This is a genomic window from Pseudomonas rosaeacicularis (genome assembly GCF_057128745.1).
This window is the reverse complement of the sequence record NZ_JBSKHT010000028.1, coordinates 1-57,181: the sequence shown is the minus strand read 5'-3', so window position 1 is coordinate 57,181 and position 57,181 is coordinate 1. Positions and strand designations below refer to the sequence as shown.

The window sequence follows — 57,181 nt, the reverse complement described above, 5'->3', positions numbered from 1 at the left end:
GGCCTGATACATAGATGCAACCGGGTAGCAGTGTTAAAAAAGGGTTGGCAGTGGGGGCGAGTCCATACATAGGAGCTAACTTGTTGGCGAGAAGGTCGACTCGGTGCGTCAGGCGCCGCGCCTCGCGAACAAGTTCGCTCCTACAGGGTGTTGAGGTGCCGATACACGGCGCCGATCATCCTGGCGATGTCCGCCGCCCTTCCCAGCCGAATCGGCCCCAGCTCCATATCGATCAACACGCTCGGGCATTCGAACCTTGCCATCGACGGCAACTGCTTGACCCGACCGTCCGTGAGCACCAGCACACGCTGTAGTTCTGCCGGGTTTCGCTTGCTGCGCTGTATCAACCACTCACTGGCCTGATCCAGGGCCTCGAACAGTGGCGTACCGCCCCCCGCACCCAATCCATCGAGCCACGGCTGCAAGGCCGCGCTGGCTTTCAAACCCTGACGTTGCCAACGCGGCGCACTGCCGCTTGCAGTGAGCAACGCCAGACGGGCGCGGCGTCGATAGGCGTCATCGAACAACTGCGCCAATAACCCTTTGGCCTGACTCAACGCCTGATGCCGCCGCGTAGACGCCGAGGCATCGACGATCACCAACCACAGCTCATGGGCCTGCGCACTCCGTGGCAGTCGAACCAGTTCAGCACGATTTTTCGGGCGACCACGCAGCAAAGTGGGCAGCCAGGCAATTGCCCCGTCGATTCCCGCCTGCGCCGCGCCGCTTCTACCGCCCGCCAGTCGACCCGGCCTGGGTTTGGCATCCGCCCCCTTGATCGAACGAGGGCGAATGCCTAGGGCTTTTTTGGCCAGCTCGGGATATCACGGCGCGCACCGGACGCAACGGATTGTGCGGGCATCTCCCCCCAACTGCCTTCGCCCTGACCTGACAGCGGCTGCTCATCAGGCAGTTGCTTGTCGGGAGTCGCAGGTGGCTGCGGCGGGGATTGGGATGGGGACTCGGATTGCGGTGGCTGGGTCTGAGCCACATGGCGACGTCGATGGCGCAAAGCAAACTCGGCCACTGCATCAATGTCCTCCTCAGAAATAGCCGATGCCCCGCGCCACGCCGCATGCGCCCGCGCCGCTCGCAACCACACCAGATCTGCGCGAAGACCATCCACGCCCGCCGCATAGCAGCGCTCGGTGATTCGCTCCAGGCTCAAATCATCCAGCGCGATCTCAGGGACCAACAACCGCGCGCGTTCGCAGCGGGCTTTCAACACGTCCTGGCGCTCGGCCCATTGAGCGCAAAACACTTCGGGAGATGTGTCGAAATCCAGTCGCCGGCGAATGATCTGGCCACGTTCCACCGGTGCAGTGTGCCCGCTCAACGCCACATTCAACCCGAAGCGGTCAAGCAACTGAGGACGCAACTCGCCTTCTTCGGGGTTCATGGTGCCGATCAGCACAAAACGCGACGGATGCTGATGGGAGATGCCGTCACGCTCTATCAAATTGACACCGCTGGCAGCGACATCGAGCAGCAAGTCCACCAGATGATCCGGCAGCAGGTTGACCTCATCCACATACAGCACGCCGCCGTCGGCCTTGGCTAATACGCCGGGGGAAAACGCCGCACGGCCCTCACCCAGCGCTGCATCCAGGTCCAGCGTGCCGACCAGACGTTCTTCGGTGGCGCCCAATGGAAGTGTCACGAACTGACCACTGGCCAACAAATCCGCCAACCCGCGAGCCAGGGTGGACTTGGCCATGCCCCGTGGCCCCTCGATCAGCACACCGCCGATCTTCGGGTCGATGGCGGTCAGGCACAGCGCCAGTTTCAGCTCGTCAGCGCCAACGACAGCGGCCAGTGGGAAATGCGGGGTGTCGGTCATGTTCGGGTCTCAGAAAAAAAATCTAGAATATCTGCACGCAACTCATCCCCGTGGGAGCGGACCTGTCCGCGAAGAGGCCGGTGCAGCCGCCCCATCTTTAGCGACCAGAAGGTAGCCTTCGCGGACAGGTCCGCTCCCACAATGGATCTGCGGCGCTGCGGATATTTCCATCCAATGCCTGCCACAGGCCAGCGCCAGACGACAGCCGTCAATGCTCTTCAATATCCAGCAACAGGTTTTCCAGTGCCTCCCGGTACTGTCCCGGCTCTTGCCACAACCCACGTTGCTGCGCTTCGAGCATTCGTTCGGTCATGTCGCGCAGCGCGTCGGGGTTGTGTTGCTGGATGAACTCGCGGGTCGATGCGTCAAGCAAATAGGCATCCGCCAACAAGGCGTATTGGTGGTCGTCGATCAACTCGGTAGTGGCGTCGAAGGCAAACAGAAAATCCACTGTTGCAGCCATCTCGAACGCGCCTTTGTAGCCGTGACGCTTGACCCCGTCGATCCACTTCGGATTGGCCGCCCGTGAGCGCACCACCCGGTTCAATTCCTCTTTCAGGGTACGAATCTTCGGCAGATCCGGCTGACTGTGATCGCCGTGATAGCTAGCGGTTTTTGCGCCGCTGAGGGTTTCCGCCGCCGCGAGCATGCCGCCCTGAAACTGGTAATAGTCGTTGGAATCGAGCAAGTCGTGCTCGCGATTGTCCTGATTCTGCAGCACCGCCTGCACCTGACTCAGGCGCTGGGCAAAACGCTCACGGGCTGGCGTGCCCTCATCCGCCGCGCCATAGGCGTATCCGCCCCAGTTCAGATAGACCTCGGCCAAATCCTCGCGGGTTTGCCACAGTCGCCCATCGATCGCGTTCTGCACCCCAGCACCGTATGCGCCGGGTTTGGCACCGAAGATACGCCAGCCCGCTTGCCGGGCTGCTTGTTCGGCCGTGGCGCCGGCCTGTTCGAATTCTGCACGCTCTTGACGCACACGGGCGGCCAGCGGATTCATGTCATCAGGCTCATCCAATGCAGCAACGGCCTGAACCGCCGCATCGAACAGACGAATCAGATTGGCGAACGCATCACGAAAGAACCCGGACACTCGCAGCGTGACATCCACACGGGGACGGTCCAGAAGGCTCAGCGGCAGGATTTCAAAATCATCGACACGCTGGCTGCCCGTGGCCCACACGGGACGAACGCCCATCAGCGCCATGGCCTGGGCGATATCGTCGCCACCGGTGCGCATCGTCGCGGTGCCCCAGACAGACAAGCCAAGTTGACGTAGATGATCACCATTGTCTTGCAAGTGCCTGTCCAGCAACAGATTTGCCGATTGAAAACCTATGCGCCACGCAGTGGTCGTCGGCAAGTTGCGCACGTCCACCGAGAAGAAGTTACGCCCGGTCGGTAACACATCAAGGCGCCCACGGCTCGGCGCGCCGCTTGGGCCTGCGGGTACGAAGCGGCCGCTCAGGGCGTCCAGCAAACCTTGCATTTCAGCAGGGCCACAGGCGTCTAATCGCGGCGCCACGACTTCAAGCAATGAGTTAACTATCAAATCTAATTCGTTGTTTCCGAAAGGTATTAAATCTGACTTCCCATCCAAAACCTGCTCGATCAATCCGGTTGCATACAACTCCAGTCGTTCGCGCGTATCACCTACCGTGCGCCATGGATCATCACTGACTTCATGTAAAGCCTGAGGTTTGGGACCACTCCATGGCTCGCCCAAATCACAGTCCAGCGGGTCGATCCCCAACTCGAACGCCTTGCCCAATACCCGCAACAGACTCGCCTGCGCACCTTTGCCATCGTCGCGAGGAATGCGCAGCAGAGCCAGCAACGTATCGATGCGCAAACGCCCGGTGGGCGACTCGCCGAACACATGCAGGCCGTCGCGGATCTGCGATTCCTTCAGGTCACACAGATAGGTGTCCAGACGCGGCAGCCAGATCGCCACATCCGCATCGCTGTCGAGCCCTTCTTCCAGCGCCAGTTCGCGATCAATATGGGTTTCGCGCACCAGCCCGAGAATGTCTTTTTGCAATTCGCGGGCGCGGCGCGGATCGAGCAATTGCGCTTCGTAATATTCGTCGGCCAACAGCTCCAGATTGCGCAGCGGGCCGTAAGTCTCGGCGCGGGTCAGCGGCGGCATCAGGTGGTCGATGATTACCGCCTGAGTACGCCGTTTGGCTTGGGCGCCCTCGCCCGGATCGTTGACGATAAAAGGATAAATGTTCGGCATCGGACCCAGGATCGCATCCGGCCAGCAATGCTCGGACAACCCCACGCCCTTGCCCGGCAGCCACTCCAGATTGCCGTGTTTGCCGACATGGATCACCGCATGGGCGCCATAGCTTTTACGCAGCCAGAAATAAAACGCCAGATAGCCGTGAGGCGGCACCAGATCCGGGTCGTGATAGACCGCACTGTGATCGACGTCGTAGCCTCTGGCCGGTTGAATACCGATGAAGGTCTGGCCAAAACGCAGACCTGCCACCATCATCCGACCGCCACGGCACATCGGATCGCTGTCAGGTGTGCCCCAACGCTGGATGACCGCCTGTTGATTGGCTTCGGGCAGCGCCTGAAACGCGGCCAGGTATTCGTCCATGGCCATGCTTTGATGACATGGGCGCTGATCGCGGCCGTCGGGATCGTTGGTCACACCGCCCAACAGCGCGTGAATCAGCTCAGTGCCGGTGTCGGGCAGTGGCGCCAGCGGATAGCCTTCGTTTTGCAGCGCCCGCAGAATATTCAGCGCCGCCGCCGGGGTATCAAGCCCGACGCCATTGCCGATGCGGCCGTCCCGGGTCGGGTAATTGGCCAGAATTAAGGCCACGCGCTTGTCGTGATTGGGTAGGCGGCCCAGCAATATCCAGCGCCGCGCCAGTTCAGCGACGAAATCCATACGCTCGGGCTGGGCGCGATAACACACCACATCGGACTGACTGCGCTCGCTGTACCACGCCAGATCCTTGAAGCTGATCGGTCGGCTGATGATCCTGCCGTCCAGTTCCGGCAGGGCAATGTGCATGGCCAGATCGCGTGGGCCAAGGCCCTGCTCGCTGGCTTGCCAGGCCGGTTCGTTGTCTTGCGCGCAGATAGCCTGGATCACCGGAATATTGCGGCGAAACGGCCGCAAATGCGGGGCTTCCGGGCTGGACTGGGCGAAGCCGGTGGTATTGAGGATGATCTCGGCGTCCGCCTCGTCCATCCAATCCTGCACTGCCGTCAGGCACGCAGGCTCTTTGAGGCTGGCGACGGCGATGGGCAGCGGATTAATGCCCCGGGCCAATAAGCGCTCGCAGAACACGTCGATAAATCCGGTATTGGCCGCCTGCAAATGCGAGCGGTAGAACAGCAGCGCAGCAACCGGTTGCTCCGGTAGCCAATCGGCTTGCCAGTCGCCGAGCGTGGCACTGGCTTTTTTGGGGTGATAGATAACGGTCCGCTGCAAGGGCTCTGGCTCGGTCCAGGGATACTCGCGGCCAAACCAACTGCTGGCCAGGCAGTTATAGAACTGCATGGCGTTGTGCTTGCCGCCCTGACGCAGGAAATGCCACAGCCGCTCGGCCTCTTCCTGCGGCACATTGCTAAGACCCGTCAGTTCAGGGTCAGGCCGATCACAGCCCGGCACCAGAATCAATTTCACGCCACGTGACGCCAGTTCCACCAGCCGCTCGACGCCATAGCGCCAGTAGCCGATGCCGCCGTGCAGGGAAATCAGGATGACCTTGGCGTGGCGCAGCACTTCGTCGACATACAGATCAACCGAGGCATGGTTTTGCACCTGCATCGGGTTGGCCAGACGCAGGCTGGGGTAATCGTCGGGCAGTTGCTGCGCGGTTTCGGCGAGCAATGCCAGATGGGAGTCGCCGCTGCACAGAATCACCAGATCGGCGGGGGTTTGCCCCAAGTCAGCGATACTGTCGTCGGGGACGAAACCGCCGGGCTGGGTTCTGAGCAGGTGCATGTCTTAGCCTGCTACTGCCACAGCCGTTACCGCAGCGCGCAGCTGGGTTTCGAGCACGGCGGCGTCGAGTTCCTGGCCGATCAACACCAGATGCGTGACGCGCTCCTCATCTGCCTTCCAGGCACGGTCAAAATGCTTGTCGAACCGGGTGCCGACGCCTTGTACCAGCAGGCGCATCGGCTTGCCAGCGATTGCGGCAAACCCTTTGACGCGCAGGATGCCGTGTTGCACGACGGCTTGGGTCAGCGCGTCCAGCAACAGGCGCTCGTCCGCTTGCGGCAAGGTGATGGAGATCGAATCGAAGGCGTCGTGATCGTGATCATCGTGGTCGTCTCCTTCGTGATGATCGTGATGGGTTTTGCGGCTGTCGATGTGCTGCTCGGATTCAGCGCCAAGGCCCAACAGCACGCTGATCGGCAATTGCCCTTTGCTGGCCTCGATGACTTTCACCGCAGGGGGAAGTTCTTCGGCCACTTCAGCGCGCACGGCGGCCAGTGATTCAGCGTCGAGCATGTCGGCTTTGTTGAGGATGACCAGATCGGCGCTGGCCAGTTGATCGGCGAACAGCTCGTGCAGCGGTGATTCATGGTCCAGGTTCGGATCAAGCTTGCGCTGTGCATCGACCTGGTCCGGGAACGCGGCGAAAGTGCCGGCCAGCACGGCCGGGCTGTCGACCACAGTGATCACGGCATCAACGGTACAGGCGCTGCGGATTTCCGGCCACTGGAATGCTTGCACCAAGGGCTTGGGCAGTGCCAGACCGCTGGTTTCGATGAGGATATGGTCGAGATCGCCGCGACGGGCCACCAGTTCACGCATCACCGGGAAGAATTCTTCCTGCACCGTGCAGCACAGGCAGCCGTTGGCCAGTTCGTAAACGCGGCCGGTGGCTTCTTCTTCGGTGCAGCCGATGGTGCATTGCTTGAGGATGTCGCCGTCGATACCCAGCTCGCCGAACTCGTTGACGATCACCGCGATACGCCGCCCTTCAGCGTTATCGAGCATGTGACGCAGCAAGGTGGTTTTGCCCGAACCGAGGAAGCCGGTGACGATGGTGACGGGGAGTTTGGCCAGTGTTTTCATCGGATACCCTTTGACGGTACGGCGGGCAAAGGGGACGAGAACCGCGCAGCAGGAGCGCTGGCCGTTCGATTCGCCACCGGATCACCCCGCCCGGTTGTAGTGAGAATGCGTGGACGCAGTGTCCGGTCGAGGCAGGTCTCCTGGCTTACGGCAGCGCTGGCGGTTTTGAAGAAATCCGACAGGCATTCATCGCGCCTTCCCGCTCGCGCAGTGGCTGTGCAATGAACATGACCGTTTACAGTTGCGGGGGCAGCTGCGGCGTGACCGCATTCCCTTCTTAGCGCCGATCTTAAAGAACACAGACCGGCGAACCTCGACTGCGCAAGGCTACGCAGTGGACATGGTCAGGTCAATGATCGGTTGATGCCTGATGCGGGTGCGATTTTATGCCGGCGAACGTCCCGGAGCGAAGCTTGCTCGCGACGGCTTTTGATTCTGGCCGCAGGCCGTAGGAGCGCGACTTGTCCGCGATTGGCTGCGCAGCAGTCATGAAAACGCGCGCCTACGGAGTGTCAGGCATACCCAAGCGCAGATTTGACTGCCGCTGCGCGTCAGATCGCCTGCAAGCAAGGCTCCTACGCCTTCGGCAGAAGCGGATTTACTAATGGGCATCGCCCTATCGAAACCCGCCTGAACGCTGGCTCCAGCCGGCACTGGAAATCGCATGGGCGGTATGAATCAAGGCAGGAGCGAAAGCTTTGCGCGCATCTTCGAAACTCCAGCGACTGGCGGGCACCGAGATATTGATTGCGCCCAGCGGCATGCCGCCTGCATCGACTATCGGCGCCGCCAGACTGATGTCGCCGAGAAAATACTCACCTTCGATACCGCTGTAACCGTCGGCCCGTGCTTCGGCGATTTTGCCCAGCAACGCGTCAAGGTCGGTCAGGGTGGCGTGAGTGTGCGAGGGTTTGGGCATCGCCTCAAGCAGGTCGGCGCAAACGTCTGGATCGAGCCGCGACAGATAGGCCCGGCCAGACGCCGTGCAATACATCGGCAGGCTCAAGCCTAGCGGCATCGGGATCATGACTTGGTTATGGCTGGGGAAACGCGCCACAAATACCATTTCATGGCCATCGGGTTCCGACAGGTTGCAGCTCTCGTGGCATTCACGGTTGAGCTGATGCAGATAGGGCGAGGCGCGATCGATCAGGCTGTTGGTCTGCAAATATCCAAAACCCAGGGACAGCGCCCGAGGCGTGAGCTGATAGCGCTTGCTTTGCGGGTCCTTGCGCAGATATCCCAGGGTTTCCAGCGTGAAGGCAAAACGCTGGGCCGCGCTTTTGGTGATGCCGGTGGCGGCGGCGATCTCCGGAAGGTTCATGCTCGGATTGCCGGCGCGGAACGCCATCATCACCTCCAGCCCGCGCGCAAGCGTGCTGGCGAACAGCGGCGATTGTTCCGGCGCAGTCTTGTCGGCGACGGCCTCCTCAGCGGGCAGTTTGTCGTTTGGCATGGACTCGGACTGACTCATGATGGCTCGCGAATAATGATTTTTTATTGATGTCGGAATCGCCGCAATGCGGGCACAACGCAGGATCAACACGGCGCGACTGTACCCGACACATGGCAGGCGTCAACCGCCCAGGTGCACCCACACCGATTTAGTTTGCGAGTATTGCGTCAGCGCTTCCAGACAACGATCACGGCCATTGCCCGACTGTTTGAACCCACCCCACGGCTGGGTCATATCACCGTGATCAAAGCAGTTGACCCAGACGATTCCAGCTTCCACATCACGAGCGAAGGTCAGCGCCTTGTCGATATTCTGAGTCCAGACGGAGGCCGCCAGCCCGTAGATCGAGTCATTGGCAATCTCCAGCGCATGATCGAGCCCCGTCACGCGAATCGCTGCCGCCACCGGGCCGAACACCTCTTCTCGGGCCAGGGTCATCTGCGGGCTGACATCGGCGTACAGCGTCGGGCTGACATAGGCGCCATGCTCCAGACCTTTGGGAATACCGCCGCCAAAGACCAGACGCCCACCTTCGGCATTGGCCTTGTCGATGTAGCCCAACACACGCTTTTGCTGTTGGAGCGACACCATCGACCCCATCCGTGTCGCCGGATCGAGCGGATCGCCAGGCAGATATCGGCCAAGGGCGACCTCAGTGAATCGCTCGATGAACGCGTCGTAAATACTGTCCTGCACCAGCAACCGGGAGCCTGCGTTGCACACCTCACCCTGATTGGCATAAATGCCGTTCACGGCGTAACTCACGGCGCGATCGAGATCAGCGACGTCCGCCAGAATGATCTGCGGGCTCTTGCCGCCGCATTCGGTGGTTACCCGCTTCATGTTGGACTGGCCGGCGTAGATGAACATCTTTTTGCCCACCTCAACCGAACCAGTAAATCCGATCTTGTCGACATTCATGTGCAGCGCCAGCGCGGCCCCCGCTTCCGCGCCAAAGCCCTGCACCACGTTAAACACTCCAGGCGGACCACCCGCCTGAATGAACAACTGCGCCAGCAGCACTGCGCTCGAGGGCGATTGTTCGGCGGGCTTGAGCACCACCGAATTGCCCATGGACAACGCGGGCGCAAGTTTCCACGCCGCCATCAGCAACGGGTAGTTCCACGGCACGATCAGGCCGACCACGCCCAGCGGCTGACGCAGAATGTAGGGCAAGGCCTCAGGCGTCGTGCTGGTGACGGCGCCTTCCAGCTTGTCGATGGTTTCGGCGAAGAACTGAAAAGACAGCGCCGAATACGGTACGTCCACTTCCAGCATGTCGGTGATCGGCTTGCCCATGTCCAGCACGTCAAGCAGGGCGAACGCTTCGGCGTTTTCGTCGATCAGCGCGGCGAAGCGATACAGCACGGCCATGCGATCTCTGGGTGCCAGGCGTGACCAACTGCCGGACTTAAAGGCCCGGCGCGCAGACTTGACGGCGACATCGATGTCCGCGGCGGCGCTACGTGGCGCGCTGGCGTGGACCTTGCCAGTGGCCGGATTGACCACCTCGAACGTTTCGCCGCTGAGCGCCTGACACGGCTCGCCGTCGATGAAGTTGCTGATGCGGTACTCGAAAGTGCTCAAGCGCTGCTGCCAATCGGCGGCGCTGCGTTGGGCCAGTGTCTGGTAAAGGCTGGTCATGGCGAGATCCTGATAGATGATTTCATTGAGCGCTCAGCGATGAAGGCGACGTAGCGGCAAATGCCCGCGCCACACCGGGGGCGACGCTGAAATAAAGCTCGTCGCCTGGCTTGAGCGCGGCGTGATGTTGGGCGTTCCCATCCCGTGGCAAGTCAAGCGTCAGGCCGTCAACGCCAGGCACGCTGACCTGAATGCGCAAGGAGCGCCCATGAAACAACGTCTGCAGCACAGTGGCCTGGGTGGTAAACGCCGCCATCCCGGGGTCGACGGTAGTTTGGACACGCAGGTCTTCGGGGCGTACAGACACCGTCACCTGTTCGCCGATGCGTAAGGGTCTGTCGCTGCGGGCTATCATGTGCATCGCCCCCACTTTGACGCTGAACAAGCTGTTGTCACGGCTGATCACTTCACCCGGCAGCAGATTGCTCGCGCCGATGAAGCCGGCAACAAATGGGGTAGCGGGCTGGTCGTAGAGTTCGGCGGGCCCTGCTACTTGCTCGATCCGGCCATTGCGCATGACGGCGATGCGGTCGGAAATGGACAGGGCTTCGGTCTGATCGTGGGTGACCATCACAAAGGTGGTGCCCAATTGCGCTTGCAGGCGCTTGAGTTCGACCTGCATGTGCTGGCGCAGATGCGCATCGAGGGCTGAAAGCGGTTCATCGAGCAAAAGCACGCGCGGACGGCACACCAGCGCGCGGGCCATGGCAATCCGCTGCTGCTGGCCGCCGGACAAATCCTGGACGCGGGCGCGGGCCTTGTCCGCCAGTCCCACCAGTTCGAGCATTTCGCGAATCCGGGTGCGAGCTTCGCCCGACCCCACGCCCGCCAGGCTCAAGCCGAAGCCGACGTTGTCACTGACGTTGAGGTGCGGGAACAGTGCGTAGTCCTGAAACACCGTGTTCACCGGACGCCCATACGGCGGCGCGGCGGTGAGGTCCTGGCCGTCGATGAAAATCTGTCCCGCCGTCGGCGCCTCGAAACCGGCGATCAGGCGCAAGGTAGTGGTCTTGCCGCAACCTGACGGTCCCAAGAGGCTGATGAATTCTCCGCTGGCGATGTCCAGGTCGATGTTGTCGACGCTGAGAATGCTCTCGGTGTAACGCTTGCTGATGCCTTTGAGGCTGACCACGTTGGGGTTTGTCACACGCGAATCCTCTTGCATACAACGCGAATAAATGTAGGAGCTGCCGAAGGCTGCGATCGCGGTGTGTCAGACAGACGCTTCGCAGCCTCGCGTTGCTCGGCAGTTCATACAGCTGCGGTCACTTCAATCACCCACCCGCCTTCACCCGCTCAAACAGCTTGGCCAGTTCGTCGTTGCTCGGAATCGGTTTGGTCAGCACGGTGTCGCGCAGCATGGTTTCCGGGTCGTTGGGCAGTGACAGCTCTTCGAGCTTGGCTGGCGGGACCTTCTTGAACGCAGCCTCACTGGCGCTGCCGTAGCCGTATTCATTGATCAGGCTGGCACCGGAATCCGGGTTCAGGCGCGCATTGATGAAGTCATACGCCAGGTCCACATGCTTGGCGTCCTTGAGCAGGACCATGCCGCACACCCAGGTCAACATGCCCTCTTTGGGCTTCATGAACGCGACCGGCACGTTCTGCTTTTTCAGGGCTGTGGCCGATGCGTTCCAGGCCATGGCCGCCACCAGTTCGCCGCTGGCCAGGCTCTGTTCCACCGAGGTCATGTCAGTGGTGTATGACGACATCAGCGGCCGCTGCTGACGCAACATCGCGCCGACTTTGTCCAGCTGCGCCTGATCCATTTTCTTGAACGGATCTACCCCCGCCAGCAATGCCGCCACAAGAGGCGTGTCGTGGACCGCATCGATGGTCGCCATCTTCCCGGCGTAAGGCGAAGCGGGATCAAAGAACATTTTCCAGCTGGCTTCCGGATTTTTCACCAGATCGGTGCGGTACAGAATCGAAGTATTGCCCCAGTCCCACGGCACCATCCAGACCTTGCCGTCGGCATCGACAATGCCCGGCAGTTTCTGTAGAACCGGGAACACTTGATCCCAATTCTTCAGGCGTTTTGGGTCGAGCGGCTGAATCAGCCCCGCCTGTTTCCAGCGTTCCAGCTTGTCATAGCAAGGGTGCGCCAGATCAGGATGAAAACCCGCACGGGCTTTGGACAGCGCATCGTCATCGTCGCCAAACACCGAGATATCGACCTGCCCCGGATGGGCTTTTTCGAAGTCGTCATGGAACTGCGGCAACTCGTAACCGGACCAGGTGAAATACGTCAGCTTGCCACTGTCAGCGGCCTGCGCGCCCTGCTGTAACAACGTGAAGCCCAGCGCAAACGCGCTCAACCCCAGCGCCCAGGAACGTGTATCGGTCATGCGGATTTTCATGAGACCTCCGAGCTATTTCGTAATGGAATTGGCAGAGGAACGCGTGCCACGACGCCGAAAATGCTCGGCCAGCGCAGCGAGAATCACGGAGACCACGAGGATCACCGTACCGAGCGCCATGACGCTCGGCAGTTGCTTGGGAAAGCGCAGTTGACTCCAGATGTAAATGGGCAGGGTCGGTTCGGTGCCGACGAGAAAGAACGCCACGATGAACTCGTCGAACGAGGTAATGAACGCGAGCATGAACGCCGAAATCAGCCCCGGCAGTGCCAGCGGCAACGCCACGCGACGAAACGTGGTCCATTCGTCCGCGCCCAGATCCATCGCGGCGTCTTCCAGACTGCGGGGGAACGCCGCGAAACGGCTGCGCATCACCACCACAGTGGTCGGCAGGCAAAAACACACATGGCCCACCATGATCGAACCCAGTGACGGACCCGGACCGATCAGGTTAATGCCGACCAGCAAAGCGATGCCCAACACAACGCCGGGCAACAGGATCGGCAAACGCGCCAACAGCGAAATACTTCGTGCCAGCGGTGTGCTGCGGCGCAGATCGGCATAAGCAATCAGACACCCCGCCGCGGTTGCGATGGCTGCGGCAATGCTCGCCACCATCACGCTGTTGAGCGCTGCGTTGCGCAGTCGCGGGTCGTCCAGCAGGCTTTGGTACCACTGCATGGTGAAGCCCTTGAGCGGAAACACCGGGGCAATGGAATCGTTGAACGAGAACACCGGAATCAACAGCGTCGGCAGATACAAAAACACCAGGTACGCCGCCACATAGGCCATCAACCAATGCCGGTTCAGGTAGCGGGTCATGTGCGAGTGCTCCAGCGAGTGATGATCCAGCGCACAGCGACTACGACGATGGCAATCGCGACCATGCTGATCACCGCCAGTGCCGCACCGGCAGGCCAGTCGTTGGCCTTGCCGAACTGCGCCTGAATCAACGTGCCGATCATCGAGCTGTCAGGGCCGCCGACCAGAGCGGGGGTCACGTAATCGCCCACGGTCGGGACGAACACCACTAGCGCCGCCGACAAGATCCCCGGCACTGACAGCGGCAGCACCACCCGCAGAAACCCCTGATACGGCTTCGCGCCGAGGTCGGCGGCGGCTTCGAACAGATTCTTCGGCAGGCCCTGCAGGCAGATGTACAGCGGCAGCACGGCGAATGCGGCGTAGGCATGGGCCAAGGTCACCACTACGGTGGCCGGCGTATTGAGCAGGCCGGTCAGCGGCGCGTCGGTGATACCCAGCTGCATCAGCGCCGAATTGAGCACGCCGTTGTAGGCGAGCACGATTTTCCATGCGAACACCCGCAACAGGTAACTGGTCCAGAACGGCAGCGTCACCAGAAACAGCAGCAGATGACGCCAGCGCCCAGCCCGGAATGCCAGGAAATACGCCACCGGAAATGCCAGCGCGACTGTCGAGATCGTAACAATCGCCGAGAGGACAATTGAGCGCAGCAACACCATCCGGGTCAGCGGATCGGTGAGCGCCGAAGACAGATTGTCCAGCGTGAAGGCCGGCCCGACGATCTGCCCATCGTTGACCCGCACGCTCATGTACAGCAGCAAACCCAGGGCAAACAGAATCAGCGTGCAGGTGATCAAACCGCCCGGCAGATTCAACAGCGCATCGAACAGGCGAGCACGGGAGCGACGCGGTGTGACGATAAACGGGGCAGCGGCGGGTGCTGAGGCGTCGATGCGGGTTTGAGTCATCGTTTTGCCCCCCTGGCCCTTCGCTCGATCAAGTCCTGCATACGCATGACGTTGGCCGCGAGCCGTGCGACATTGCGATGCAGGGGCGCCGCGGGCATGGCCTTGAAAGGCGTCACCGGATAAACGCTTTCGGCGGCGGGCAGGCCTTGGACCAGATCGGCGACCAATGCGCCCATCCGCGTGGCCATCGCCACCCCCCGACCGTAATAACCCAAGGCTACGGTCAAGCCCGGTTCCGGCTGGCTGAGGATCGGGATTCCGGCAGACGGCACCGCAACTCGACCGCACCAGCAATGGGTCAGCGGCGTTTGCTCAAGCATCGGGTAGATATCGAGCATTTCCCGACGAACCCGCGCCAGGTCATTGAGGTTTAACGCGTCGCGGAACGGGCCTCGGGTGCCGAGCACAAAACGGCCGTCCTGGGTTTTGCGGAAGTAGCGCAATACCCGGTAGGTGTCAGATACCGGCAATCCACCGGGTAGGACCAAGTCCCGTAGTGCTGAAGGCAGTGGCGCCGTTGCCGCCTGCAAACTCCACAGCGTGACGTAGGTATGAGGCAGCGCTGGCAACAGCGGCGAGGAATAGGCGTTGGTGGCGATGACCACCTGATCGGCTTGAATGTCGCCGTTTGCAGTGGTGACCGTCCAGCCGCCTTCAGCCCGTTTTAGTTGCAACGCAGCGCAGCGTTCAAAAATCTTCACGCCGCGCTGGCGGGCGACGGCGGCCAGACCGTGAATGTATTGATAGGGCTGTAATTGGCCGGCGCGCTTGTCAAGCAGTCCTCCGTGGTAAATCGAGGTGCCGAGTCGCTTGGCAGTGTCGCTTTTGTCGAGCATCCGCACAGCGCCGCTGCGGCTTTGCCACTGACGAGCGCGGGCCTGCAACGCAAGCAACGCGGACTCGTTGTGCGCAGCCTGAATCCAGCCGTCCTGACGCGCACCACAGTCGATGCCCAGGCGCTCAATCAGACGAAAAACATAGTCAGCGGCGCTACCCACCAGGTCCACCAATGGTTCGCCACGCGCCTCGCCAAAACGCTGAACCAACTCGTCAGGGTTGAGCTTGAGACCGGGAATCACCTGACCGCCATTGCGGCCGGACGCGCCCTCACCGATGTTCATCGCGTCGATGACGACCACCTCACCGTCATGGGCAGCATGCGAGGTCAAAGCCAGGGCGGTGGACAGTCCCGTATACCCGGCGCCAATCACTACACAACGTGCCCTGGAAGGCAGCGTTGAGCTAAATGCCTGGACCTCGGAACGCTCCTGCCAAAGACAGCTGAATACATCTGATGATGCTTTCAAGATTCACCCGTATCGATGATCGATATAGATGTAGGTATAAACGATATTGGTGATTGCGCAATGGCGCAGCTTTTGATTCGTCGTTTTCGATGTATTTAGGTCGTTATTAACGGGCAGCGGTATCGATGTTCGATATCGGAGGGGAGGTCAAACGCCTTAGATTCTGGCCGCAGGCGATAAGAGCGTGGCTTGTCCGCGATTGGCTGCGCAGCAGTCATGAAACTTTGCGCCGACGGAGTGTCAGGAGGCCCCCAAGCACAGGTTTTTACTGCCGCTGCGCGCCAGATCGCCTGCAAGCAAGGCTCCTACGCCTTCGGCAGAAGCAAATCTGCAAATACGCGGCACATGGCAATCGGCGGGTTACGCCTCCGGCAGAAGCAAATCTGCAAATACGCGGCACATGGCAACCAGCGGGTGTCGCCTTCGGCAGAAGCGGTTCGGGGACCGGGTGCAGATTGACGAAGCCAACTCGCCATGCTCTCCTACACGCCTTGTTACGGGTGCCCTTCACAGGGTGAAACGGGAAACCGGTGCGTGTCGTCGTGAAGGCGATGCAAGTCCGGCGCTGCCCCCGCAACGGTAAGCGAGTGAAGAGTCAGATCCACTGTGTCTGTCATGGCTGCAAGGCGTGCGATATGGGAAGGCGATTCTTGATGGCGGGACGCATTGCGCGCCCTGCCCCTCGCAAGCCCGGAGACCGGCCCGCAACTGACACATAACAAACCCGCGGTGGGCGGGCGCTGTTGAGTCTCTGCTGACACCTGTCAGCGGGTTTCATTGCGCTTTCCTGCTCGCTGACATTTCAGAGGGAAGCGCCATGTCGATCACCACTACCAGCCCATCCAGCACCTCCAGCACCACCGCTACGCAGACCCAACGCCTGACTGCGGCAGTCAGCGCGATGATCCTCGGCGCTTGCCTGGTTTACTTTGCCGGCTTCTCGCACATCGATGCGGTACACAACGCTGCGCACGACACCCGTCACAGCTCCGCCTTCCCTTGCCATTGAGACCTGACGCCATGTTCAAGCGTATCGCGCAAACGGCCGGGTTCACCGGGCTGCTCGCCGCCCTGCTGCTGACCTTGCTGCAAAGCTTCTGGGTCGCGCCGTTGATTCTGCAGGCCGAAACTTACGAGAAAGCGCCCGCCACACACTCCGAGTCCCACGAGCATGCCACCGGCGCCATGGTGGCCCACGAGCATGACGCCGAGGCATGGGAGCCGGAAGACGGCTGGCAGCGTGTGCTGTCTACAACTGGAGGCAATCTGGTGGTGGCGGTTGGTTTCGCGTTGATGCTTGCTGCGCTGTATACGTTGCGGGCACCAGGCAGCACTGCTCAGGGCGCACTCTGGGGGCTGGCCGGTTTTGCCGTGTTTGTATTGGCGCCGACCCTTGGCCTGCCGCCTGAGTTGCCAGGCACTGCTGCCGCTGACCTCACTCAGCGTCAGTTCTGGTGGATCGGCACTGCTGCATCCACCGCCGTTGCGCTGGCGTTGCTGGTGTTCGGTCGTCACTGGGCTTTGAAAGTCCTGGCTGTCGCAATTCTGGTCGTCCCACATGTAATTGGTGCCCCGCAGCCGGAAGTACACGCCAGCCTGGCGCCAGAAGCACTTGAAGCACAGTTCAAAATCGCCTCGCTGCTGACCAATGCGGTGTTCTGGATTGCGATGGGCGTGATTAGCGCCTGGTTGTTCCGCCGCAACAATCCTGAGCTGCATACGTCAGGGCTGCCGCACGCGGCATGAGCCACTCGGGCACTCGGCCGATCCTGGTGGTCGGCCTTGGCTGCCGGCGAGGTTGCTCAGTTGAGTCGCTGACGGCATTGATCGACGAAAGCCTTGCGCTTCAAGGCTTTGCTCTCAGCGATATAACCGCCCTCGCCTCCATTGACCTCAAGTCGGCGGAATCGGGATTGCTGGAACTGAGTGCACGGTTGGGCGTGTCGCTGGTGTTTTTCAGTGCCGAGGACTTGAGCGCGTTCGAGGGACAGCTGAGCCATCGCTCGCAGCCCGCGTTTGACGCAACGGGATGTTACGGCGTAGCGGAAAGTGCGGCGTTGGCGTTGGCCGCGCAGCTATCGACCGCCCCACCGCGTTTGCTCATCACACGCCACAAGAACAACCACGCCACCTTCGCATTGGCGGGTGCAAACCCTCTGTAGGAGCCAACTTGTTGGCGAAGCGTTATCCCGGTCGAAACGCAACGATCGCCCTCGCCAACAAGTTGGCTCCTACAGAACACATACGCTTTGGAGTTCCAATGACCGTTTTTTTCATCGGCGCAGGCCCCGGCGATCCGGAGCTGATCACCGTAAAGGGCCAACGCCTGATCCGCACTTGCCCGGTCATCATTTACGCCGGCTCCCTGGTGCCCGAGGCCGTGCTTGAGGGTCATCAGGCGGTTCACGTCACCAACAGCGCCGAATTACACCTGGAGCAGATCATCGCCTTGATGAAATCCGCTCATGAACAGGGCCAGGATGTGGCCAGGGTTCACTCTGGCGACCCGAGTTTGTATGGCGCCATTGGCGAACAGATTCGTTGTCTTCGCGAGCTGAATATCCCCTGCGAAATCATCCCCGGCGTGACGGCGACTGCTGCATGCGCCGCATTGCTTGGTACTGAACTGACGCTGCCCGACATCTCGCAAAGCGTGATTCTGACGCGCTACGCCGACAAAACTTCGATGCCCAAAGGCGAGGCGCTCGGTGATCTGGCGCAGCACAAGGCAACGATGGCCATTCATTTGGGCGTGAACAATCTGGGCAAGATCATTGCAGAACTGACCCCGTACTACGGCGCCGATTGCCCGATTGCGGTGGTTCACCGCGCCAGTTGGCCGGATCAGGATTGGGTGACGGGAACGCTGGCGGACATTGAGGCGAAGGTGCAGGAGAAGGGTTTTCGGCGTACGGCGCTGATTCTGGTCGGGCGAGTACTGGGCAATGAAGTGTTCAGTGAATCATCGCTGTACCGCGCCGGGCATGCGCATCTCTTCAGGCCCTGAACGGCCCGGTGATGACTGTAGGAGCGAACTTGTTCACGAGGCGTCGTACCTGACACACCACATCAAGCGCTCGCCAACAAGTTGGCTCCTACAGTGGGGTATTTCCCCACAAAAAAGCCCCGAACCAGTCGGGGCTTTTTGCTGAAACGCTGACCACGTCAGTAGTAGGCGTTTTCTTTTTGCGTGTGGTCGGTTACATCACGTACCGCGGTCAGCTCGGGGATGCGTTCGAGCAACGTGCGCTCGATGCCTTCCTTGAGTGTCACGTCGGCCTGACCGCAACCCTGACAACCGCCACCAAATTGCAGCACGGCAATGTTGGCGTCGTCTTCTTCAACCACATCGATCAGGCTGACCTGACCCCCATGGCTGGCAAGCCCTGGGTTGATCTCGGTTTGCAGGTAGTAGTTGATGCGTTCGTTGATCGGGCTTTCGGCGTTGACCATGGGTACTTTGGCGTTTGGCGCCTTGATGGTCAGCTGACCGCCCATACGGTCGGTGGCGTAATCGACAACGGCGTCATCCAGAAACGCTTCACTGAAGGAGTCGATCCAGGCAGTGAAGCTTTTCAGACCGATGGCCTTGTCTTCGGATTTCTCTTCGCCCGGCTTGCAGTAAGCAATGCAGGTTTCAGCGTATTGGGTGCCAGGCTGGGTAATAAACACGCGGATGCCGATGCCCGGGGTGTTCTGCTTTTCCAGCAGGTCAGCCAGATAATCGTGGGCGGCATCAGTAATAGTAATAGCGGTCATGAAAATTCCTCGCAGACGTGGCCGGAGTTTACGCCAATCCCAGGCAACTGACAAAGTCCTAGCATTGCACTCAGGTAAAGAGTCCGACAGAAGCGAATCAGGAATACGCAGCTTCCTTCGCCAATCGTCGATTATCCAGCCAGCCTTTCATGCGGCGATACAAACCCTTCTCAATAACCTCGTAACTGGCCCAGGCGCCTAGGGCAATCACCGGCACACACACGGCAAAAACCGCGTAAGGATTGAAGCCATACCGCTCGGTCAGCAACCACCCGCCGTACAACACCAACACGTGCAGCAAGTACACGGAGTACGAGCAATCGCCCATGGTTTTCAGGAAACGGTTTCCCCGGAAATACGGTTCCAGCGATATGCACGCCACCACGATCACTGCGCTCGGCAGCCCCCAGTTGATGATGCGAGTGCTCGGCTCCAGCTCGTTGATGGTGAACAACGCACCCGCGATGGCCAGCACCGGTATCCACAGACGCTGACTGATCCAGCCACGGCGGTAGACCATGCCGATGCCGATACCCAGCAGGAACTCATAAACGATGTCGTTGGCGTAAAAGCGGCTGATGAGCCCGGAGCGTCCGAGCACATCGCTCACAGCAAACAGCGCGGCGGCGATGATCAACGGCCGATGGCGCTGCTGGAACAGAAAGACCATCGAGAACAGCACGTAGAACAGCATTTCGTAGTTCAGGGTCCAGCCCACGTTTAGCGTCGGGTACAGCCCGTAGCCGCCCGGATTTTCCGAAGGGATGAATAACAGCGAAAGCATGAAGCTCTGCCAATCGACCACCTGATGCGGCAGTAATGGGCTTGCGACCAGCACCAGCAGGCCCATTACTACGGTATACAGCCAATAAGCGGGAACGATGCGAATAATGCGGTTGAGCATGAAGTGGCCGACGGGCATGTCTTTGTCCAGGGTAGACAGATAGATGACCAGACCGCTGATGACGAAGAAGATGTCGACGCCGACGGCGCCCTTGGACGTGAAAAACTCACCCAGCGGACCGCTTGGGTGGAAGTCGAAGAAAATCTGCATGAAGTGATGACACACAACGGCCCACGCGGCGAGTGCCCGCAGGGCTTGAACCGAAATCAACATCGCTAACCTCTTGTTGCCTACGCTGGAAACCACGACCCAAGACCCTCGAAATGAGGCAAATTTCAGGACGACTCGCAGCTTCCGACTGCCATAAGTTTGAAAAGGTTCGCGCGGTCTGACGGGGTGTCTAATGGCGGCAGGCCATGTTTTACAAGGGATTTCGGCCCATGCGCAGCGTACGCGGGGTGATGAATGAACCACAGAAGCACGCAATTATTTGACCGAGCACAACCCGTGGGAGCGGACCTGTCCGCGAAGAGGCCGTGGCATTCCTGTACATCTTCAGCCTCAGAAACATAGTCTTCGCGGACAGGTCTGCTCCCACAAATCCGCCGCAATCGCCGATGACAGCGGCAATCAAAGGTTCTCATACCGATTCATGTCCAGCACCCCCGCTTCCTGCGGCTCGGTCTCCTGAATGTAGCGGTCCAGGTCATGGAAGTAGGTCCAGAACAACGGGTGGCTGCGCCGCACGCCCCAACGCTCGACAATCTTCTCGAACGCCTCTTTGTGACGTGCCTGTTCCATCGCGTCGACAAACGCCGTCACTTCATTAGCTGGCACGTTGAACATGAAGTTGGGATAGCTGCTGAGCACCCCCGGATAGATCGTCAGCGTGTCCAGCCCCGGTTGATAGCGATAGTCTTCCCCCATCAGGAACGCGACATTACTGTGGGCCCGGTTGCGCAGCAGGCTGTAGACGATGCGTTTGCCGCTGCCGTCCTGTATCCGCAGCATGGTCGCCTCAGGCAAGTAGTCGATCACTTTCAAGCCGGCTGCCGGACGCGACGTCAAGCGACTCAGGCTTTGCTCGACGTCGCTGAATACCGGGCCAATGCCCTGACGCGAACAGTAGGCTCCGCTGCAACGATTGATCGGATCGGGCGCCACGTTGAGCGTCCCCACCCGCTCCAGCAGCTTGCGCTCGAAGTCGCGCTTGGGGTCTTTCTCGTCCAGTTTGATCCCGGTTGGCGTGTCGTCGTCGATGCTTTGGTAATCCAGCCACATCTTCACTTTGCCGCCGTTCTGGTACCAGTCGCCAAGAATCTCATCGCGCTTGTCGGCCGGCATCAGACGCAGGAAATTCATCTCTGCACCGTTGCGGATCAGGTCGAAATACAACCGGGTCTGCACTTGATGGGACACGTTGCCATAGACGTCAAAGTTGACCGCCAACTGGTAATAGGTGCGCTCGATCAGCGGGAAATCGAACAGCCACACCGAATTTGGCAAATCGCCTATCAGGCCCTTGTTGACCGAGGCGCTGTCGAAGTGACGGAAAATGGTCAGCAGCGCATTGTCATTGCCCGCCCACAGCGTTGCCCAACCCGGCGGTGGCATGTCTGCGTAGGTGTCACTGCGCAGTTCTTCATACTCATTGCGCTTGTCGCGGTAGTCGTGCCACAGCGTCAGTACGCTGCCGACATCATCATCCTGCCCTGGCATGGCCAACAGCGGCGTGGCCTTGGCGCGATAGGCGGCATCGGTGATGTAGCGGTCGTGAGCCGGTTCCTGAAACAACGCCCAGAAGTGGTCGCGAATCACGTCCGTGGCAATCTGCCCGCGACACACCGGGCCGCGAATGAAGGTGCGCACGAAGAACTCGGCGTTATCGAGCATGAATTGATAACGCGCGACCGCCGGGATTTCCTTGAACGTATCGAACGGGTTGGCGCGACGTTGCGGTCCATATCCCGGCAAAGAATCAGCATGCCAGTTGCCGCTGTAAAACAGCTGTATGACCCGCGCGAGTTTTTTCGGGCCCATGGGATAGGTGATGTGGGTCTTGTGCACGATCACGCCTTGCACCGGCATCAATCGGTAGTAGAGCGCCGAACCCGGATCATCGTCGGGGCGGCGGGTGGCGATCAGATCGACCGGCTGACCGCTCGGCGTGCGTGATCGCACCCACTGAAAGAAATGCCCCGGCTCGCCGCCCTCGAAATAAATATGCGCCAGGAACAAATGCTCATAAAGCCAGCGCCCGACCAGGGCTTCGGTGGAGCCGGGACGGTTGAGCAGCCCCTCCCACTGAGCGATTTGCGCCGCTTCGCCGGTGCTTGGCTGAACGGGCATCTGGTCAACCGGCGCGCCAGCGGTCAGCCACTGCTGCAAGGTCTGGTACTGCGCATCGGTCAGCCCGGTGACGGCCAGCGGCATGCCCTCTTTGGGGTGAGTGTGTTTATAGCCGTCGAACTCGGCGGGCATCGGGCACATGTTTTCCCGGTTCAGGCCCAGCACAATGTCGTCGGGGAGTTTGGCGTTGGGCACCAGCGGCGTGCTGTGGCCCAGCTCCAGCATGCGCGCCATCAATGCCGCCTGATTGCTCTGGCCATCGAGTACTGAATAAAAGCCTTTGCGGCGCCAGGCGTCTGGGCCCTCGGCGTCGTAGAAAATCCGCGTCGGCGCAATGGCCTCGCCGCGATCACCGTTGTAAACCGGGACTTTGGATGCTCCGCGCACCGCACCTTCAGCGCTGCCCAGGTTGAGCTGGCAGGCTGCGTCGTTACAGGCGTGGCAGGCGACGCACTTCTCGGTGAAGATCGGTTGAATGTCCCGGCTGTAGGAAATAGCAGAATGGGTTTCTGGCGGCAGCGCCAGCGCCGGGACACTGAACGCGAGAACCATGAGTACGACGAGCAAGCGATGCAACATGGAACGTGCGTCCTGAAATGAAAAACGGGGTAATTCTAACTGCGGCAAGCGGCTATCAACATGAGCAGAATTCATGTAAATCCTCGAGCGGTTTAAATCGGCGCAGGTTTGCTATCATTTCGCGCTTCTCGTTACCGCTTATTTCCAGCTTTTCTTCATCCGGGTAGACCTATGTCAGATCGTAGCGCGCGTCTTCAAGCACTCCAGCAAGCTCTCAAAGAGCGGATCCTGATCCTCGACGGCGGCATGGGCACCATGATCCAGAGCTATCGGCTGGAAGAAGAAGACTACCGTGGCAAACGTTTTGCCGACTGGCCGAGCGATATCAAGGGCAACAACGACCTGCTGATCCTGACGCGCCCGGACGTCATTGGCGCCATCGAGAAGGAATACCTGGACGCTGGCGCCGACATTCTCGAGACCAACACCTTCAACGCCACTCAGGTGTCGCAGGCCGACTACGGCATGGAAGCGCTGGTGTATGAACTGAACGTCGAAGGCGCCCGCCTGGCCCGTAAAGTGGCCGACGCCAAAACCCTCGAGACCCCGGACAAGCCACGCTTTGTCGCTGGCGTGCTCGGCCCGACCAGCCGCACGTGCTCGCTGTCGCCGGACGTCAACAACCCCGGCTACCGCAACGTCACTTTCGATGAGCTGGTCGAGAACTACACCGAAGCCACCAAAGGCCTGATCGAAGGCGGCGCGGACCTGATCCTGATCGAAACAATTTTCGACACACTGAACGCCAAAGCGGCGATCTTCGCGGTACAGGGTGTGTTCGACGAGGTGGGCTTCGAGCTGCCGATCATGATTTCCGGCACCATCACCGACGCCTCTGGCCGCACGCTTTCCGGCCAGACTACCGAAGCGTTCTGGAACTCCGTGAGCCATGCCAAGCCGATTTCCGTCGGCCTGAACTGTGCGCTGGGCGCCAGCGAATTGCGCCCTTATCTGGAAGAGCTGTCGAACAAGGCCAGCACCCACATTTCGGCGCACCCCAACGCCGGTCTGCCCAATGAGTTCGGTGAGTACGACGAGGCGCCGAACCAGACCGCCGCCGTGATTGAGGAATTCGCCCAAAGCGGCTTCCTCAATATCGTCGGCGGTTGCTGCGGCACCACGCCTGCGCACATCAAGGCCATCGCCAATGCGGTAAAAGGCTATACGCCGCGAGTGATTCCGGACATCCCTAAGGCGTGTCGCCTGTCGGGGCTGGAGCCGTTCACCATTGATCGCAGCTCGCTGTTCATCAACGTCGGCGAGCGCACCAACATCACCGGCTCCGCCCGCTTCGCCCGCCTGATCCGTGAAGACAATTACACCGAAGCCCTGGAAGTCGCTTTGCAGCAGGTTGAAGCCGGCGCTCAGGTGATCGACATCAACATGGACGAGGGCATGCTGGATTCGAAGAAGGCCATGGTGACCTTCCTCAACCTGATTGCTGGCGAGCCGGACATCTCCCGCGTGCCGATCATGATCGACTCCTCGAAATGGGAAGTGATCGAAGCCGGCCTCAAGTGCATCCAGGGCAAGGGCATCGTCAACTCGATCAGCATGAAAGAAGGCGTCGAGCAGTTCATCCATCACGCCAAGCTGTGCAAACGCTATGGCGCGGCGGTGGTGGTGATGGCGTTCGACGAACAGGGCCAGGCCGACACCGAGGCGCGTAAGAAAGAGATCTGCAAGCGCTCTTACGACATTCTGGTCAATGAGGTGGGCTTCCCGCCGGAAGACATCATCTTTGACCCGAACATCTTCGCCATCGCCACCGGCATCGAAGAGCACAACAACTACGCGGTCGATTTCATCAATGCCTGCGCCTATATCCGCGATCACCTGCCCCACGCGCTGACGTCCGGCGGTGTGTCTAACGTGTCGTTCTCGTTCCGCGGCAACAACCCGGTGCGCGAGGCGATTCACTCGGTGTTCCTGCTGTACGCGATACGCAACGGCCTGAGCATGGGCATCGTCAACGCCGGGCAGCTGGAGATCTACGACCAGATCCCGGCCGAGCTGCGCGACGCCGTGGAAGACGTGGTCCTCAATCGCACGCCCGAAGGCACCGAAGCGCTGCTGGCCATCGCCGACAAGTACAAGGGCGACGGCAGCGTCAAGGAAGCGGAAACCGAAGAATGGCGCGGCTGGGAGGTCAACAAGCGCCTCGAGCACGCGTTGGTCAAGGGCATCACTACGCACATCGTCGAGGACACTGAAGAGTCGCGACTGACGTTCAAGCGCCCGATCGAAGTCATCGAAGGCCCGCTGATGTCGGGCATGAACATCGTCGGCGACCTGTTCGGCTCGGGGAAAATGTTCCTGCCGCAGGTGGTGAAATCCGCCCGAGTGATGAAGCAGGCGGTCGCGCACTTGATCCCGTTCATCGAAGAAGAGAAAGGCGACAAACCGGAGGCCAAGGGCAAGATCCTCATGGCCACGGTCAAGGGCGACGTACACGACATCGGCAAGAACATCGTCGGCGTGGTGCTGGGCTGTAACGGCTACGACATCGTCGACCTGGGCGTGATGGTACCGGCGGAGAAGATCCTGCAGGTCGCCAAAGAGCAGAAGTGCGACATCATCGGGCTGTCTGGCCTGATCACTCCTTCGCTGGACGAAATGGTGCATGTTGCGCGCGAGATGCAGCGTCAGGATTTCCATCTGCCGCTGATGATCGGTGGCGCCACCACTTCCAAAGCGCACACGGCGGTGAAGATCGAGCCCAAGTACAGCAACGACGCGGTGATTTACGTCACCGACGCCTCCCGTGCCGTGGGTGTGGCGACGCAGTTGCTGTCCAAGGAATTGAAGCCTGCGTTCATCGAAAAGACCCGTCTGGAATACGTCGAAGTGCGCGAACGCACCTCGGCCCGCAGCGCACGCACCGAGCGCTTGAGCTACGGCGCGGCGATTGCCAAGAAGCCGCAGTTCGATTGGGCCAGCTACACGCCGGTCAAGCCGACGTTCACGGGCGCCAAGGTGCTGGAAGACATCGACCTGAACGTGCTGGCCGAGTACATCGACTGGACGCCGTTCTTTATTTCCTGGGACCTGGCCGGTAAATACCCGCGCATTCTGACTGATGAAGTGGTGGGTGAAGCGGCCACCGCGTTGTTCCATGATGCCCAGGAACTGCTGCGCAAGCTGATCGACGAGAAGCTGATTCGCGCCCGTGCGGTGTTTGGTTTCTGGCCGACCAATCAGGTGGATAACGACGACCTCGAAGTCTACGGCGACGACGGCCAGCCGCTGACGAAGCTGCACCATTTGCGCCAGCAGATCATCAAGACCGACGGCAAGCCAAACTTCTCGCTGGCGGACTTCGTTGCGCCTAAAGAAAGCGGCGTGACTGATTACATCGGCGGTTTCATCACCACGGCCGGGATCGGCGCTGAAGAGGTGTCCAAGGCGTATCAGGACGCCGGCGATGATTACAACGCGATCATGGTCAAGGCACTGGCTGATCGCTTGGCGGAAGCTTGTGCGGAATGGCTGCACCAGCAAGTGCGTAAAGAGTATTGGGGCTACGCCCAGGACGAGACGCTGGACAACGACGACCTGATCAAAGAGAAATACTTGGGCATCCGCCCTGCCCCCGGTTACCCGGCCTGCCCGGATCATACCGAGAAGGCGCAGCTGTTTGATCTGCTGGATCCGACCCAAGGCGACGGCAAACCCGGCGTCAGCGGAGTGTTCCTCACCGAGCACTACGCGATGTTCCCGGCGGCAGCCGTCAGCGGCTGGTACTTCGCCCATCCACAGGCGCAGTACTTTGCGGTGGGCAAGGTCGACAAGGACCAGGTGGAAAGCTACAACGCCCGCAAACAGCAAGAAATGCGTGTGACCGAACGCTGGCTGGCGCCCAATCTTGGGTATGACGAGTAAGCGCTGGGACAGGTCTTCATGATCCGCGGCATGCCGACGATCCTGTAGGAGCCAACTTGTTGGCGAGCGATTGACGCGGTGTGTCAGGCACACCGCGCGCGCAGGTTTTGCTGCTGCTGCGCGGCAGATCGCCTGCAAGCAAGGCTCCTACGGGCTCCGCCCAGAAGCAAAATCTAGCGCCAGATCGCGAACAAGTCCGCGCCTGCCGGGTTAGCCCGACTATCCTCCAGAGACCACACAATCCTGGGAGGACGCATGCAATCTCCACCCAATCCCGACGACCAACCCGACGGAAAACCCCCGACCTTCTGGCAGATGCTGCACAGCGTCATGGCGGCGGCGTTCGGCGTTCAGAGCGGCAAGAACCGAACGCGGGATTTCACCCACGGCAAGCCATCGCACTTTGTGTTCATGGGATTGCTGTTCACGGTGGTGTTTGCGCTGGGGTTGTTCGCCATTGTGCAGTTGGTGATTCACTTCGCCACCTGACAGCAGCCAGCACGGTCAGTGTGTGGCATTGGCAGGCAAAAACGGCGATTCGCTGCCCTCGGGACTATGACCTTGCAGGTATTGCCGAACATCGATCCCGTAATCATCACGCAGATTGGCGCTCATGTAGTTCATCACATCGCGCCGCTCCTTGAGTTGCAGCGACCGTACGCGTATGTCACCGATACGCCGACGCGTAAGCGGGTCTGCCTCGTCGTAGTCGTGCAGCAGCACCAACGCCCATCCGCCGAGGGTGAAATGGCCGCCGACCACGACGTTCAGGCGCTCTTCCAGTTGGGCTTGCAGCGCTGCGGTTGAATCGTTGATCGCACCAAACAGCACGTCCTTGCCCGGTTGCTTGCCAAACGCTCTTGCCGCATCCATCGCGCCGAACGCCATCAGGTCGTTCGCGGCCCACACCAGTGTCACTTTGGGATAACGCTTGAGCAGCATCAGCGCCTGCTCCTCGGCCCGATCGCGCCGCCAGCCGCCCAGCACAACCTGACGCAGACGCACGTTCGGATGCTCGGCCAGCGCTCTGAGCATGCCCTTTTCCCGCAGCAGGGAAACCGGTGTGCCGTTGGTGCCGGAAAAGGCCAGCATTTCCACTGGCTCCCCTGACGCTGATGCCGGGTGTAGCTCGATCAGCCGGCTGGCTAACAGGTAACCGCCCTCCTCGTCATTGCCGACCAGGCTACCTAGAAAGTCGGGATAACCCTTATTCAGGTCTCCAAGAATTGCTAACTGGTTGGCGGTGAGGGTGTTGTTGACGGCCATCAATTTAACGCCGCTACCCACCGACAGCCGCAGAACTTCGGGCGCGACATTGAGTTCGTTGGAAAACACCAAATAGTCCGGACGGTCAACGCCCTGCAGCGCATCGCGGGCATAACCCAGCAAGAGTCGGGTGTCGCGGTTGGTGTAGTAGATGTGCAGGTTCATGCCCAGTCTGTCGGCAGCCGCCTGCATGAAGCGCGAGTAGCTCGACCAATACGGATCAGGCGCAGCGCCGGGATTAAGAAACACCACCGAGGCCCCCCAGGAACAACTCACCCACACATTTCCCGCCAGGAGCAGGCAACAGGCCAACAGTTGGCTTACGCGCATCGAGCTTGATCACCTTAAAATATGAACGTCGCCGATCCGGCCTTCCCATTAGAAGGTATCGGCGAAGTGCTCGATAACTTGCATCCCAGGTTCAGGTTTAGGGCATTTATTGGTGGCTGACCCAAAACACTGCGGTCCCCACCACCAGCACGATGATGAAGAAGATGGCCCAGGCATCGACATGGCTGTCGGATTTGGCAGTTTTAGGATGATTCCTCATTGCATCGCCTCTTGTCGGTTCTTATTGGTGATTGCAGATGAAAGCGACCTACACGGTTGACGTTGGCCCCGTCCTGAGTAAAGTCGAGGCTTCTCCATATCACAAGTGTGGTTAAGACGGCTGGCATCAGCGCTTAGCACTTTTGGTTCTTTGCATATATTCAAACTCTACTTTTGCGCATAACTAAAAACGGGTATCTTCCACCGGCTCCGTTGGGAGTGCGCGGCCGTGCGCGCAGATTTGTTAAGCGGTCTGAAACAGCGGGTGCCAACGCATCGCGTTTCAGCCCGCCCAAGCAGTGAACCGCCTGAGAACAGGACCACCATGTACGTATACGACGAGTACGACCAGCGGATCGTCGAGGACCGCGTCAAGCAGTTCCGAGATCAGACCCGCCGCTACCTGGCCGGGGAGCTGAGCGAAGAAGAATTCCGCCCGCTTCGCCTGCAAAACGGCCTTTATATCCAACGCTTCGCGCCGATGCTGCGCGTCGCAGTCCCCTACGGCCAATTAACCTCGCGTCAGACACGGATGCTGGCGAAGATCGCCCGTGACTACGACAAGGGCTACGCGCACGTCAGCACCCGCCAGAACGTGCAGTTCAACTGGCCTGCGGTTGAAGATATCCCCGACATTCTCGCTGAACTGGCCACCGTGCAAATGCACGCGATCCAGACCAGCGGCAACTGCCTGCGCAACGTCACTACCGATCAGTTTGCCGGTGTAGCGGCTGACGAGGTGATCGATCCGCGTCCGTGGTGTGAAATCGTCCGTCAATGGACGACCTTCCATCCGGAATTTGCTTACCTGCCGCGCAAATTCAAAATCGCCATCAATGGCTCCAGCACTGACCGTGCGGCCATCGAAGTGCACGATATCGGCCTTGAGCCGGTGTTCAATGCATCGGGCGAGCTGGGTTTCCGCGTGCTGGTGGGTGGCGGTCTTGGCCGTACCCCGGTGGTCGGCGCGTTCATCAATGAGTTCCTGCCATGGAAGGATTTGCTGAGCTATCTGGACGCCATCCTGCGGGTTTATAACCGCTACGGCCGTCGTGACAACAAGTACAAGGCGCGGATCAAGATCCTTGTCAAAGCGCTCACGCCTGAAGTGTTCGCCGAAAAAGTCGAAGCCGAGATGGCGCACCTGCGCGGCGGTCAGACCACGCTGACCGAAGCGGAAGTCGAGCGCGTTGCCAAGCACTTCGTCGATCCTGACTACAAGGCGTTGAGCGATTACAGCGCCGAACTGGCCAAGCTCGATAAAGAGCAGCCCGGTTTCGCCCGCTGGCGGTCGCGTAACGTCCTGGCCCATAAGAAGCCGGGTTACGCGGCAGTCACCCTGTCGTTGAAACCGACCGGCGTTGCGCCAGGCGATGCGACCGACAAACAATTGGACGGCATCGCCGACCTGGCCGATCGCTACAGCTTCGGCCAGCTGCGCACCTCCCACGAGCAGAACATCATTCTGGCGGACGTCGAGCAGAGCCAGTTGTTCACCATGTGGGGTGAATTGCGCGAGCAAGGTTTCGCGACGCCGAACATTGGCCTGCTGACCGACATCATCTGCTGCCCTGGCGGCGATTTCTGCTCGCTCGCCAACGCCAAGTCGATCCCGATTGCCGAATCCATCCAGCGCCGTTTCGACGACCTGGATTACCTGTTCGACATCGGCGAGCTGGACCTGAACATCTCCGGCTGCATGAACGCGTGCGGTCACCACCACGTCGGCCATATCGGCATTCTGGGCGTGGACAAGAAAGGCGAAGAGTTCTATCAGGTGTCGCTGGGTGGCAGTGCCAGCCGTGACGCAAGCCTGGGCAAGATTCTCGGCCCGTCGTTCGCGCAGGATGTCATGCCGGATGTGATCGAGAAGCTGATCGACGTCTACGTTGAAAAACGTACCGAAGACGAGCGCTTTATCGACACTTTCCAGCGTATCGGCATCGACCCTTTCAAGGAGCGCGTCTATGCAGCGAATCATTAAGAACAACGCAGTCATCGACGAGTCCTGGCACCTGCTGCCCAAGGACACGACCCTCGACGGCCTCTCAAACTGCGACGACCTGATCGTGCCGTTGGCGTTATGGCGCGAACATGCTCACGCGCTCAAAGCCCGCGACGGCGGCCTGGGTGTGTGGCTGGACGCCGATGAAGAAGCCGAAGAAATCGGTGAAGACGCCAACCAGTTCCAGGTCATTGCCCTGAACTTCCCGGCGTTCACCGATGGCCGCAGCTACTCCAACGCTCGACTGCTGCGTGATCGCTACGGCTTCAAGGGCGAATTGCGGGCCATCGGCGACGTGTTGCGCGACCAGTTGTTCTATCTGCACCGCTGTGGCTTTGATGCCTTCGCGATTCGCGCCGACAAAGACCCGTACGAAGCGCTGGAAGGCTTGAAGGACTTCTCGGTGACGTATCAGGCTGCGACCGATGAGCCTTTACCGTTGTTCCGCCGGCGTTGATCGTTAGCTGACACGCGAAAAACAAAAAGCCCCGGTTTCGTGAGAAGCCGGGGCTTTTTTGTGGCTCAAACGCTTCACATCGTTCTTTCGATGTGCACACGGTCAATGTAGGAGCTGCCCAAGGCTGCGATTACGGTGTGTCAGACATATTGCATCGCAGCCTCGCGCGCTCGTCAGCGCCTACAAGAGCCGTGTGTTAATCACCAAAACCGCTGCTGGGTCAAACGCGACCACCAACTGGTGACTAAACGATCCACCGAGCTCGTCGCTGCCAGCCCTACCCGCTCCTGCAAACTCTTGCGTTCGGCGTAGTGCAGGTGGAAGACCTCAGCGGTTTTGGCACGCTCTGACAGATATTCATCACTGGTCTTCAGCTCATCGACCAGCTGTTTGTCCAGCGCCGCCATCCCCAGCCACACTTCACCGGTCGCCACTTCATCGATCTGCAACTGCGGGCGATAACTGGCGACGAAGTTCTTGAACAGCTCGTGGGTGATGTCCAGATCCTGCTGAAATTTCTCGCGGCCCTTGTCAGTGTTTTCGCCAAACACGGTCAGCGTGCGCTTGTATTCACCGGCAGTCAGCACTTCGAAATCAATGTCGTGCTTCTTCAACAGGCGGTTGACGTTGGGCAGTTGAGCCACAACGCCAATGGAGCCGAGGATCGCAAACGGCGCGCTGATGATCCGCGTCCCGATGCAGGCCATCATGTAGCCGCCGCTCGCGGCGACCTTGTCGATGCAGATGGTCAGCGGAATCCCGGCCTGACGAATTCGCGCAAGTTGGGAAGATGCCAAGCCGTAGCTGTGAACCATGCCGCCGCCGCTTTCCAGACGCAGGACCACTTCGTCCTTGGGAGTGGCGAGGGTCAGCAGCGCGGTGATTTCGTGGCGCATGCTTTCGGTGGCCGAGGCTTTGATGTCGCCATCGAAATCCAGCACGTACACCCGGGATTTGCCGTCGGCTTTTTGCTTGCCCTGCTTGGCCTCTTTTTTCAGGGTCTTGGCTTGCTCCTTACGCAGGACCTTCAGTCGCTCCTTATCCAGCAGCGACTGCTCCAGACGCTCGCGCAGGCCCTTGTAGAAATCGTTGAGTTTGACCACCTGCAACTGACCGCCGCCGCGACGACGACCCCGGCCGCGCATGGATGCAATGGCAACCAGCACCACGACAATCGCGATCACCAAGGTGACCGTTTTGGCCAGAAAGCTGGCGTAATCAGACAGAAACTCCACAGATGCTCCTTACAGACAGTTCAAACAGACATGGCGGGCCATAAAGACAAGCTCGCAAGTGGGCTCAGCATACCGGCGCGCCCTGCAGCGAGCCAGCGACGTCAGGCTCAAAGATCCTCACAAAGCACGATTCAAACGAGCGTATGTTTTTTCATTGACAGACCCCACACCGTCCTCATAACCTCCCAGCACTTTCACCGTACCGGGCGACGCGGACGTGGGCAGCATCTATCTGATACGACATGGCCAGGCCTCCTTTGGTGCAGACGATTACGACGTGCTGTCGCCCAACGGTTATCGTCAGGCTCAAGTGCTCGGCGCACACCTGGCTGAACTGGGCCTGAGGTTTGATCGCTGCATCGCTGGCAGCCTTTTGCGCCAGCAGAACACCGCACAAACTGCCCTTGCGCAATTCACGCAGCAAGGCCTCCCGACGCCCCGTCTGGAAACCGACCCTGCGTTCAATGAGTTCGATGCCGAAGCCGTAATTCGTGCACTGCTGCCGGCCATGCTGCCCGACGAGCCCGACGCCCTGGAAGTGATGCGCAACGTCGCGCATAACCGCGCAGAATTCCAGCGCCTGTTCGCCTTGATCATCGGCCGCTGGCTGGGCGGCGAGCACGACACCCCAGCGCTGCAAAGCTGGCTGGCGTTCGCTGCACAGGTCAAATCCGGACTGGACAGCATTCTCGACAACGCCGGCTCCAATGATCGCATCGCCGTGTTCACCTCCGGCGGCACGATCACTGCCCTGCTGCACCTGATCACGCAAATGCCCGCTGCACAGGCCTTTGAACTCAACTGGCAAATCGTCAACACCTCGCTCAACCACCTGAAGTTCCGGGGTCGCGAGGTGTCACTGGCTTCCTTCAACAGTCACGCGCATTTGCAACTGATGAAGGCGCCGGAGCTCATCACCTACCGCTGAGCCCGGCCAATCGCACCTTCAAGGTGCCAGCACTCACTCTAAAAAGGACTCCACCATGACTTCCGTAGCCGACGCCGTTCAATCCATGAAAGCCAAGTTCAACCCAAGTGCCGCTGCGGGCCTGGACCTGGTTTTCGGTTTCCGTATCGACGACACCAAAAACTTCTCCCTGATCGTCAAGGACAGCACTTGCGAGCTGCAGGAAGGCGAAAACCCTGACGCACAAGTGACGCTGGTCATGGACGGCGAAACCCTGGAAGGGATCGTCAGCGGCGAAACCGACGGCATGCAGGCGTTCATGGCCGGCAAGCTGCGCGCTGAAGGCGACATGATGCTGGCGATGAAACTGAGCGAATTGTTCCCGGCATAAGCACGCTCCCGCAATTGCCCATGAAACCGAAGCCTCCGGGCTTCGGTTTTTTTTTGCTCTATGGTGGGTAAAAGACGCTGATCAAAGCCACTGATTGACCCGTAACACGCTCACCAATAACGCCGCTTAGCGCTTGTGACCCGAGCTGTACGCGCATTAGATTAGTCAATGATACTGGCCATCCATAATAATTAGCAGGGATAAGCATGGCGCTCAATGACCCGTCCATTCAGGTCAGATCCGGCGAAGAACTCGACGCGGCTCTGATCGATCCTTACCTCAAATCCCACATCCCAGGGTTAAGCGGCACCCCTGAAATCAGTCAGTTCCCCGGTGGCGCGTCGAACCTCACCTACTTGTTGAAATACACCGATCAAGAGCTGGTACTGCGTCGCCCGCCGTTCGGCCACAAGGCAAAATCAGCCCACGACATGGGCCGCGAGTTTCGCATCCTCAACCAGCTCAAAGACGCATTCCCGTACTGTCCGAAAGCCTACGTGCACTGCACCGACGAATCGCTGATTGGCGCCGAGTTCTACGTGATGGAGCGCGTCAACGGCATCATTCTTCGCTCCGATTTGCCGCCAGAGCTGAACCTGGACGCCCGGCAGACCGAGGCCCTGTGCAAAAGCTTCATCGACAGGCTGGTGGATCTGCATCAGGTCGATTACGTGGCCTGCGGGCTTGGCGATCTGGGCAAACCCCAGGGTTACGTCGAGCGACAGATTCGCGGCTGGACCGAGCGCTACGAAAAAGCGCGCACGCCAGACGCGCCGAGCTGGGAGAAAGTCGCGGCGTGGCTCGATATAAAACAACCGCCCGATCACCCTGATTCAAGCCTGGTTCACAACGATTACCGCTTCGACAACGTGATTCTCGACCCGGGCAACCCGATGCAGATCATCGGCGTGCTGGATTGGGAACTGACGACCTTGGGCGATCCGTTGATGGACCTGGGCAACAGTCTGGCCTACTGGATTCAAGCCGACGACCCCGCCCCCGTGCAATTGATGCGCCGCCAGCCCAGCCATGCGCCGGGGATGCTCACCCGCGAACAGTTCGTGGCGTATTACGCCGAACGCGCAGGCGTTCAGATCGACAATTTCGACTTCTACTACACCTATGGACTGTTCCGTCTGGCGGGCATCGTCCAGCAGATCTATTACCGGTTTTTCCATGGCCAGACCCAGGACAAACGCTTTGCTCAGTTCATTCACATGAACAAGCTGCTGGAACACATGGCCTTGCAGGTGATCGATCGCTCCAGGCTGTGAACGTGACGCCCCATCCTTTTTGCTTGCGGATCAACAGGAAGACAGCATGTCCAAGACTCAATTGTTCGACCTCGACGGCAAGATCGCCTTCGTTTCCGGCGCCAGCCGCGGCATCGGCGAGGCCATTGCGAAACTGCTCGCCCAGCAAGGCGCCCATGTCATCGTTTCCAGCCGCAGGATCGACGGCTGCCAGCATGTGGCTGACGCAATCATCGCGGACGGCGGCAAGGCCACCGCCATCGCCTGCCACATCGGTGAAATGGAGCAGATCACCAGCACCTTTGCGCAGATCCGCGAGCAGTTCGGGCGTCTGGACATTCTGGTGAATAACGCCGCGACCAATCCGCAGTTCTGCAACGTGCTGGACACCGATCTCGGCGCGTTTCAGAAGACTGTTGACGTGAACATTCGCGGCTACTTCTTCATGTCGGTGGAAGCCGGCAAGCTGATGCGTGAACACGGCGGCGGCAGCATCATCAACGTGGCGTCGATCAACGGCGTGTCACCGGGCGACTTCCAGGGCATCTACTCGATGACCAAGGCGGCGGTGATCAACATGACCAAAGTGTTCGCCAAGGAATGCGCGCAGTTCGGGATTCGCTGCAACGCGCTGTTGCCGGGTCTGACCGACACCAAATTCGCTTCGGCACTGGTCACCAACGAGACAATCCTCAAGACCGCGCTGATGCAGATTCCGCTCAAGCGTGTGGCTGCGCCGAGCGAAATGGCCGGCGCGGTGCTGTACCTGGCCAGTGAGGCGTCGAGCTATACGACGGGCGTGGCGTTGAATGTGGATGGCGGGTATCTCTCCTGAAATGGCTGTCGCTCCTGCGGGGTCGGCGCCAGGCAAACATTTCATGGGCATCGCAGATTCCAGTGTGGGAGCGGACCTGTCCGCGAAAGGGCCGGTCCGGGCGATGCGTCTATGTGATCTGGACGAATGTCTTCGCGGACAGGTCCGCTCCCACGGTGTATTGCGTTGAGCTTCCAGTTGCAACCTCGATCCTGAGGCAATCCTGAGGTTTTTCTGAGGGAATAAAGATTCCAGAGTGCCCTCTCCACCGAATACATTTTGCGCACAACAACACTCCTTCAAGGACGCTGTCATGCGCAAAACTCTCCCCGCTTTGGGCATTGGCCTGATCGGCACTGGCTTCATGGGCCGGGCTCACGCCATGGCCTTTCACAATGCTCGATCGACCTTCGACCTTCCTGTTCGGCTCAAGCTGATGGCCCTGGCTGACGCCGACGCCGCTCGCGCGCAACAGTGCGCAGACGCCTGGGGTTTTGAGCGCAGTCATGCTGACTGGCAGCAGTTGATCAGCGACCCCGAGGTCGATCTGGTAGCAATCACCACGCCCAATCACCTGCACTTCCCCATGGCGATGGCGGCGCTGGAGGCCGGCAAGGCGGTGTATTGCGAAAAACCCCTGGCGGTGAGTCTTGCGCAAGCCGATCAGATGCAGCGCGCGGCGAAGGCAGCGGGTGTCGTCACTCGCGCCGGTTACAACTATCAGCACAACCCGATCATCGGCCTGGCTCGGCAAATGATCGACAGTGGCGAATTGGGGCAAATCATCAGTTTTCAGGGCGAATTCAGCGAAGACTTCATGGGCGATCCGCAGTCGCCGTGGTCGTGGCGTTGTGATCCAGCGCACGCAGGCGGCGCGCTGGCGGATCTGGGTAGTCACCTGCTGGCGATGGCGCGCTATTTGTTGGGGGACGTCGAGTCAGTCTGCGCCGATTCCAATACGGTGCATCCAATGCGCCCGGCAACGACCGGCAGTCAGCAACAGCGCGACATCGCCGTTGATGACCAGACCCACGCCCTGCTGCGTTTTGCCAACGGTGCGCGCGGCACCTTCAGCAGCAGTTGGCTCAAGCACGGCTACAAGAATCACCTGAGTTTCGAGATCAGCGGCACCCAAGGCACGCTGGCGTTTGATCAGGAGCGCCTGAACGAGCTGCGCGTTTGCCGGGTCGGCGAGGGTGACGGTTTTCAGCGGGTGCTCGCAGGGCCGTCACTGCCCGGTTATGCCGCGTTCTGCCCGGCGCCGGGGCATCAACTCGGTTACAACGAACTCAAGACGCTGGAGGTGCATGCGCTGATTCAAGCGGTCTGCGGCACTGGCAATGAAGGACCGGATTTCGAAGAGGCATGGCACGTGGAACGGCTGGCTGCAGCGATTCGGATGGCGGCCAACGAGCAGCGTTGGGTTTCGTTGAGCGAGGTTTAAGCTGTACACAGCGCCAAACTCCCGCTGAAACACCCCCGTCCCGTGGGAGCGGACCTGTCCGCGAAGGCGTAGGTCCTGACACAGAAATCCATCGACTGTACGGGCCTCTTCGCGGACAGGTCCGCTCCCACAGAATCTGCGGCGCCCATCAATCAAAGCCCTGTAGGAGCGAACTTGTTCGCGAGGCGATTTAACTGATACGACGCACAGATCGGCTCGCCAACAAGTTGGCTCCTACAGAAAGGCGCGACCACAAAATTGCGGCTAACGGTTAGAATGCCGACCTTCCGGGCAGCCCTTCTGCCCAACTGCCAAGTAAGCCCTTTTTCATGCCCTTCGAACTCAGTGTTGATCTCACCACGCTGGCGGTGCTTGCCGTCGTGGCTCTTATTGCCGGATTTATCGACGCCATTGCAGGGGGCGGCGGTTTGCTGACCACGCCGGCTCTGCTCACCGTTGGTCTGCCGCCGCATCTGGTGCTGGGCACCAACAAGCTGAGCTCCACATTCGGCTCGGCCACTGCCGGTTTCGCCTTCTACCGCCGCAGGCTATTTCACCCTGCCCAATGGAAACGCGCTCTGATTGGCACGGCTGTGGGGGCGCTGATCGGCGCGGTGGTCGCGCATTATCTGCCCGCCGAATGGCTGAACCAGATGCTCCCAGTGATTGTGTTTGGTTGCGGTCTGTACTTGCTGTTCGGTGGGACACCCAAAGCGCCGCTGGACAGCAACGCGCCGATTAAAACCAAATGGCAGCTGCCTCAAGGGCTGGCGCTGGGGTTTTACGACGGTGTCGCGGGGCCCGGCACTGGTGCGTTCTGGACCGTCAGCACGCTGCTGATCTACCCCATCGATCTGGTCAAGGCCAGCGGTGTGGCACGCAGCATGAACTTCGTCAGCAACGCCGCTGCGCTGTCAATCTTCGCGTTCAACGGTCAGGTCGACTGGGCCCTCGGTCTGTGCATGGGGCTGGCGGTGATGGCTGGCGCTTCCCTCGGCGCACGCTCTGCGATCAAGGGCGGCGCCAAATTCATCCGCCCGGTCTTCATCACCGTCGTCCTGGGGCTGACGGTGCGTCTAGCCTGGCAGCACTGGTTCGGTAGCGCCTGAACGCTGGGCCAGATACAGATCGATCAAGTACCGCGCGATGGAACGGCTGGCCGGTAACGGCGGCATGTCGTGAATGCTGAACCACTGCGCGTCTTCGATCTCGTCCGCCTGGGGCACGATCTCGCCGCTCTCGTACTCGGCGTGAAAGCCCAGCATCATCGAGTGCGGAAACGGCCAGCACTGGCTGCCCTTGTACTGGATATTCTTGACCTTGATCTGCACCTCTTCCATGACCTCGCGCCGCACACAGTCTTCGGCGGACTCACCCGGTTCGGCAAATCCTGCCAAGGTGCTATAGACGCCGGTGACGAAGCGCGGCGATCGCGCCAGCAGTACTTCGTCGCCGCGCGTGATCAGCACGATCATGCTTGGGGAGATACGGGGGTAATAGCGCAGATCGCAGTGCGCGCAATACATCGCGCGCTCGCCCGGCACTTGCTCGGCCTTACGCCCACAGTTGCCGCAGAAGCGGTGCTCGCGGGCCCAGGTGCTAATTTGTGCAGCATAACCGAGCTTCTGGTAAACATCGGCATCGTCGCCGAGCATGAATTGACGCAACGTCTGCCAGCTTGTGCCCTCCACCGGCACTGACTTTTCCAGCACCAGCAGATACACCGGTTCTCCATCGAAATGGCCGATGCCGTGCTCGCTGACCACTGGCAAATCCTGACGCTTGAGCCATTCCCGAGAAAACATCACGCCGTTGTCATCAAGCAGAAAACCTTGATCGCCGTGGACCACGGCCATGCCACTGGCTACTTGAGTATCAAGGACAGCGGTGCTCCAACGCCTGGGGCGCGTCATGAAAAATCTCCTCTGGCGCGAACAGGCTGGGTGACTGCGCGTTGCTTGAAGCGTCAGCGCGTCACTCCTTGCAGGCAAGTTCGCTTTTAGTTGTCGAAGACCGGCTTCTGTTTGCTCATATGAGCCAACACTGCCAGCTTCAGGTCTGGTGATTGCAACATGGCAGCGTTCCATGTGGCAACGTATTCGAGGCCGTCATCGATCCGGTGGTCACGCATATAGCTGATCATGCGTTTGGTGCCGTGGAGGGCGATGGGGGATTTCGCAGCGATGTCCCGGGCAATGGCAAACACGCCTTCGAGCAACTGCGGCACGTCGCTGAACGTGCGATTGACCAGCCCGATGCGCTGGGCTTCGGCGGCGTCAACGTTGCGTCCGGTGTAGGCCATCTCGCGCATCATGCCGTCGCCGATGATGCGCGGCAGGCGTTGCAGTGTGCCAACGTCAGCGGCCATGCCCATGTCGATTTCCTTGATAGAGAATAGTGCATCGTCAGCGGCGTAGCGCATGTCACAGGCAGCGATCAAGTCGATCGCGCCGCCGATGCAATATCCCTGGATCGCCGCCAGCACCGGCTTGCTGCATTGGTCAACAGCGGTGAACGAAGCCTGCATCTGCATGATCTTGCGCCGCAACATGCGCGCGTTGCGCCCTGCGTCCTTACCCAACTCGCTGGCCACGGCGGCCAGCAGCGTCAGGTCGATGCCGGACGAGAAATGCTTGCCAGCACCGCTGAGCACTACCACCCTGACATCGTCCGTCGTGTCAGCCCATTCGAAAATCTCGATGATTTCCAGCCAGAACGCCGCATTCATGGCATTGGCTTTTTCTGGGCGGTTAATCTGCACATGGGCGATGTGATCGTCCAATTGGACATTGAAAGCGGTGAAGTCAGACACGATGGCATTCCTTTAAGTTCGTGGGTGATCGCAAATTGCATTGGCGCTGGACTATAGCAAGCGCCCATCAGGCACCGCAGGCTTCGGTTGCGCCATTTACCGGACGCGCTGCCCGTAATAGCTGGTGATCCCCCGTGAAATATTCTGAACGGTCAGTGTGCGCCGCGGTCCAGTAATCTGGCAGCCAACCTTTGCTCAAAAGCGAAGGAAAACCGCAGCCTGGGCGTTGAAGAGTCATCGACGCTCGCCTATTTCTCAGGTCGCAAGAGGGCGATTCTTGACTACATCAAAAGCAGCAACCGGCATTGTGGGTCTGGACGATATTCTCGCAGGGGGACTATCACGCAGCCACGTGTTCCTGCTTGAGGGAGAGCCCGGTACCGGCAAGACCACCGTGGCGCTCCAGTTTCTGCTGGCCGGTGCCGCGCAGAATGAGCGTTCGCTCTACATCACGCTGTCCGAAACCGAAGCTGAGTTGCGCGACGGCGCCCGGTCCCACGGATGGGAGCTGGACGACAACATCAGCATCTTTGAACTGACGCCGCCCGAAGACCTGCTCAACGCCGAGCATCAGCAAAGCCTTCTATATTCCTCGGATCTTGAATTAGGCGAAGCCACACGGCAGATTTTCGAAGTGGTCGAGCGCGTCAGGCCCAATCGTGTAGTCATCGACAGCCTGTCGGAAATTCGTCTGCTGGCGCAAAGCTCCTTGCGCTATCGCCGGCAGATCCTGGCGATCAAACATTACTTCACCCGCTACGACGCCACGGTCGTGCTGCTGGATGACCTGACCACCGAGGCGCTGGACAAGACGGTTCACAGCGTTGCCCACGGCGTGATCCGGCTGGAAGAGCTGACGCCCAACTACGGCGCCGAGCGCCGCCGGTTACGCGTGGTGAAGTATCGCGGTCAGAAATACCGTGGCGGCTACCATGACTTCACGATCATGGCGGACGGCGTCCACGTCTTCCCTCGCCTGGTGGCGGCTGAACACCGCAACAATTTTCAACGCGTGCAAATGAGCAGCCACATTGATGAGCTGGACTCCCTGTTGGGCGGCGGCATCGACGGAGGCTCCAGCACGTTGATCCTGGGACCTGCCGGTACCGGCAAATCGCTGATCTCGATGGTGTTTGCCGCAGCCGCCGTGGCCCGAGGCGAGAAAGTCGGCCTGTTCATTTTCGATGAGGAAATGGGCTTGCTGTTCGATCGCATGAAGAAGATGAACATCGACCTGGAAGCGCTTCAGGCCACCGGCAATCTGGTGATTGAACAGGTGGATGCTGCCGAGCTGTCGCCTGGCGAGTTCTCTCACCGGGTGCGACGCAGCGTTGATCAGAAAGGCATTCGCACCGTGGTGATCGACAGCCTGAACGGCTATCAGGCGGCGATGCCCGAGGAAAACGCGCTGGTGCTGCACATGCACGAGTTGCTGCTGTACCTCAACCGTAAGGGTGCCGCGACGTTCATGACAGTGGCCCAGCACGGGCTGGTGGGTGACATGCGCGCTCCCGTGGATATTACCTATCTGGCTGACACGGTGATTTTGCTGCGTTACTTCGAGGCGCTGGGTCAGGTCAGGCGCGCCGTTTCCGTTATCAAAAAACGCACTGGCACTCACGAATCCACTATCCGCGAATACCGCATCAGCTCCCACGGTTTGACGATCGGCGAGCCATTGAGCGAGTTCCAAGGCGTGCTCCGCGGCGTGCCGCAGTATCTTGGCGAAAGCAATCCGCTGTTGCGGGATAAAGACGCGTGAGTACCCCAGGCCTGTTATCCGAACGCGCGATCATTCTGGCTCCCCACGGCAGGGACAGCCAGATCGCCTTGCGCATCCTGCAAGAAGCGGGCTTTCCCGCGTTGATCACTCACGACCTGGCAGGCTTAAGCGAAGAGCTCAGGTCCGGCGCCGGGCTGGCAATTATTGCCGACGAAGCGCTGCGTAACGCGGACATTCAACCGCTGCTGGCGCAACTGGGCGGTCAGCCCGCCTGGTCGGACCTGCCCATCGTCCTGCTCACTCATCACGGCGGTCCGGAGCAGAATCCTTCGGCGCGTTTCGGCGGCCTGCTGGGCAACGTCACGTTTCTGGAGCGCCCTTTCCACCCGGTGACACTGGTGAGCCTGGTGACCACCGCCGTGCGCAGTCGCCGCCGGCAATACGAAGCGCGCAGCCGTCTGGAGGACATGTTCGAAAGTGAGCAACGCTTGCAAAACGCGTTGATCGCCGGGCGCCTGGGCTCATGGAAACTGGAGGCCGAGTTTCTTGAACTGCAATGTTCACCTACCAGTAAATCCCATTACGGCTGCGACGAAAAAGCGCCGTTCAGCTATCAGGACTGGCTCAACGCGGTGTATTTCCAGGACCAGCCGCGCATGCAGTCGGCGCTGCAACACAGCCTCGATACCGGTGACGATTTCGTCATGGAGTTTCGTAACGTCTGGCCGGATGGCTCGCTGAACTGGGTCGACGTGCGCGCTCGGGCGATTCGTGGGCCAAACGGCAGGGTGAGTGAGTTGGCCGGGGTGAGCTCCGATATCACGGAGCGCAAGCTGGCTGAAAACCAGCTGGTGCAACTCAACGAAACCCTCGAACAGCAAGTCGAGGAGCGCACCTCCCAGCTTCGGCATAACGAAGAGGTGTTGCGCCAATCGCAGAAAATGGAAGCGGTTGGACAACTCACGGGCGGTATCGCCCACGACTTCAACAACATGCTGACCGGCATCATCGGCAGCCTGGAATTACTGCGCCGACGCATCGCGCGCGGGCGTCTTGATGACCTCGATGGGCTGATCGATCTGGGCGTGACCTCGGCCAACCGCGCTGCCGCCTTGACTCACCGTTTGCTGGCGTTTTCCCGCCGGCAATCGCTGGACTCCAAACCGGTGGAGACCAATGAGCTGGTGCATTCGATGGGCGAGTTACTCAATCGCAGCCTGAACGAAAGCATTGGACTGGACATGAGTCTGGACCCATCGCTCTGGACCGCTGAGGCAGATCCCAATCAACTTGAAAGTGCCCTGCTCAACTTGGTGCTCAATGCCAGGGACGCCATGCCGGACGGCGGCAAGCTGATGATCGGGACCTACAACCGGCACCTCGATCGTCACTTCACCAACGCCTACGAAAACCTGCTGCCCGGCGATTACGTGGTATTGAGCGTGTCGGACACCGGCAGTGGCATGCCGGAAAGCGTGATTCGTCGAGCCTTTGATCCGTTCTTCACCACCAAACCCATCGGTCAGGGTACCGGGCTTGGTTTGTCGATGATCTATGGTTTCGCCAAGCAATCCCATGGTCATGTCGCCATCGAAAGTACGGTCGGCCAAGGCACCACGGTGCGGCTGTACCTGCCGCGGTTCCATGGCGCCAAGGAGGAAACCGCCCCGTCCATGACCAGCGATGCGGTGCAGGCGAAACCTGGGGAAACAGTGCTGATCGTCGAAGACGACCCTGCTGTGCGCGCACTGGTCAGCCAGGTGTTGAGCGAATTGGGGTATGCGTATCTGGAGGTCAGCGACGGCACCAGCGCGGTGCCAGTGCTGGAGTCCGATCAACGCATCGATCTGCTGATCAGCGACGTCGGTCTGCCGGGCATGAACGGCCGTCAGGTGGCCGAGATCGGTCGGCAACTGCGCCCGGACCTGAAGGTGCTGTTCATCACCGGGTATGCCGAACATGCAGCGGTCCGAGCAGGGTTTCTCGACACCGGCATGCAGATGATCACCAAGCCGTTCGCCTTCGACAACCTGACGGCGAAGGTGCGGGAGATGATTGAGAGTTGATCGTTATGATTCCCTGTAGGAGCGAACTTGTTCGCGAAGCGTTCTGACTGACGAATCTTGCCAGCCGCCTCGCCAACAAGTTGGCTCCTACAGAGCGAAAGTCGCGTCGCTCAATTTAACAAGCGCTGAATCTGCGTATGCAACGTGTCCATGGTGAAAGGCTTGGCGAGGATCGGGGCCTTGGAGGCAATCGGGCTGCCTGACTCGACAATCTCGGCCGGGTAGCCGCTGATGAAGATGACCTTCAGTTCAGGCCTCAGCTTCACGGCAGGCTCGGCAATCATCACCCCGGAAATACCCCCAGGCAGGCGGTAGTCGGTGATCATCAAATCCAGATGGGGTTTGGTCGCGAGGATTTCGAATGCCTGCTCACCGTTTTCCGCCTGCAACACCCGATAGCCCTCGCCCGACAGATAGTCGGCCAGCAGCATCAGAATCAGCGGTTCGTCTTCGACGATGAGTACGACATTTTCTGCATCAGAGCTCATTTGAACGCCTTTGATCTTATAGATAGCTGCTTGTACGACCATGGCGGTGAGCGGAGGTTGCGCAAGTTTTCAGTAAATCGTCGAACAATCTTTAAAGGGCGACGAGCGTCGTTTAGTTCGACCTGGCGACGCCCTGCGCTTTCCTTGAAAACACCTTCAGACGGGTAACTTGACCCGGAACAACGAGCCTTTGCCCTCCTCGCTCTCGACAACGATCGACCCGCCATGCGCCTCAACGATCTGGTCGGAAATGAACAGCCCGAGCCCAAGTCCTGCGACGGCATGCTTGGCCGAAACGCGCTCGAACTGCTGGAAGATGCGTTTCTGGTTCTCCACGCTGATGCCGATACCGTTGTCGATCACATCCACCCGCGCTTCATCGTCCGCCAGGTAAACCTTCACATGGATCGGCTTGTGCGCGCCGTAGCGCAGGGCGTTGGTCAGCAGGTTCGCCACCACCTGCTCGATACGGAACTCGTCCCAGACGCCAATCACCGGCTCGCTTGCGCTGAGCGTCACCACACAATCTGCGGCGGCAATCTGCGCGGCATAGCTTTCCACCAGATTGACCACCAGTTCGGCCAGATCGAAGGCGCTGGTGCGGATCGACAGTTTGCCGGTGCGGATGCGCGACACATCGAGCATGTCTTCGATCAGCCGAATCAGGCTCTGGATCTGGCGCTCATCGCGATCAACCATCGCCTTGAGCTTGTCCATGGTGAACGCCGAGGCGTTGTCCTTGGCCAGGTGCAACTGTCGCAACTGGGTTTCGAGGATCAGCCCGTTGAGCGGCGTGCGCACTTCATGGGAAACGATCGACATGAAGTCGTCACGCATGCGCACCGCATGTTCAAGCTCGTTCTGGGTCAATTGCAGCTTGGTCAGCAGCGCTTCCTGTTCCTGACGCGCACGCTCCAGGGCATCGAGCTGATGTTTGAGCGCCTTGCGCTGGCGGTACAGATCAACGAAGACGTTGACCTTGCTCTTGACCGCATGAATATCCAGCGGCTTGTGCAGGAAATCCACGGCACCGCTTTCATAGCCCTTGAACGCGTAGTTCAGCTCACGTCCCGCCGCGCTGACGAAGACAATAGGAATGTTCTTGGTCTTCTCGGTGCCGCGCATCATTTCCGCGAGTTCAAAGCCGTTCATGCCCGGCATCTGTACGTCGAGGATCGCCATCGCGAACTCATGTTCCAGCAACAGCGACAGCGCCTCGTCAGCGGACAGCGCCTTGAACACCTGACGGTCCTCGCGCTTGATCAGCGCCTCGAGGGCCAGGAGATTTTCCGGGAGATCGTCGACGATCAGCAGTTTGGCTTTTACTTCACTCAGCATGCGATTCGTTCCAGCTCGACAAGCAGTAAGCCAATGTCGTGCAAAGGCAGGAGGTAATCAGGGGTGTGTAATGCGAGGGCAGCCTCTGGCATGGTGCGCGCCTGAGCGGTTTTGGGGTCTTGCACCACGGTAAATCCACCGCACTGCTTGATCCGCGCCAGCCCGAATGCGCCGTCGTTGTTGGCGCCGGTCAGCAACACGCCCGCCAGGCGTGCGCCGTACACGTCGGCCGCCGAGTCAAACAGAATGTCGACGCTGGGCCGAGAATGAAAAACGCGCTCCTCCTGGCTGAAGGAAAACGTGTTGTCTGCCTCGATCGACAGGTGATAACCGGGGGATGCGAAATACATCGTGCCTGGCACCAGCGCTTCCTTGTCATCGGCTTCTTTCACCGGAATCGATAAGCGCGAGGTGAACACCTCCGCCAGCTGACTACGACGCTCGTCAGGCACGTGCAGTACCGTAATGATCGGCAGGCGATAGCCTCTGGGCAGCGGTGTGAAAATCTTCAGCAACGCCTCGACTCCGCCCGCAGACGCACCGACGACGATGGCGTCAACGACGGGCAAAGGTTTCGCATCCGGACCATGATCAGGGAAGGCAGTTTTCATGTCTTGCGGTAGATCCGCTCAGGTTTGACCAAGGGTTCGAACTGCTTGCTGAAGCCGGAGAAATCCAGGGTTTCCTTGCTGCCGAGCACCAAAAAGCCGCGATGCCCCAGCGACTCATGAAACAGCCCGAACGCCCGGTCTTGCAGTGTCTTGTTGAAATAGATGAGCACATTGCGGCAGGAGATCAACTGCGTTTCAGAGAAAACGCTGTCGGTCGCCAGGCTGTGGTCGGCAAAAGTTACATTTTCGCGCAGTGTTTTGTCGAAGATCGCGTAGTCATAAGCGGCCGTGTAGTACTCGGACAGCGCCCGCTTGCCGCCGGCCTTGATGTAGTTGTCGCTGTATCCGGGCATGTTTTCCATGGAAAAAATCCCTTGCTTGGCTTTTTCCAGCGATCGCGGATTGATGTCGGTGGCGTAGATGATCGTGCGCTCGAGCAAGCCCTCTTCGCGCAGCAGAATGGCCATCGAATAGACTTCTTCGCCCGTGCTGCAGCCCGCGATCCAGATTTTCAACGACGGATAAGTCTTGAGCAGCGGCACGACTTCCTGGCGAATGGCGAGAAAGTGCGTCGGATCACGAAACATCTCGCTGACCGGAATCGTCAGGAACTGCAGCAACTGCATGAAAGCCGACGGGTCGTGCAGCACTCGCTCCTGCAACGCCGAAATGGTCTTGAGCTCGAACTGGCGCAGGGCATGATTGACCCGTCGTTTGACCGACGCACCTGAGTAATCGCGGAAATCATAGCTGTACTTCGAATAAATCGCCTCGATCAACAAGCGCAATTCAATGTCAGCGTCTCGCTCAAGCGGCATCTGGAAAACCTGGTCTGTATTCGGAAGTGCTCAATTGATCCAGTCCATTCAGATACGTTCCATTTTCGGCATCCACACGCGTATCAACGAGAACAAGCGGTCCAGATCGATGGGCTTGGCCAGGTAATCGTTGGAGCCGGCCTGCAGACAGCGGTCCTGATCGTCTTTCATGGCCTTGGCCGTCACGGCGATGATCGGCAGTTTGCGCCAGCGTGGGTCTTTACGGATTTCGGCGGTGGCCTCGTAGCCATCCATCTCCGGCATCATCACGTCCATCAGCACCAGATCGATGTCCTCGACCTCGTTGAGTTTGGCAATGGCTTCCAGCCCATTACGCCCTACTTCGACGATCGCGCCCTTGTGTTCCAGCGCACTGGTGAGCGCGAAGATGTTGCGCACGTCGTCGTCCACGACGAGGATCTTGCGGCCCTCGAACACACGATCACGGCTGCGCGCCGTCTTGAGCATGGTCTGGCGCTCGGAGGACAACTGCGACTCGACCTTGTGCAGGAACAGCGTGACTTCATCGAGCAGCCGTTCCGGGGAGCGGGCCCCCTTGATGATGATGGTGCGCGAGTATTTGAGCAGTTCGGTTTCTTCATCGCGGGTCAGGTTGCGCCCGGTGTAGACGATGACCGGCGGGAAGGCGGCGATTTCATCCGTGGTCATGCGTTTGAGCAAGTCGTTGCCCAGCATGTCCGGCAGCTTGAGGTCGATGATCATGCAGTCGTAGGCGTTGTCGCGCAGCAGCTCCAGGGCGTCCTGCGCAAAGCCCACTGCGGTGATTTCGATATCGTCGTCGCCAATCAGCCGCGAGATACTGTCGCGCTGCAAGGCGTCGTCTTCGACCAGCAGAATGCGTTTGACCTTTTGGGTCAGCTTGGCTTCGAGGCGGGCGAACACGTCCTTGAGCTCTTCACGGGTGGTCGGTTTGACCGCATAACCCACGGCGCCCATTTGCATGGCCGCTTCCTGACGGTCTTCGACGGAAATCACGTGCACCGGGATATGCCGCGTCGAGGCACGTTCCTTCAAGCGTTGCAGCACGGTCAGGCCTGAGTGATCGGGCAAGCGCATGTCCAGCAAAATAGCGTCGGGCACGAATTGCGCGGCCAGTTCAAAACCGTCGTCGGCCGCGTGGGCCACCAAACAGTGATAGCCCAATTCATGGGCCAGATCGTAGAGGATCTGGGCGAATCGAACCTCGTCCTCGATCACCAGAATGCAGCGTTTGGTGAAGGGGGTTTTCTCGCGGTCATCGGCAAAGCTCGGCACCGGCACTGAAACGCTCGGGACTGGCACGACGATCGGCTTCGCCACTGGCGCGGGCGCGGCCATGGCTGGAGCTGGCGAGCGATACTCTTGGCCCTGCAGTTGCTCTTCGTACTGTTCCGGCAGCACCAGGGTAAAAATACTGCCCTGCCCCGGTGCGCTGGTCACGGCAATGGATCCGCCGAGCAGACGCGCCAGATCCCGCGAGATCGAAAGTCCCAGACCGGTGCCGCCATAGCGCCGGTTGGTGGTGCCGTCGGCCTGGCGGAAGGCTTCGAAAATGCTTTCCTGCTGATCTTCGGCAATACCGATCCCGGAGTCGCGCACGGTGAACACAATGCCGGCCCCCGGTTGCCGCGAAACCGTCAGGCTCACCGTACCGGCTTCGGTGAACTTGACCGCGTTGGACAGCAGGTTCTTGAGGATCTGCTCCAGGCGCTGGCGGTCGGTGTATAGCATGGTCGGCGCGCCTGCCTGCATCTCGACGATGAATTCCAGCTTTTTCTCGGCAGCCAATGGCTCGAACATCGTGCGCAACCCGTCCACCAGCCTCGGCACGCTGCTGTTTTCCGGACGCATGTCGAGCTTGCCGGCCTCGACCTTGGAGATGTCGAGGATGTCGTTGATCAGGTTCAACAGATCGTTGCCAGCGGAGTAAATCGATTCGGCGAACTTGACCTGTTCGGCGCTGAGGTTGTCCTGGGGGTTCTCCGCCAACAGTTTGGCCAGAATCAACGAGCTGTTGAGCGGCGTGCGCAGCTCGTGGGACATGTTGGCCAGGAATTCGGATTTGTACTTGCTGGAGCGCTGCAGCTCATCGGCGCGGGCTTCAAGTTCGATCTGGGCGATGTGGAGCTCTTCGTTGTTGCGGTCCAGCGCATCGCGTTGATCGGCAATGGCCTGGCTTTGTTCGGCCAACTGTTCGTTGGTCTGCTCCAGTTCCGCCTGCTGGGTCTCCAGATGAACTTGGGATTCCTTGAGAATGCGCGATTGCTCTTCCAGCTCTTCGTTGGCGGTGCGCAGTTCTTCCTGCTGCACTTGCAGTTCTTCATTGAGCTGCTGGGTTTCGGCCAATACTTCCTGCAAGCGCTGACGATAGCGCGCAGCTTCGATGGAAGTGCCGACGTTGTCAGCGATCAACTCCATGAATTCGACGTCGCGGGGGGTGAGAGTGCGCAGGAAACCCAGCTCGATCACGCCATTGACGCTGTCGTCATTGCTGGTCGGCACCACCAGCACGCTGCGCGGCGAGCCATCGCCCAGGCCTGAACTGACTTTGAAGTAGTCCAGCGGCACATCGTCCAGCGTGATCACCTGATCCTGCTCGGCCGCCTTACCCACCACGCCTTCGCCGCTGTAGATCGACTGTTCCTGCATCTCTTGTTGGCGGGAGAAGCCGTAGGACGCCACGCGAACCAAACCACCGTGCTCTTGACGGACATAGACCGCAGCGACCACCGCGCCCAGATACTGCGCGAAAAACTGCAGGACATTGCGTCCCAGCATGTTCAACGTCAGTTGGCCCAACACCTGCTCAGCCAGTTCGCTCTGACCATTGCGCAGCCATGCTACGTGCTCCAGACGGCTTGCGTTTTCTTCCTGGCTTTTCAGGTTTGCCGCGTAATTGGTGGACAACGCGAGCATGTCCCGACGGCCGACCCACGCCAGAACGCCGCTGAGCAACAGCACGAACACCAGGTAAAACGACACCGACACAATCGTGGTGTGAGTGACGTCGGTATTGCGCGTCTGCCGTAACTGCTGCTCGACACCGACCGCCTGCTCGTACTCTGCACGTATCTCGTCGCTCAGCCGCTTGCCGCGGCGGGCCTGAATGGGGCCTTGATAGTCACCGCCCTGGCGGCGCAAGGTGATCATCTCCTGGGCAAACTTGTTCCACTCTTCCTGCATGCCAGCAATGCGCTTGAAGCGATCGACCTGGGGAGGATTGTCCGCTACCAGTTCTTCCAGCCCCTTGAGCTCGGCAATGATGCTGGGTTTGGCGACTTCGTAGGGGTCCAAAAAGCGCTCATCGCCGGTCAGCAAGAAGCCGCGCATGCCGGTTTCCATGTCGATGGACAGCTTCAACGAGCGGTTGGCGTTGTTGATCACCCGGTCGGTGTGCTCCACCCACTGGATGACTGACAGCAAATAAGTAATCAGAATAATAAAGAATGCGGCGCTCATGACACCCACGCCCAAGGGCAAGGCGACGTTGCGTCCTAGCAGTTTGCGGAAACGTTGCTCATCGACAGTAGATGGATGGATCATCTTGGGGTCCGCGCCAATTGGTCTAAACAGCGGAGTTTGCCGTAAACTTCAGGAAAAGACTCTGACTTCTGACATATAAAGCGGAATTTTCAGACAAAAATCGTAGGACCAACGACAAATTTATCTGCAATTGGATAACAGTTGAGGCCAAAACCTCTCATTTGAATGCATCCGGACGAATCTTCGAGACTGAAAATTTGCCGGACTGATTTACCAACGGGCTCGAAATGGGCCGCGAACCTGTCACTTTTAAGGAAACACCATGTCCCATCCAGCCAGCACTATTCTTGTGGTGGAAGACGACAGCATCGTGCGCATGCTGATTGTCGATGTACTCGAGGAACTCGAGTATCAGGTGCTCGAGGCGGCCGATGGTGGCCAGGCGCTGTCGTTTCTCGAGAACAGCGGTACCGTGATCGACCTGCTGATGACCGACAAGGGTTTGCCCGACATGGACGGCATCAAGCTCGCCCAACAGGCCCGCACGCTTCGCCCGGCGTTGCCGATTTTGTTCGCCAGCGGCTATGCCGAGAACATCGATGCGCCGGCCGACATGTTCGTGATCGGCAAACCATTTTCCATTGATCAATTGCGCGACAAAGTGAAAAGCATTCTTGGCCACTGAAACGCCGAAGGGTAGCAACACCCGTTTACTGATCATTGGCTACGTCTGGCCGGAGCCGCGCTCGTCGGCCGCCAGCGGACACGTCATGCAGTTGATTGACTGTTTCTTGCAGCACGGCTGGCAGATCACCTTCGCCAGTGCCGCCAGCGAAGGCGAGCACAAGGCCGACCTTGCAGCGATGGGCATCGCAGAAGTCAGCATCGAGTTGAACAACAGCAGCTTCGATGTCTTTGTCAGCGAACTGCAACCGGATGTGGTGCTGTTCGATCAATTCCTGATGGAAGAACAATTCGGCTGGCGAGTTGAGAAGCACTGCCCTACGGCGCTGCGGGTGATGGAAACCTGCGACCTGCAAAGCCTGCGTCACAGCCGTCACCAACTGCTCAAGCAGCGGCTGAACGATCATCGGGGTGATGACAACGAGCTCGACGTCTTCGATGCCTGCGACCAAGCGCAGTACACGCACATGGCGCAGTCGGATATCGCACAGCGGGAAATAGCATCGTTCTATCGCTGTGACCTGAATCTGGTGGTGTCGGATGTCGAAATCGAACTGCTGATCCGTCTGTTCAAAGTCCCGCCCAGCTTGCTGCAGTTGTGTCCGTTGATGCTGCGCGATATCCCCACATGCGCCCAGCCATTTGAAGCGCGAGCGCATTTCTTGACGATTGGCAATTTTCGCCACGCGCCCAACTGGGACGCGGTGCTGTGGCTCAAAAGCGCGATCTGGCCATTGATTCGTCAACAGTTGCCCACAGCGCAACTGCATGTCTATGGCGCTTACACCCCGCCCAAAGCCACCGCTTTGCACAACGCAGCCCAAGGATTTTATGTCATGAACTGGGCCGAAGATGCGCACGCCGTCATGAGTAATGCTCGCGTGTCACTGGCACCCCTGCGTTTTGGTGCGGGCATCAAAGGCAAGATCATCGACGCCATGGCCTGCGGCACACCGACCGTGACCACGCCAGTGGGCGCTGAAGCCATGCACGGCGAGCTGCCGTTTCCGGGAGCTGTGGCCAAAACGGCCGCGCAACTGGCAGCAGAAGCTGTGCGCCTGTATCAGGACCCGGTCGCTTGGGCCCAGGCTCAACACGCAGGTTTCGACGTGTTGCGTGACCGGTTTAGCCATGAGCAGCACTGCGCTGCGCTGATCGAGCGGATCAATGCGCTGCGCGCGAACCTCACCGAGCATCGCACCGCGAACTTTACTGGCGCGATGCTGCGACATCACCAGCACAAGAGCACGCAGTACATGGCGCAGTGGATTGAGGCGAAGAATCGTCGGGATTGAGTGGGCGGAATTATTTTCGGAAGCACCCTGTTTGGTTCCCATCATCCCAGGCCAGGCATCCGGGTTTGATGTTCAGGACCATGTTGTTGAAAAGGCCAGACAGATCACTGTCGTTTTCAACAAAGGGTTCCGCCCATTCCATGGAAAACATCCGCCCTGTTGGCGTTACCTCAACCCAGATAATTGGTTTGGATGAGCCCTGCCTTTTAAAACCAATCCTTTTCAAGGTTTTTTGCTTGTCGAATGGGAGGTGTACAACCGGATTTTTCGCATCTTTCCATAGCTGCTTTTGAACGGTGCCGTCCTGAAAACCCCAGTAGACGTCGACCGGTTCGATCACCGGCGGGATGAATTTAACGTCTTGAAGCAGCGTGAACAGATAATTACTTTTTATCAGGCTGAGTTTCTCTTGGCTGCCGTTGAAATGTGCCTTGGACTCACTCAGGTCATACTCTTGCGGCTGCTTAAACAAAGCTGGGCGCCCCCGCGCTTTCTCCCAGCCGATACTAAACAATCGACTACGAGCATCAACATCAAACCATTTGATCGCCGCCGAATGACCTCGCCTGCCAATGCCGATTCTTTTCAGATTTCTGCGGTCATCGAAGGGGACAAACACAGCATCAGCATTGAAATAATCAACTTGGGCTTCAGCTTGGGGACCTTGGGTATATTCGAGATAAATAGTGACGGGGTCGAGCAACTGGAAAAGCGGAGGCGGTGAGTAGTACATGGTCAGAACATAATTGTCTCGAGCGAGGTCATAACCCTCATCTTTATAACGAAGATGCAATTGCTCAGCTTTCGCCAAATCCGTCTCGGACAATGAGTCGAAGTTCACGACCACCGGTTTTGGCACAGCCAGCGAATCAGGTTTTAAAATCACTGATTCGTCTTCTTCATACCACGTACCATTAGCACTGCCGCCTGCACTTCCGTAATAGATTTGCCCGCTAAAGGTTCCATCAGGACGCAGGTGCAATATCGAACCCATTTCCATTTTCCCGTCCAGGAAATACTTTCCTGGGACATCACTCGCGATCGCTGCGCAATTGACAGCAAAAACTAATGTGAAGAACACGGCGATACGTCGGCGAATGTTCATGCAATATCCTTTTCTTGATTTAAACGGCAGCGTTGGAGCTGCGATTAGTCATCCCTGATGATCTGGGGCATCGTGACGAATCAGATGTTTTTTATGGTGGCCGCCGATCAGTTACCAGGTGCCATATGGAATACCGTGCTTGTCGATGTAGGCTTTGTTCTCTGGTTCTATCGGTACGTATTGGCCTTTATTTTTGCCTTTATATGGCCCAAGTGGTTCGGTTTCGGCCTGAAAGCGGCCGACTTCCGTGAACCCCAGGCACGCTCCACCCACCCAGACTTTGACGATGCCGCCAGGTGCCATGCCGAGGGTGATCATTTTTCGGTAATCGTCCCTCCATTCTTGCGACCCTTGGCAATAAACCCGCTCCGGTTTGACCATCTCGTCACGCACCCACTGCGGAATCCTTATGCCGATCTTGTAGGTCTGCGGCTCTGCCAACGACTGCCAGCGCGCAAAAATGCGCTCAGGCAGATCGACGTTGCTGACCGGCATCATCTTGCCCCCGCCTTGGTGCCAGCCTTCCGGTTTTCGGGTATAGCCCGCCACACCGCCAAAGACATTGAAGAAGGCGAGCCCGCGTTGATCAAGCACATCTACACTTTCCACCCAGACTTCCATGTGACGCGGGGCTGCCAAACCTACATACCAACGGGGATACGGCAACTTCGGTGGGAGTGAAGGGCGTGGACCGGCGGCGCAGGCGCTGAGGCTCAATGTCAGGCCAATGAGCAGGCTTATGCGCTTCAGGGTTTGAAGGCTTCTACCATGAGTCATAAGGAATACCGTGCTTGTCGACATACGCCTTGTTCTCGGGTTCTATCGGCACGTACTGGCCGTTACTCTTGCCTTTGTATGGCCCAAGCGGTTCGATTTCGGCCTGGAAGCGGCCAACTTCCTTGTAACCCAAGCAACCTCCTCCCACCCACACCTTAACCACCCCACCGGGCGCCATACCCAAGTTGATAGTGTCTTGAAACAGGGTCATTTCCTTCTGGGCGGGTTGGCAGAACTCCCTTTTTGGCTCAATCATTGCCGTACGCACCCACTGCGGAATCCTGATACCGATTTTGTAGGTCTGTGGCTCTACCAAAGATTGCCAACGCAGGAAAATTCGCTCTGGAAGGTCGACATTGTTCACAGGCATCGTCGCTCCTCCACCTTGGTGCCAGCCCTCCGGTTTTCGGGTATAGCCCGCCACACCCCCAAAAACGTTGAAGAACGCAAGCCCCCTTTGATCAAGCACATCCACGCTTTCCACCCAGACTTCCATGTAACGCGGGGCTGCCAAACCGACGTACCAACTTGGATACGGCAGCTTGGGTGGCGGAGATTGCCGGGGGCCACCGGCGCAGGCGCACAGGCTGAACAGCAACCCAAGAAGCAGGCTCAAGCGCTTAGTGGCCTGTAAGTGCTTACCAAGAGCCATATGGAATTCCGTGCTTGTCGATGTACGCCCTGTTCTCGGGTTCTATCGGCACGTACTGGCCGTTACTCTTGCCTTTGTATGGCCCAAGCGGCTCGATTTCGGCTTGGAAGCGGCCTACTTCCGTGAACCCCAGGCACGCCCCACCCACCCAGACTTTGACGATGCCGCCAGGGGCCATGCCGAGGGTGATCATTTTTCGGTAATCGTCCCTCCATTCTTGCGACCCTTGGCAATAAACCCGCTCCGGTTTGACCATCTCGTCACGCACCCACTGCGGAATCTTTATGCCGATCTTGTAGGTCTGCGGCTCTGCCAATGACTGCCAGCGCGCAAAAATGCGCTCAGGCAGATCGACGTTGCTGACCGGCATCATTGCGCCTCCTCCCTGATGCCAGCCCTCCGGTTCTCTTGTGTAGCCCGCCACGCCCCCAAAGACATTGAAAAAGGCGAGCCCGCGCTGATCGAGCACATCCACGCTTTCCACCCAGACTTCCATGTAGCGTGGCGCTGCGAGGCCGACCTGCCAACTTGGGTAAGGCAGCTTCGGTGGGGGTGAAGGGCGTGGGCCGGTGGCGCAGGCACTGAGGCTGAATAACAGACCGATCAGCAGAGTCAGTTTCTTCATTTCGGGTAACCCTGCTGAGGGTAATCAGGATGGACAATGCGGCGGTTTTCTTGGGCGGGCTTGTTGATAAACAAGCCGCCAATGGGGGTCCAATGGGCTGATCGGTGGATGTAGCGGCCAAGCAGCAAACGCTCTTGATCGGTATCCAAGCTAGTGGCGCTGCCTGCCAAACCGTTTTCGAGGATGCGAGCAGCGATCGACTTTAGATCCGCTGGCAACGCCAATTCGGGCTGCGCATCGAGATTTTTGAACGGCACCCCATGACGCACGCCCAGCTCGCGCATCAGGCGCATCAGGCGCAAAGCGATCAGCGCCAACTCGCCGCGCACCGGACGATCGAGCTCGACCGAAATCAGATAATCTTGCTCCGTCGTTTCCTTTTTACCTTGCGGCGGTACAGCAAACGGGATCGCCTTGACCTTGATGCTGCCCTCACCCGCCAAGCCCGTGGCGCGTAGAGTTTCGGCGCGAGCTTCAGCCGCGGCCCACTCTGGGGTGGATTCCACTTTGCGACCCACCTTCACATTCACTCGCTGCGGCGTGGTCAGCAGTACCTTCTCCCGTGCGCGGGGCAAGTAGCCTCCGCCAACGTCTGAATGCACTCCCGGCAGGCTGATTTCCTGATGGCCACGCTGCAGGCTATTGAGAGCGAAGTTATGGCGAATTTCGTCACGGGCTTGCAGGTGGATAATCTTGCGTGCGCAGCCTGGCGGTAGATACAGATTCACGCCGGAGTTGTCAGCATTGGCGACGCTCAGGTCGCCGTATCCTGGCGCTGCGATGGCCGCGACGGTATCGAACAGACCGATCAGATTGAGGCTGACGTTCTTGGCTGGATTAAAAGTAGGCAGCAGCCCGAAGCGAGTGGGCTTCAGCAGTTCAGCGAAAACCCCACAGCCAGGTTTGAGCAGTTCGTTGGCGCAATGCCGCGCGGCGGCAGCACCACGACTGAAGCCGAAAATATCGAATTCGACCCGTCGAATTTTTATATCTGGATTAGCTCGCTGGAACAGGTCTAACCGCTCTTTGACTAAAGCAGGCGCTTGCTCCACCCGCGCCACCACACCCGTTTCACCACGCCCTGTAGCTTGACCGTAACGCGAATCTTTGCCACCGCTGCGAGTACCAATTCCTTCGTGATAAGTCTTTATGTAACCAACGTCGGCTTCCGCTGGCAGGCCGTCAGTGGCGTGGTCCGGATACAGACGATGAAGGTGGACCACATTACTCGCCGCATTCCCATAACTGGTGTCCGGCGTGCTATCAAACCAGTTGCCGTCAAATCCACTGAAACCGTATTGCCCGCAATACGCGACGATGCTCGCCAGTTCAGTTGAATTGAACAGTTGCAGGTCTTCGCGCTGGCATTGCGCCGTGGTGGCGGAGTTGCTGAGGTTGTTGCCGGTCCCGTCGAAAAACAGCCCCAAGCGCAATGTGATGCCTTCGAGTTCCTCTTCCTCCTCCTCTTCATCCAGATCGTTATTCAAAACCGGGTCGTCGGGTTTGCCAGGATCATCAAGGGAGTTTGCAGTCGGGCGGACCGGCGCACTTGTTCTGGGCAAAGGCGCCACAGC

At 59.3% G+C, this 57,181-nt stretch carries 46 protein-coding genes and 2 riboswitches; of the genes, 18 read left to right on the top strand and 28 right to left on the bottom strand.

Annotated features, from left to right (window positions below; all coding sequences use genetic code 11):
* Positions 1-140: 140 nt before the first annotated feature.
* From ACWKWM_RS27535 to ACWKWM_RS27485, 11 genes are all read right to left on the bottom strand, one after another.
* Positions 141-743, bottom strand: a complete 603-nt coding sequence (locus ACWKWM_RS27535) for a vWA domain-containing protein (protein ID WP_483849132.1) — start codon at positions 741-743, stop codon at positions 141-143.
* A 53-nt stretch (positions 744-796) separates the two neighbouring features.
* Entirely contained in the window at positions 797-1,840 is a 1,044-nt protein-coding gene (locus tag ACWKWM_RS27530; RefSeq protein ID WP_483849129.1) for a magnesium chelatase ATPase subunit I, read from the bottom strand.
* Positions 1,841-2,048: 208 nt separating this feature from the next.
* A complete protein-coding gene (gene cobN / locus ACWKWM_RS27525) occupies positions 2,049-5,813 on the bottom strand; it encodes a cobaltochelatase subunit CobN (protein WP_483849128.1) in 3,765 nt (1,254 codons plus the stop codon).
* Between the two features lie 3 nt (positions 5,814-5,816).
* Positions 5,817-6,896 (bottom strand): cobalamin biosynthesis protein CobW, encoded by a 1,080-nt coding sequence (gene cobW / locus ACWKWM_RS27520; RefSeq protein WP_483849127.1) that lies wholly within the window; start codon positions 6,894-6,896, stop codon positions 5,817-5,819.
* A gap of 113 nt (positions 6,897-7,009) precedes the next feature.
* Positions 7,010-7,227: riboswitch (cobalamin riboswitch) on the bottom strand.
* A gap of 285 nt (positions 7,228-7,512) precedes the next feature.
* Complete coding sequence (locus ACWKWM_RS27515; protein WP_483849126.1) at positions 7,513-8,370, bottom strand: IclR family transcriptional regulator; 858 nt, start codon at positions 8,368-8,370, stop codon at positions 7,513-7,515.
* Positions 8,371-8,472: 102 nt separating this feature from the next.
* A complete protein-coding gene (locus tag ACWKWM_RS27510; protein WP_483849131.1) occupies positions 8,473-9,975 on the bottom strand; it encodes an aldehyde dehydrogenase family protein in 1,503 nt (500 codons plus the stop codon).
* A gap of 43 nt (positions 9,976-10,018) precedes the next feature.
* Complete coding sequence (locus tag ACWKWM_RS27505; RefSeq protein ID WP_483849125.1) at positions 10,019-11,143, bottom strand: ABC transporter ATP-binding protein; 1,125 nt, start codon at positions 11,141-11,143, stop codon at positions 10,019-10,021.
* Positions 11,144-11,270: 127 nt separating this feature from the next.
* Entirely contained in the window at positions 11,271-12,344 is a 1,074-nt protein-coding gene (locus ACWKWM_RS27500) for an ABC transporter substrate-binding protein (protein WP_483849124.1), read from the bottom strand.
* A gap of 24 nt (positions 12,345-12,368) precedes the next feature.
* Positions 12,369-13,178 (bottom strand): ABC transporter permease, encoded by an 810-nt coding sequence (locus ACWKWM_RS27495; RefSeq protein ID WP_483849123.1) that lies wholly within the window; start codon positions 13,176-13,178, stop codon positions 12,369-12,371.
* A complete protein-coding gene (locus tag ACWKWM_RS27490; RefSeq protein WP_483849122.1) occupies positions 13,175-14,089 on the bottom strand; it encodes an ABC transporter permease in 915 nt (304 codons plus the stop codon). The genes ACWKWM_RS27495 and ACWKWM_RS27490 overlap by 4 nt, the downstream gene beginning before the upstream one ends.
* Entirely contained in the window at positions 14,086-15,300 is a 1,215-nt protein-coding gene (locus ACWKWM_RS27485) for an NAD(P)/FAD-dependent oxidoreductase (RefSeq protein WP_483849121.1), read from the bottom strand. The genes ACWKWM_RS27490 and ACWKWM_RS27485 overlap by 4 nt, the downstream gene beginning before the upstream one ends.
* Before the next feature lie 577 nt (positions 15,301-15,877).
* A riboswitch (cobalamin riboswitch) is annotated at positions 15,878-16,116 on the top strand.
* A 97-nt stretch (positions 16,117-16,213) separates the two neighbouring features.
* On the opposite strand from ACWKWM_RS27485, the gene ACWKWM_RS27480 reads away from it, so the two are divergent.
* The 4 genes from ACWKWM_RS27480 to cobM all read left to right on the top strand — a co-directional run bounded on the left by ACWKWM_RS27480 (position 16,214) and on the right by cobM (position 18,403).
* A complete protein-coding gene (locus ACWKWM_RS27480; protein WP_483849120.1) occupies positions 16,214-16,405 on the top strand; it encodes a CbtB domain-containing protein in 192 nt (63 codons plus the stop codon).
* Positions 16,406-16,416: 11 nt separating this feature from the next.
* On the top strand, positions 16,417-17,142 hold the full coding sequence (locus ACWKWM_RS27475; RefSeq protein WP_483849119.1) for a CbtA family protein: 726 nt from the start codon (positions 16,417-16,419) through the stop codon (positions 17,140-17,142).
* Complete coding sequence (locus ACWKWM_RS27470; RefSeq protein ID WP_483849118.1) at positions 17,139-17,558, top strand: cobalamin biosynthesis protein; 420 nt, start codon at positions 17,139-17,141, stop codon at positions 17,556-17,558. Before ACWKWM_RS27475 ends, ACWKWM_RS27470 begins: the two co-directional genes overlap by 4 nt.
* Positions 17,559-17,656: 98 nt before the next feature.
* The gene (gene cobM / locus ACWKWM_RS27465; RefSeq protein WP_483849117.1) at positions 17,657-18,403 is read left to right on the top strand and encodes a precorrin-4 C(11)-methyltransferase; all 747 of its coding nucleotides are present in this window, start codon (positions 17,657-17,659) and stop codon (positions 18,401-18,403) included.
* Positions 18,404-18,561: 158 nt separating this feature from the next.
* Here cobM and nfuA read toward each other — a convergent pair whose 3' ends face one another.
* The 3 genes from nfuA to ACWKWM_RS27450 all read right to left on the bottom strand — a co-directional run bounded on the left by nfuA (position 18,562) and on the right by ACWKWM_RS27450 (position 22,900).
* Positions 18,562-19,155, bottom strand: a complete 594-nt coding sequence (nfuA, locus tag ACWKWM_RS27460) for a Fe-S biogenesis protein NfuA (RefSeq protein ID WP_483835946.1) — start codon at positions 19,153-19,155, stop codon at positions 18,562-18,564.
* Between the two features lie 97 nt (positions 19,156-19,252).
* On the bottom strand, positions 19,253-20,272 hold the full coding sequence (locus ACWKWM_RS27455) for an acyltransferase family protein (protein ID WP_483849116.1): 1,020 nt from the start codon (positions 20,270-20,272) through the stop codon (positions 19,253-19,255).
* A gap of 357 nt (positions 20,273-20,629) precedes the next feature.
* Entirely contained in the window at positions 20,630-22,900 is a 2,271-nt protein-coding gene (locus tag ACWKWM_RS27450) for a fatty acid cis/trans isomerase (RefSeq protein WP_483849130.1), read from the bottom strand.
* A 198-nt stretch (positions 22,901-23,098) separates the two neighbouring features.
* Between ACWKWM_RS27450 and metH the strand changes: the two genes are divergently transcribed.
* Together metH and ACWKWM_RS27440 are read left to right on the top strand one after the other, a co-directional pair.
* Positions 23,099-26,809 carry a methionine synthase gene (metH, locus tag ACWKWM_RS27445; RefSeq protein ID WP_483849115.1) on the top strand — a complete coding sequence of 1,237 codons (3,711 nt, stop codon included), beginning with the start codon at positions 23,099-23,101 and terminating at the stop codon, positions 26,807-26,809.
* Between the two features lie 255 nt (positions 26,810-27,064).
* A complete protein-coding gene (locus ACWKWM_RS27440; protein ID WP_483849114.1) occupies positions 27,065-27,298 on the top strand; it encodes a DUF2970 domain-containing protein in 234 nt (77 codons plus the stop codon).
* Between the two features lie 15 nt (positions 27,299-27,313).
* On the opposite strand, the gene ACWKWM_RS27435 is transcribed toward ACWKWM_RS27440, so the two are convergent.
* Positions 27,314-28,405: an ABC transporter substrate-binding protein gene (locus ACWKWM_RS27435; RefSeq protein WP_483849113.1), complete on the bottom strand. Its 1,092-nt coding sequence runs from the start codon at positions 28,403-28,405 to the stop codon at positions 27,314-27,316.
* Positions 28,406-28,949: 544 nt separating this feature from the next.
* Between ACWKWM_RS27435 and ACWKWM_RS27430 the strand changes: the two genes are divergently transcribed.
* Positions 28,950-30,608: a nitrite/sulfite reductase gene (locus ACWKWM_RS27430; protein WP_483849112.1), complete on the top strand. Its 1,659-nt coding sequence runs from the start codon at positions 28,950-28,952 to the stop codon at positions 30,606-30,608.
* On the top strand, positions 30,592-31,086 hold the full coding sequence (locus ACWKWM_RS27425) for a DUF934 domain-containing protein (RefSeq protein ID WP_483849111.1): 495 nt from the start codon (positions 30,592-30,594) through the stop codon (positions 31,084-31,086). Before ACWKWM_RS27430 ends, ACWKWM_RS27425 begins: the two co-directional genes overlap by 17 nt.
* Positions 31,087-31,286: 200 nt before the next feature.
* Here the strand turns inward: ACWKWM_RS27425 and sohB are convergent, their stop codons facing one another.
* Positions 31,287-32,321, bottom strand: a complete 1,035-nt coding sequence (gene sohB, locus ACWKWM_RS27420; protein ID WP_483849110.1) for a protease SohB — start codon at positions 32,319-32,321, stop codon at positions 31,287-31,289.
* Between the two features lie 217 nt (positions 32,322-32,538).
* On the opposite strand from sohB, the gene ACWKWM_RS27415 reads away from it, so the two are divergent.
* The 6 genes from ACWKWM_RS27415 (at position 32,539) to ACWKWM_RS27390 (ending at position 38,239) form a co-directional block, all read left to right on the top strand.
* Complete coding sequence (locus ACWKWM_RS27415; protein WP_483849109.1) at positions 32,539-33,249, top strand: histidine phosphatase family protein; 711 nt, start codon at positions 32,539-32,541, stop codon at positions 33,247-33,249.
* A gap of 55 nt (positions 33,250-33,304) precedes the next feature.
* Positions 33,305-33,619: an SCP2 sterol-binding domain-containing protein gene (locus ACWKWM_RS27410; RefSeq protein ID WP_483849108.1), complete on the top strand. Its 315-nt coding sequence runs from the start codon at positions 33,305-33,307 to the stop codon at positions 33,617-33,619.
* Positions 33,620-33,825: 206 nt separating this feature from the next.
* Complete coding sequence (locus ACWKWM_RS27405; protein WP_483849107.1) at positions 33,826-34,893, top strand: phosphotransferase family protein; 1,068 nt, start codon at positions 33,826-33,828, stop codon at positions 34,891-34,893.
* A gap of 46 nt (positions 34,894-34,939) precedes the next feature.
* Positions 34,940-35,707 (top strand): SDR family oxidoreductase, encoded by a 768-nt coding sequence (locus ACWKWM_RS27400; RefSeq protein WP_483849106.1) that lies wholly within the window; start codon positions 34,940-34,942, stop codon positions 35,705-35,707.
* Between the two features lie 292 nt (positions 35,708-35,999).
* Positions 36,000-37,130, top strand: a complete 1,131-nt coding sequence (locus ACWKWM_RS27395; protein WP_483849105.1) for a Gfo/Idh/MocA family protein — start codon at positions 36,000-36,002, stop codon at positions 37,128-37,130.
* A gap of 329 nt (positions 37,131-37,459) precedes the next feature.
* The gene (locus ACWKWM_RS27390) at positions 37,460-38,239 is read left to right on the top strand and encodes a TSUP family transporter (protein WP_483849104.1); all 780 of its coding nucleotides are present in this window, start codon (positions 37,460-37,462) and stop codon (positions 38,237-38,239) included.
* Here ACWKWM_RS27390 and nudC read toward each other — a convergent pair.
* On the bottom strand, positions 38,207-39,043 hold the full coding sequence (gene nudC, locus ACWKWM_RS27385; RefSeq protein WP_483849103.1) for an NAD(+) diphosphatase: 837 nt from the start codon (positions 39,041-39,043) through the stop codon (positions 38,207-38,209). The genes ACWKWM_RS27390 and nudC overlap by 33 nt on opposite strands.
* 86 nt (positions 39,044-39,129) lie before the next feature.
* The gene (locus ACWKWM_RS27380) at positions 39,130-39,942 is read right to left on the bottom strand and encodes a crotonase/enoyl-CoA hydratase family protein (protein ID WP_483849102.1); all 813 of its coding nucleotides are present in this window, start codon (positions 39,940-39,942) and stop codon (positions 39,130-39,132) included.
* Between the two features lie 277 nt (positions 39,943-40,219).
* On the opposite strand from ACWKWM_RS27380, the gene ACWKWM_RS27375 reads away from it, so the two are divergent.
* Together ACWKWM_RS27375 and ACWKWM_RS27370 are read left to right on the top strand one after the other, a co-directional pair.
* Complete coding sequence (locus tag ACWKWM_RS27375; RefSeq protein ID WP_483849101.1) at positions 40,220-41,704, top strand: ATPase domain-containing protein; 1,485 nt, start codon at positions 40,220-40,222, stop codon at positions 41,702-41,704.
* Complete coding sequence (locus tag ACWKWM_RS27370) at positions 41,701-43,731, top strand: response regulator (RefSeq protein ID WP_483849100.1); 2,031 nt, start codon at positions 41,701-41,703, stop codon at positions 43,729-43,731. The genes ACWKWM_RS27375 and ACWKWM_RS27370 overlap by 4 nt, the downstream gene beginning before the upstream one ends.
* Before the next feature lie 110 nt (positions 43,732-43,841).
* Here the strand turns inward: ACWKWM_RS27370 and ACWKWM_RS27365 are convergent, their stop codons facing one another.
* The 5 genes from ACWKWM_RS27365 to ACWKWM_RS27345 form a co-directional block, all read right to left on the bottom strand.
* Positions 43,842-44,219, bottom strand: a complete 378-nt coding sequence (locus tag ACWKWM_RS27365) for a response regulator (RefSeq protein ID WP_483835965.1) — start codon at positions 44,217-44,219, stop codon at positions 43,842-43,844.
* Between the two features lie 156 nt (positions 44,220-44,375).
* Complete coding sequence (locus ACWKWM_RS27360; RefSeq protein ID WP_483849099.1) at positions 44,376-45,557, bottom strand: hybrid sensor histidine kinase/response regulator; 1,182 nt, start codon at positions 45,555-45,557, stop codon at positions 44,376-44,378.
* Complete coding sequence (locus ACWKWM_RS27355) at positions 45,551-46,168, bottom strand: chemotaxis protein CheB (protein WP_483849098.1); 618 nt, start codon at positions 46,166-46,168, stop codon at positions 45,551-45,553. Before ACWKWM_RS27355 ends, ACWKWM_RS27360 begins: the two co-directional genes overlap by 7 nt.
* Positions 46,165-46,986, bottom strand: coding sequence for a CheR family methyltransferase (locus ACWKWM_RS27350; protein ID WP_483849097.1), 822 nt, complete (start codon positions 46,984-46,986; stop codon positions 46,165-46,167). The genes ACWKWM_RS27355 and ACWKWM_RS27350 overlap by 4 nt, the downstream gene beginning before the upstream one ends.
* Positions 46,987-47,034: 48 nt before the next feature.
* Complete coding sequence (locus ACWKWM_RS27345; protein ID WP_483849096.1) at positions 47,035-50,529, bottom strand: response regulator; 3,495 nt, start codon at positions 50,527-50,529, stop codon at positions 47,035-47,037.
* Positions 50,530-50,791: 262 nt separating this feature from the next.
* Between ACWKWM_RS27345 and ACWKWM_RS27340 the strand changes: the two genes are divergently transcribed.
* Both ACWKWM_RS27340 and ACWKWM_RS27335 read left to right on the top strand, forming a co-directional pair.
* Entirely contained in the window at positions 50,792-51,154 is a 363-nt protein-coding gene (locus tag ACWKWM_RS27340) for a response regulator (RefSeq protein ID WP_483849095.1), read from the top strand.
* Complete coding sequence (locus ACWKWM_RS27335; RefSeq protein WP_483849094.1) at positions 51,144-52,448, top strand: glycosyltransferase; 1,305 nt, start codon at positions 51,144-51,146, stop codon at positions 52,446-52,448. The genes ACWKWM_RS27340 and ACWKWM_RS27335 overlap by 11 nt, the downstream gene beginning before the upstream one ends.
* 10 nt (positions 52,449-52,458) lie before the next feature.
* On the opposite strand, the gene ACWKWM_RS27330 is transcribed toward ACWKWM_RS27335, so the two are convergent.
* The 5 genes from ACWKWM_RS27330 to ACWKWM_RS27310 all read right to left on the bottom strand — a co-directional run.
* Positions 52,459-53,553 (bottom strand): hypothetical protein, encoded by a 1,095-nt coding sequence (locus ACWKWM_RS27330; RefSeq protein WP_483849093.1) that lies wholly within the window; start codon positions 53,551-53,553, stop codon positions 52,459-52,461.
* Positions 53,554-53,664: 111 nt separating this feature from the next.
* Positions 53,665-54,330 (bottom strand): DUF2931 family protein, encoded by a 666-nt coding sequence (locus ACWKWM_RS27325; protein ID WP_483849092.1) that lies wholly within the window; start codon positions 54,328-54,330, stop codon positions 53,665-53,667.
* Positions 54,317-54,982, bottom strand: coding sequence for a DUF2931 family protein (locus tag ACWKWM_RS27320; protein WP_483849091.1), 666 nt, complete (start codon positions 54,980-54,982; stop codon positions 54,317-54,319). The genes ACWKWM_RS27325 and ACWKWM_RS27320 overlap by 14 nt, the downstream gene beginning before the upstream one ends.
* Complete coding sequence (locus tag ACWKWM_RS27315; RefSeq protein ID WP_483849090.1) at positions 54,969-55,607, bottom strand: DUF2931 family protein; 639 nt, start codon at positions 55,605-55,607, stop codon at positions 54,969-54,971. The genes ACWKWM_RS27320 and ACWKWM_RS27315 overlap by 14 nt, the downstream gene beginning before the upstream one ends.
* On the bottom strand, positions 55,604-57,181 hold a 1,578-nt coding region (locus tag ACWKWM_RS27310), incomplete at its 5' end, for a T6SS phospholipase effector Tle1-like catalytic domain-containing protein (protein WP_483849089.1). The genes ACWKWM_RS27310 and ACWKWM_RS27315, both read right to left, overlap by 4 nt.

What these genes read in the sequence shown, in the direction of transcription:
- ACWKWM_RS27530 (WP_483849129.1), bottom strand. Translation starts at nt 1,840, where the DNA reads ATGACCGACACCCCGCATTTCCCACTGGCCGCTGTCGTTGGCGCTGAC.
- cobN (WP_483849128.1), bottom strand. Translation starts at nt 5,813, where the DNA reads ATGCACCTGCTCAGAACCCAGCCCGGCGGTTTCGTCCCCGACGACAGT.
- cobW (WP_483849127.1), bottom strand. Translation starts at nt 6,896, where the DNA reads ATGAAAACACTGGCCAAACTCCCCGTCACCATCGTCACCGGCTTCCTC.
- ACWKWM_RS27515 (WP_483849126.1), bottom strand. Translation starts at nt 8,370, where the DNA reads ATGAGTCAGTCCGAGTCCATGCCAAACGACAAACTGCCCGCTGAGGAG.
- ACWKWM_RS27500 (WP_483849124.1), bottom strand. Translation starts at nt 12,344, where the DNA reads ATGACCGATACACGTTCCTGGGCGCTGGGGTTGAGCGCGTTTGCGCTG.
- ACWKWM_RS27495 (WP_483849123.1), bottom strand. Translation starts at nt 13,178, where the DNA reads ATGACCCGCTACCTGAACCGGCATTGGTTGATGGCCTATGTGGCGGCG.
- ACWKWM_RS27490 (WP_483849122.1), bottom strand. Translation starts at nt 14,089, where the DNA reads ATGACTCAAACCCGCATCGACGCCTCAGCACCCGCCGCTGCCCCGTTT.
- ACWKWM_RS27480 (WP_483849120.1), top strand. Translation starts at nt 16,214, where the DNA reads ATGTCGATCACCACTACCAGCCCATCCAGCACCTCCAGCACCACCGCT.
- ACWKWM_RS27475 (WP_483849119.1), top strand. Translation starts at nt 16,417, where the DNA reads ATGTTCAAGCGTATCGCGCAAACGGCCGGGTTCACCGGGCTGCTCGCC.
- ACWKWM_RS27470 (WP_483849118.1), top strand. Translation starts at nt 17,139, where the DNA reads ATGAGCCACTCGGGCACTCGGCCGATCCTGGTGGTCGGCCTTGGCTGC.
- cobM (WP_483849117.1), top strand. Translation starts at nt 17,657, where the DNA reads ATGACCGTTTTTTTCATCGGCGCAGGCCCCGGCGATCCGGAGCTGATC.
- nfuA (WP_483835946.1), bottom strand. Translation starts at nt 19,155, where the DNA reads ATGACCGCTATTACTATTACTGATGCCGCCCACGATTATCTGGCTGAC.
- ACWKWM_RS27455 (WP_483849116.1), bottom strand. Translation starts at nt 20,272, where the DNA reads ATGTTGATTTCGGTTCAAGCCCTGCGGGCACTCGCCGCGTGGGCCGTT.
- ACWKWM_RS27450 (WP_483849130.1), bottom strand. Translation starts at nt 22,900, where the DNA reads ATGGTTCTCGCGTTCAGTGTCCCGGCGCTGGCGCTGCCGCCAGAAACC.
- metH (WP_483849115.1), top strand. Translation starts at nt 23,099, where the DNA reads ATGTCAGATCGTAGCGCGCGTCTTCAAGCACTCCAGCAAGCTCTCAAA.
- ACWKWM_RS27440 (WP_483849114.1), top strand. Translation starts at nt 27,065, where the DNA reads ATGCAATCTCCACCCAATCCCGACGACCAACCCGACGGAAAACCCCCG.
- ACWKWM_RS27435 (WP_483849113.1), bottom strand. Translation starts at nt 28,405, where the DNA reads ATGCGCGTAAGCCAACTGTTGGCCTGTTGCCTGCTCCTGGCGGGAAAT.
- ACWKWM_RS27430 (WP_483849112.1), top strand. Translation starts at nt 28,950, where the DNA reads ATGTACGTATACGACGAGTACGACCAGCGGATCGTCGAGGACCGCGTC.
- ACWKWM_RS27425 (WP_483849111.1), top strand. Translation starts at nt 30,592, where the DNA reads ATGCAGCGAATCATTAAGAACAACGCAGTCATCGACGAGTCCTGGCAC.
- ACWKWM_RS27410 (WP_483849108.1), top strand. Translation starts at nt 33,305, where the DNA reads ATGACTTCCGTAGCCGACGCCGTTCAATCCATGAAAGCCAAGTTCAAC.
- ACWKWM_RS27405 (WP_483849107.1), top strand. Translation starts at nt 33,826, where the DNA reads ATGGCGCTCAATGACCCGTCCATTCAGGTCAGATCCGGCGAAGAACTC.
- ACWKWM_RS27400 (WP_483849106.1), top strand. Translation starts at nt 34,940, where the DNA reads ATGTCCAAGACTCAATTGTTCGACCTCGACGGCAAGATCGCCTTCGTT.
- ACWKWM_RS27395 (WP_483849105.1), top strand. Translation starts at nt 36,000, where the DNA reads ATGCGCAAAACTCTCCCCGCTTTGGGCATTGGCCTGATCGGCACTGGC.
- ACWKWM_RS27390 (WP_483849104.1), top strand. Translation starts at nt 37,460, where the DNA reads ATGCCCTTCGAACTCAGTGTTGATCTCACCACGCTGGCGGTGCTTGCC.
- nudC (WP_483849103.1), bottom strand. Translation starts at nt 39,043, where the DNA reads ATGACGCGCCCCAGGCGTTGGAGCACCGCTGTCCTTGATACTCAAGTA.
- ACWKWM_RS27365 (WP_483835965.1), bottom strand. Translation starts at nt 44,219, where the DNA reads ATGAGCTCTGATGCAGAAAATGTCGTACTCATCGTCGAAGACGAACCG.
- ACWKWM_RS27360 (WP_483849099.1), bottom strand. Translation starts at nt 45,557, where the DNA reads ATGCTGAGTGAAGTAAAAGCCAAACTGCTGATCGTCGACGATCTCCCG.
- ACWKWM_RS27355 (WP_483849098.1), bottom strand. Translation starts at nt 46,168, where the DNA reads ATGAAAACTGCCTTCCCTGATCATGGTCCGGATGCGAAACCTTTGCCC.
- ACWKWM_RS27350 (WP_483849097.1), bottom strand. Translation starts at nt 46,986, where the DNA reads ATGCCGCTTGAGCGAGACGCTGACATTGAATTGCGCTTGTTGATCGAG.
- ACWKWM_RS27345 (WP_483849096.1), bottom strand. Translation starts at nt 50,529, where the DNA reads ATGATCCATCCATCTACTGTCGATGAGCAACGTTTCCGCAAACTGCTA.
- ACWKWM_RS27340 (WP_483849095.1), top strand. Translation starts at nt 50,792, where the DNA reads ATGTCCCATCCAGCCAGCACTATTCTTGTGGTGGAAGACGACAGCATC.
- ACWKWM_RS27330 (WP_483849093.1), bottom strand. Translation starts at nt 53,553, where the DNA reads ATGAACATTCGCCGACGTATCGCCGTGTTCTTCACATTAGTTTTTGCT.
- ACWKWM_RS27325 (WP_483849092.1), bottom strand. Translation starts at nt 54,330, where the DNA reads ATGACTCATGGTAGAAGCCTTCAAACCCTGAAGCGCATAAGCCTGCTC.
- ACWKWM_RS27320 (WP_483849091.1), bottom strand. Translation starts at nt 54,982, where the DNA reads ATGGCTCTTGGTAAGCACTTACAGGCCACTAAGCGCTTGAGCCTGCTT.
- ACWKWM_RS27315 (WP_483849090.1), bottom strand. Translation starts at nt 55,607, where the DNA reads ATGAAGAAACTGACTCTGCTGATCGGTCTGTTATTCAGCCTCAGTGCC.